The sequence below is a fragment of the Laedolimicola intestinihominis genome (genome assembly GCF_040096155.1).
In the GTDB taxonomy this organism is placed as follows: Bacteria; Bacillota; Clostridia; order Lachnospirales; family Lachnospiraceae; genus Laedolimicola; species Laedolimicola intestinihominis.
The window spans coordinates 1-57,084 of record NZ_JBBMFE010000016.1 but is presented as its reverse complement, the minus strand read 5'-3'; the positions used below and the strand labels follow the sequence as shown (position 1 = coordinate 57,084).

61 protein-coding genes, 1 pseudogene and 1 riboswitch (1 of these 63 only partly in view) are annotated in these 57,084 nt (G+C 47.8%); of the genes and pseudogenes, 16 read left to right on the top strand and 46 right to left on the bottom strand.

All coding sequences use genetic code 11. The features are described from left to right. From WMO29_RS14345 to WMO29_RS14335, 3 genes are all read right to left on the bottom strand, one after another. A protein-coding gene (locus WMO29_RS14345) for a putative manganese-dependent inorganic diphosphatase (RefSeq protein WP_349165251.1) crosses the window boundary here: on the bottom strand, positions 1–1,188 show its 5' portion. The gene continues 477 nt to the left of window position 1, outside the view; the window shows 1,188 of its 1,665 coding nt (coding positions 1–1,188); it begins with the start codon at positions 1,186–1,188; the stop codon falls past the left edge of the window. A gap of 544 nt (positions 1,189–1,732) precedes the next feature. Beyond that, positions 1,733–2,284, bottom strand: coding sequence for a signal peptidase I (gene lepB, locus WMO29_RS14340; RefSeq protein WP_349165250.1), 552 nt, complete (start codon positions 2,282–2,284; stop codon positions 1,733–1,735). A gap of 10 nt (positions 2,285–2,294) precedes the next feature. Next, on the bottom strand, positions 2,295–2,945 hold the full coding sequence (locus tag WMO29_RS14335; RefSeq protein WP_349165249.1) for a hypothetical protein: 651 nt from the start codon (positions 2,943–2,945) through the stop codon (positions 2,295–2,297). A 351-nt stretch (positions 2,946–3,296) separates the two neighbouring features. On the opposite strand from WMO29_RS14335, the gene WMO29_RS14330 reads away from it, so the two are divergent. Continuing rightward, positions 3,297–3,833, top strand: coding sequence for an ECF transporter S component (locus WMO29_RS14330; protein WP_349165248.1), 537 nt, complete (start codon positions 3,297–3,299; stop codon positions 3,831–3,833). Positions 3,834–3,853: 20 nt separating this feature from the next. Beyond that, positions 3,854–4,984: a pyridoxal-phosphate-dependent aminotransferase family protein gene (locus WMO29_RS14325; protein WP_349165247.1), complete on the top strand. Its 1,131-nt coding sequence runs from the start codon at positions 3,854–3,856 to the stop codon at positions 4,982–4,984. 152 nt (positions 4,985–5,136) lie between these two features. Here the strand turns inward: WMO29_RS14325 and WMO29_RS14320 are convergent, their stop codons facing one another. The 13 genes from WMO29_RS14320 to murA all read right to left on the bottom strand — a co-directional run bounded on the left by WMO29_RS14320 (position 5,137) and on the right by murA (position 18,558). After that, positions 5,137–6,951 carry a hypothetical protein gene (locus WMO29_RS14320; protein ID WP_349165246.1) on the bottom strand — a complete coding sequence of 605 codons (1,815 nt, stop codon included), beginning with the start codon at positions 6,949–6,951 and terminating at the stop codon, positions 5,137–5,139. 16 nt (positions 6,952–6,967) lie between these two features. Next, a complete protein-coding gene (locus WMO29_RS14315; protein ID WP_349165245.1) occupies positions 6,968–9,286 on the bottom strand; it encodes an ABC transporter permease in 2,319 nt (772 codons plus the stop codon). 10 nt (positions 9,287–9,296) lie between these two features. After that, positions 9,297–9,995 carry an ABC transporter ATP-binding protein gene (locus WMO29_RS14310; protein ID WP_349165244.1) on the bottom strand — a complete coding sequence of 233 codons (699 nt, stop codon included), beginning with the start codon at positions 9,993–9,995 and terminating at the stop codon, positions 9,297–9,299. A 173-nt stretch (positions 9,996–10,168) separates the two neighbouring features. Next, complete coding sequence (locus WMO29_RS14305; protein ID WP_178039439.1) at positions 10,169–10,354, bottom strand: DUF951 family protein; 186 nt, start codon at positions 10,352–10,354, stop codon at positions 10,169–10,171. After that, positions 10,344–11,066 carry an NAD-dependent protein deacylase gene (locus tag WMO29_RS14300; RefSeq protein WP_349165243.1) on the bottom strand — a complete coding sequence of 241 codons (723 nt, stop codon included), beginning with the start codon at positions 11,064–11,066 and terminating at the stop codon, positions 10,344–10,346. Before WMO29_RS14300 ends, WMO29_RS14305 begins: the two co-directional genes overlap by 11 nt. A gap of 34 nt (positions 11,067–11,100) precedes the next feature. Further along, on the bottom strand, positions 11,101–11,916 hold the full coding sequence (gene srtB, locus WMO29_RS14295) for a class B sortase (RefSeq protein ID WP_349165242.1): 816 nt from the start codon (positions 11,914–11,916) through the stop codon (positions 11,101–11,103). Positions 11,917–11,954: 38 nt separating this feature from the next. Beyond that, entirely contained in the window at positions 11,955–12,545 is a 591-nt protein-coding gene (locus tag WMO29_RS14290; RefSeq protein ID WP_178039436.1) for a 4'-phosphopantetheinyl transferase superfamily protein, read from the bottom strand. Positions 12,546–12,555: 10 nt separating this feature from the next. Then, entirely contained in the window at positions 12,556–12,969 is a 414-nt protein-coding gene (locus WMO29_RS14285; protein WP_178039435.1) for a C-GCAxxG-C-C family (seleno)protein, read from the bottom strand. Positions 12,970–12,986: 17 nt separating this feature from the next. Continuing rightward, the gene (locus WMO29_RS14280; protein ID WP_349165241.1) at positions 12,987–13,184 is read right to left on the bottom strand and encodes a hypothetical protein; all 198 of its coding nucleotides are present in this window, start codon (positions 13,182–13,184) and stop codon (positions 12,987–12,989) included. A 124-nt stretch (positions 13,185–13,308) separates the two neighbouring features. Continuing rightward, positions 13,309–15,033, bottom strand: a complete 1,725-nt coding sequence (locus WMO29_RS14275; RefSeq protein ID WP_349165240.1) for a carbon starvation CstA family protein — start codon at positions 15,031–15,033, stop codon at positions 13,309–13,311. A 2-nt stretch (positions 15,034–15,035) separates the two neighbouring features. Next, a complete protein-coding gene (locus WMO29_RS14270; protein ID WP_349165239.1) occupies positions 15,036–15,560 on the bottom strand; it encodes a DUF8052 family protein in 525 nt (174 codons plus the stop codon). A gap of 257 nt (positions 15,561–15,817) precedes the next feature. Further along, positions 15,818–17,005, bottom strand: coding sequence for a methionine adenosyltransferase (metK, locus tag WMO29_RS14265; RefSeq protein ID WP_178039431.1), 1,188 nt, complete (start codon positions 17,003–17,005; stop codon positions 15,818–15,820). 96 nt (positions 17,006–17,101) lie between these two features. After that, positions 17,102–17,203, bottom strand: a riboswitch (SAM riboswitch). Between the two features lie 62 nt (positions 17,204–17,265). Next, a complete protein-coding gene (murA, locus tag WMO29_RS14260) occupies positions 17,266–18,558 on the bottom strand; it encodes a UDP-N-acetylglucosamine 1-carboxyvinyltransferase (protein WP_349165238.1) in 1,293 nt (430 codons plus the stop codon). 258 nt (positions 18,559–18,816) lie between these two features. Between murA and WMO29_RS14255 the strand changes: the two genes are divergently transcribed. After that, positions 18,817–19,626 (top strand): HAD family hydrolase, encoded by an 810-nt coding sequence (locus tag WMO29_RS14255; protein ID WP_349165237.1) that lies wholly within the window; start codon positions 18,817–18,819, stop codon positions 19,624–19,626. Between the two features lie 69 nt (positions 19,627–19,695). On the opposite strand, the gene WMO29_RS14250 is transcribed toward WMO29_RS14255, so the two are convergent. The 5 genes from WMO29_RS14250 to WMO29_RS14230 all read right to left on the bottom strand — a co-directional run bounded on the left by WMO29_RS14250 (position 19,696) and on the right by WMO29_RS14230 (position 23,887). Then, positions 19,696–20,100 (bottom strand): hypothetical protein, encoded by a 405-nt coding sequence (locus tag WMO29_RS14250; protein WP_349165236.1) that lies wholly within the window; start codon positions 20,098–20,100, stop codon positions 19,696–19,698. A 54-nt stretch (positions 20,101–20,154) separates the two neighbouring features. Further along, the gene (locus tag WMO29_RS14245) at positions 20,155–20,859 is read right to left on the bottom strand and encodes an N-acetylmannosamine-6-phosphate 2-epimerase (protein WP_349165235.1); all 705 of its coding nucleotides are present in this window, start codon (positions 20,857–20,859) and stop codon (positions 20,155–20,157) included. Next, entirely contained in the window at positions 20,859–22,439 is a 1,581-nt protein-coding gene (locus tag WMO29_RS14240; RefSeq protein ID WP_349165234.1) for a PTS system mannose/fructose/sorbose family transporter subunit IID, read from the bottom strand. The genes WMO29_RS14245 and WMO29_RS14240 overlap by 1 nt, the downstream gene beginning before the upstream one ends. A 25-nt stretch (positions 22,440–22,464) precedes the next feature. Then, positions 22,465–22,929 (bottom strand): PTS sugar transporter subunit IIB, encoded by a 465-nt coding sequence (locus tag WMO29_RS14235; protein WP_349165233.1) that lies wholly within the window; start codon positions 22,927–22,929, stop codon positions 22,465–22,467. A 115-nt stretch (positions 22,930–23,044) separates the two neighbouring features. Then, positions 23,045–23,887 carry a MurR/RpiR family transcriptional regulator gene (locus WMO29_RS14230; RefSeq protein ID WP_349165232.1) on the bottom strand — a complete coding sequence of 281 codons (843 nt, stop codon included), beginning with the start codon at positions 23,885–23,887 and terminating at the stop codon, positions 23,045–23,047. Positions 23,888–24,033: 146 nt separating this feature from the next. On the opposite strand from WMO29_RS14230, the gene murQ reads away from it, so the two are divergent. Then, positions 24,034–24,927: an N-acetylmuramic acid 6-phosphate etherase gene (murQ, locus tag WMO29_RS14225; protein ID WP_349165231.1), complete on the top strand. Its 894-nt coding sequence runs from the start codon at positions 24,034–24,036 to the stop codon at positions 24,925–24,927. Between the two features lie 134 nt (positions 24,928–25,061). Here murQ and WMO29_RS14220 read toward each other — a convergent pair whose 3' ends face one another. The 12 genes from WMO29_RS14220 to WMO29_RS14165 all read right to left on the bottom strand — a co-directional run bounded on the left by WMO29_RS14220 (position 25,062) and on the right by WMO29_RS14165 (position 35,310). Then, on the bottom strand, positions 25,062–26,585 hold the full coding sequence (locus WMO29_RS14220; RefSeq protein ID WP_349165230.1) for an RNA/DNA-binding domain-containing protein: 1,524 nt from the start codon (positions 26,583–26,585) through the stop codon (positions 25,062–25,064). A 153-nt stretch (positions 26,586–26,738) separates the two neighbouring features. Next, positions 26,739–27,140, bottom strand: a complete 402-nt coding sequence (gene atpC, locus WMO29_RS14215) for an ATP synthase F1 subunit epsilon (RefSeq protein ID WP_349165229.1) — start codon at positions 27,138–27,140, stop codon at positions 26,739–26,741. A 12-nt stretch (positions 27,141–27,152) separates the two neighbouring features. Continuing rightward, positions 27,153–28,547 (bottom strand): F0F1 ATP synthase subunit beta, encoded by a 1,395-nt coding sequence (gene atpD / locus WMO29_RS14210; RefSeq protein WP_349165228.1) that lies wholly within the window; start codon positions 28,545–28,547, stop codon positions 27,153–27,155. 62 nt (positions 28,548–28,609) lie between these two features. Then, positions 28,610–29,467, bottom strand: a complete 858-nt coding sequence (gene atpG / locus WMO29_RS14205; protein ID WP_349165227.1) for an ATP synthase F1 subunit gamma — start codon at positions 29,465–29,467, stop codon at positions 28,610–28,612. Positions 29,468–29,486: 19 nt separating this feature from the next. Continuing rightward, positions 29,487–31,016, bottom strand: coding sequence for a F0F1 ATP synthase subunit alpha (gene atpA / locus WMO29_RS14200; RefSeq protein WP_178039420.1), 1,530 nt, complete (start codon positions 31,014–31,016; stop codon positions 29,487–29,489). A 36-nt stretch (positions 31,017–31,052) separates the two neighbouring features. Beyond that, positions 31,053–31,592, bottom strand: a complete 540-nt coding sequence (gene atpH / locus WMO29_RS14195; RefSeq protein ID WP_349165226.1) for an ATP synthase F1 subunit delta — start codon at positions 31,590–31,592, stop codon at positions 31,053–31,055. Beyond that, positions 31,589–32,092: a F0F1 ATP synthase subunit B gene (atpF, locus tag WMO29_RS14190; protein WP_178039418.1), complete on the bottom strand. Its 504-nt coding sequence runs from the start codon at positions 32,090–32,092 to the stop codon at positions 31,589–31,591. Before atpF ends, atpH begins: the two co-directional genes overlap by 4 nt. A gap of 45 nt (positions 32,093–32,137) precedes the next feature. Next, positions 32,138–32,416, bottom strand: coding sequence for an ATP synthase F0 subunit C (gene atpE, locus WMO29_RS14185; RefSeq protein WP_178039417.1), 279 nt, complete (start codon positions 32,414–32,416; stop codon positions 32,138–32,140). A 50-nt stretch (positions 32,417–32,466) separates the two neighbouring features. Continuing rightward, the gene (locus tag WMO29_RS14180) at positions 32,467–33,225 is read right to left on the bottom strand and encodes a F0F1 ATP synthase subunit A (RefSeq protein WP_178039416.1); all 759 of its coding nucleotides are present in this window, start codon (positions 33,223–33,225) and stop codon (positions 32,467–32,469) included. Positions 33,226–33,266: 41 nt separating this feature from the next. Then, on the bottom strand, positions 33,267–33,683 hold the full coding sequence (locus WMO29_RS14175; RefSeq protein WP_349165225.1) for a hypothetical protein: 417 nt from the start codon (positions 33,681–33,683) through the stop codon (positions 33,267–33,269). A 14-nt stretch (positions 33,684–33,697) separates the two neighbouring features. Beyond that, on the bottom strand, positions 33,698–33,970 hold the full coding sequence (locus tag WMO29_RS14170) for an AtpZ/AtpI family protein (RefSeq protein ID WP_349165224.1): 273 nt from the start codon (positions 33,968–33,970) through the stop codon (positions 33,698–33,700). A gap of 104 nt (positions 33,971–34,074) precedes the next feature. Continuing rightward, positions 34,075–35,310: an O-antigen ligase family protein gene (locus tag WMO29_RS14165; RefSeq protein ID WP_349165223.1), complete on the bottom strand. Its 1,236-nt coding sequence runs from the start codon at positions 35,308–35,310 to the stop codon at positions 34,075–34,077. A gap of 136 nt (positions 35,311–35,446) precedes the next feature. On the opposite strand from WMO29_RS14165, the gene WMO29_RS14160 reads away from it, so the two are divergent. Continuing rightward, the gene (locus tag WMO29_RS14160) at positions 35,447–36,901 is read left to right on the top strand and encodes a sugar transferase (RefSeq protein ID WP_349165221.1); all 1,455 of its coding nucleotides are present in this window, start codon (positions 35,447–35,449) and stop codon (positions 36,899–36,901) included. A 9-nt stretch (positions 36,902–36,910) separates the two neighbouring features. Here the strand turns inward: WMO29_RS14160 and WMO29_RS14155 are convergent, their stop codons facing one another. The 11 genes and pseudogenes from WMO29_RS14155 to WMO29_RS14105 form a co-directional block, all read right to left on the bottom strand. Next, positions 36,911–37,255 carry a helix-turn-helix domain-containing protein gene (locus tag WMO29_RS14155; protein ID WP_349165220.1) on the bottom strand — a complete coding sequence of 115 codons (345 nt, stop codon included), beginning with the start codon at positions 37,253–37,255 and terminating at the stop codon, positions 36,911–36,913. Positions 37,256–37,446: 191 nt separating this feature from the next. Then, positions 37,447–37,785 (bottom strand): helix-turn-helix domain-containing protein, encoded by a 339-nt coding sequence (locus WMO29_RS14150; RefSeq protein WP_349165219.1) that lies wholly within the window; start codon positions 37,783–37,785, stop codon positions 37,447–37,449. A gap of 140 nt (positions 37,786–37,925) precedes the next feature. Continuing rightward, positions 37,926–38,267 carry a hypothetical protein gene (locus tag WMO29_RS14145; protein ID WP_349165218.1) on the bottom strand — a complete coding sequence of 114 codons (342 nt, stop codon included), beginning with the start codon at positions 38,265–38,267 and terminating at the stop codon, positions 37,926–37,928. A 129-nt stretch (positions 38,268–38,396) separates the two neighbouring features. Next, positions 38,397–38,543 (bottom strand): annotated as a pseudogene (locus WMO29_RS14140) (glutaredoxin domain-containing protein); the annotation flags it as partial. 17 nt (positions 38,544–38,560) lie between these two features. Beyond that, on the bottom strand, positions 38,561–38,941 hold the full coding sequence (locus tag WMO29_RS14135; RefSeq protein WP_349165217.1) for a HEPN domain-containing protein: 381 nt from the start codon (positions 38,939–38,941) through the stop codon (positions 38,561–38,563). An 18-nt stretch (positions 38,942–38,959) separates the two neighbouring features. Beyond that, entirely contained in the window at positions 38,960–39,301 is a 342-nt protein-coding gene (locus tag WMO29_RS14130) for a nucleotidyltransferase domain-containing protein (RefSeq protein ID WP_349165216.1), read from the bottom strand. A gap of 169 nt (positions 39,302–39,470) precedes the next feature. Next, positions 39,471–39,914 (bottom strand): hypothetical protein, encoded by a 444-nt coding sequence (locus WMO29_RS14125; RefSeq protein WP_349165215.1) that lies wholly within the window; start codon positions 39,912–39,914, stop codon positions 39,471–39,473. Beyond that, entirely contained in the window at positions 39,911–40,372 is a 462-nt protein-coding gene (locus WMO29_RS14120) for a hypothetical protein (RefSeq protein WP_349165214.1), read from the bottom strand. Before WMO29_RS14120 ends, WMO29_RS14125 begins: the two co-directional genes overlap by 4 nt. Before the next feature lie 114 nt (positions 40,373–40,486). After that, positions 40,487–41,692 carry a hypothetical protein gene (locus WMO29_RS14115; protein ID WP_349165213.1) on the bottom strand — a complete coding sequence of 402 codons (1,206 nt, stop codon included), beginning with the start codon at positions 41,690–41,692 and terminating at the stop codon, positions 40,487–40,489. A gap of 103 nt (positions 41,693–41,795) precedes the next feature. Next, positions 41,796–42,740: a hypothetical protein gene (locus WMO29_RS14110; RefSeq protein ID WP_349165212.1), complete on the bottom strand. Its 945-nt coding sequence runs from the start codon at positions 42,738–42,740 to the stop codon at positions 41,796–41,798. 672 nt (positions 42,741–43,412) lie between these two features. Then, positions 43,413–44,936 (bottom strand): hypothetical protein, encoded by a 1,524-nt coding sequence (locus tag WMO29_RS14105; protein WP_349165211.1) that lies wholly within the window; start codon positions 44,934–44,936, stop codon positions 43,413–43,415. Between the two features lie 616 nt (positions 44,937–45,552). Between WMO29_RS14105 and WMO29_RS14100 the strand changes: the two genes are divergently transcribed. From WMO29_RS14100 to WMO29_RS14070, 7 genes are all read left to right on the top strand, one after another. Beyond that, positions 45,553–45,915, top strand: coding sequence for a hypothetical protein (locus WMO29_RS14100; RefSeq protein ID WP_005422970.1), 363 nt, complete (start codon positions 45,553–45,555; stop codon positions 45,913–45,915). A gap of 210 nt (positions 45,916–46,125) precedes the next feature. Beyond that, positions 46,126–47,091: a DUF6017 domain-containing protein gene (locus tag WMO29_RS14095; RefSeq protein ID WP_005928536.1), complete on the top strand. Its 966-nt coding sequence runs from the start codon at positions 46,126–46,128 to the stop codon at positions 47,089–47,091. A 23-nt stretch (positions 47,092–47,114) separates the two neighbouring features. After that, on the top strand, positions 47,115–47,333 hold the full coding sequence (locus tag WMO29_RS14090) for a DUF5348 domain-containing protein (protein ID WP_005422968.1): 219 nt from the start codon (positions 47,115–47,117) through the stop codon (positions 47,331–47,333). Positions 47,334–47,430: 97 nt separating this feature from the next. After that, entirely contained in the window at positions 47,431–47,907 is a 477-nt protein-coding gene (locus WMO29_RS14085; protein ID WP_349165210.1) for a PcfB family protein, read from the top strand. After that, positions 47,904–49,691 (top strand): VirD4-like conjugal transfer protein, CD1115 family, encoded by a 1,788-nt coding sequence (locus WMO29_RS14080; protein WP_005928544.1) that lies wholly within the window; start codon positions 47,904–47,906, stop codon positions 49,689–49,691. The genes WMO29_RS14085 and WMO29_RS14080 overlap by 4 nt, the downstream gene beginning before the upstream one ends. Next, on the top strand, positions 49,684–49,896 hold the full coding sequence (locus WMO29_RS14075; protein ID WP_005928546.1) for a hypothetical protein: 213 nt from the start codon (positions 49,684–49,686) through the stop codon (positions 49,894–49,896). Before WMO29_RS14080 ends, WMO29_RS14075 begins: the two co-directional genes overlap by 8 nt. Before the next feature lie 210 nt (positions 49,897–50,106). Further along, on the top strand, positions 50,107–50,247 hold the full coding sequence (locus WMO29_RS14070) for a Maff2 family mobile element protein (RefSeq protein ID WP_039909177.1): 141 nt from the start codon (positions 50,107–50,109) through the stop codon (positions 50,245–50,247). A gap of 142 nt (positions 50,248–50,389) precedes the next feature. On the opposite strand, the gene tet(40) is transcribed toward WMO29_RS14070, so the two are convergent. Next, positions 50,390–51,610, bottom strand: coding sequence for a tetracycline efflux MFS transporter Tet(40) (tet(40), locus tag WMO29_RS14065; protein WP_117896542.1), 1,221 nt, complete (start codon positions 51,608–51,610; stop codon positions 50,390–50,392). A gap of 286 nt (positions 51,611–51,896) precedes the next feature. Further along, positions 51,897–53,816 (bottom strand): tetracycline resistance ribosomal protection protein Tet(32), encoded by a 1,920-nt coding sequence (gene tet(32) / locus WMO29_RS14060; RefSeq protein WP_003505402.1) that lies wholly within the window; start codon positions 53,814–53,816, stop codon positions 51,897–51,899. Between the two features lie 508 nt (positions 53,817–54,324). Between tet(32) and WMO29_RS14055 the strand changes: the two genes are divergently transcribed. From WMO29_RS14055 to WMO29_RS14040, 4 genes are all read left to right on the top strand, one after another. Then, positions 54,325–54,780 (top strand): XRE family transcriptional regulator, encoded by a 456-nt coding sequence (locus WMO29_RS14055; protein WP_003505401.1) that lies wholly within the window; start codon positions 54,325–54,327, stop codon positions 54,778–54,780. 213 nt (positions 54,781–54,993) lie between these two features. Next, the gene (locus tag WMO29_RS14050) at positions 54,994–55,761 is read left to right on the top strand and encodes a class I SAM-dependent methyltransferase (protein ID WP_003505400.1); all 768 of its coding nucleotides are present in this window, start codon (positions 54,994–54,996) and stop codon (positions 55,759–55,761) included. A gap of 204 nt (positions 55,762–55,965) precedes the next feature. Further along, positions 55,966–56,412: an RNA polymerase sigma factor gene (locus WMO29_RS14045; protein ID WP_003505338.1), complete on the top strand. Its 447-nt coding sequence runs from the start codon at positions 55,966–55,968 to the stop codon at positions 56,410–56,412. Further along, entirely contained in the window at positions 56,402–56,605 is a 204-nt protein-coding gene (locus WMO29_RS14040; RefSeq protein WP_003505336.1) for a helix-turn-helix domain-containing protein, read from the top strand. The genes WMO29_RS14045 and WMO29_RS14040 overlap by 11 nt, the downstream gene beginning before the upstream one ends. Positions 56,606–57,084: the final 479 nt, after the last annotated feature.

The window sequence follows — 57,084 nt, the reverse complement described above, 5'->3', positions numbered from 1 at the left end:
GGTGGGAGAACGGAACATCAATGTATCGGAAATGATAGCTGAGCATAAGAGACCCGCGATCTTCTTCGGAATCTCCACGCCACGCTCCTGGTACATCTGATACATGATCGTCGCGGTGCAGCCCAGCGGCTGGTTCCGGAAAAATACCGGAGACATGGTCTCCAGCGTGCCCAGACGATGGTGGTCGATGATCTCCAAAATCTCTGCATGATCAATTCCGTCCACGGCCTGGGATTCCTCATTATGATCCACCATGATAACCTGCTTGCGCTTCAGATTCAACAGGTTCCGTCTGGAAATCATGCCGATATAATTATCGTCCTTGTCCACAATTGGGAAGTCGCGGTAGCGCTTCTGGCCCATGATTTCCTTGATGTCGTCGGTCTTCTCATTGACATTGAAAATGGTCAGGTTCTCGGATTTCATAAAATAACGGATGGGCATACTCTGGTTGATCAGACGCGCCGCCGTAAAGGTATCGTGAGGCGTACTGATCACTACGCAGTGGTGCTCCTGGGCCAGCTTCTTGATGGTCATGGAGACCTTTGCACCCTCGCAGACGATGATACAGCCCGCGCGCATTTCGATGGCGCACAGCTGGGACTCGTAGCGGTTACCTAGGATAACCAGGTCGCCCTCCTCTATGTAGTCCTCCATCAGATCTGGGTTCGCCGCCGCGATGAGTACCTTGCCCTTGTTGTAATAATCCTCGGCGGAGCCCACCAGAATGGTGCCCTCCAGGGTGTCGATGATATTGCTGTACTGGGTGTTGGCCTGAGCCAGGATCTTGCTGTCCAGCACATCCATGTAGGATGTGGCGATATCGCCGATGGTAATCAGACCTTCAATCTTCTGTTCCTTGGTAATCGGCAGCGTCACGGCTCCGATACGGCGCATCAGGTTCCATGCCTGCTTCAGGGACAGATTGCTCTGTACGCCTTCCGTCTTTCGGATCTCGATATCCTTTACCTGTGTCATCACGTCAGCCACATAGACCGGTGCTTCCGCCTGGAAGAAGTTCAGCACGTACTGCGTCTCCTGGTTCAGCTGTCCGGCACGCGCCGCAATGTATCCGCCGCCCTCCAGCGTATTCTTCAGATACGCATAAGCCAGCGCAGAACAGATAGAATCCGTATCCGGATTTTTGTGACCGATAATATACACCGGTCTCGTCATATCTTTTTCCATTTTAAACCCCTTTTATATACATACTTTCAGTTGCCCTTATTTTACCATTGCCACCACCCTGTATACAAGTGGTATTCCTGTATTTTTTACTGTGCACTCCGTCCACAGTAAAACGCTTCGCGATGCAGCGTTCTTCCCTCGTTTATCCGTCTCAGGCGGACACTGCTCCGCATTGTGCGGACTGCACGACTTCATATTTTTATTTCCTATCATTTCTCTACGTTTTGCTGAAACGTTTTTCCGATACCCTTTGGACTTTTTGTCTATTTTGTCCTGTTTTTTCTTTTCTTTTTTTAGTATTTTGTGCGTTTTCACATTAAGTTCACAATTCGTTCATAATTTATTCATAATCCATTGCTATACTATAACCAAGTTAAGAGAACAGCTTCTTAACGGATGAAAATGCTTTCACTACACATATAGATAAATTTTTTCATAATAGCCTCGGCGTACCTGGTACGTCGGGGCACTCCTCATTTTATAGGAAAATATCTAAGTCTTAAAAAGACCTGAAGCTGGCACTTCAGGTCTTTTACGTCTGCCTTTATCTCGTCATTCCCATATACACAAACACCCGTCCGGTGATGTCGTCCGCCGTCACGGATCCGAAGCTTCTGGAATCCTTGGAATTTTCCCGGTTGTCACCCAGCACGAAATAGCCGGCTGCGGGAACCGTATAGGGATAGGCAATGCTCTCCGACATGGCCTCGGTTTTGCCGACAGCCGTAACCGTCGTGTCCTTCTCTCCGTTGACGATAAGACTGCCCTCTTCCGAGAGTTCTACCACGTCACCGGGCTCCGCCACCACGCGCTTGATGTATTCCACACCGTCTGCCCGGTGAATAATCACCAGGTCGTTTCTCTGATAAGTCTCATCCAACCGATAGAAAAGTACCATTTCCCCGTCTGTCAGACCCGGCTCCATGGAACTGCCACTAACGACTGCCAGGCCAATTACATAATGAAACGCTGCGTAGACCAGCGCCGCCAGCAGGATACATTCTACAATAATGCGCCGGAACTCTTTCCGCCTGCATAACCTTTCTTTTCGTTCTTCCAGTACCTCGTCCACGGACTGAAGCTGTTCTTTTTTCATCTGTGTCAGTCTACTCCTGTTCCACCAGTTCTCCGATTCTCGTCTTCAGCAGAAGGAACCGCTCATTCAGGCGCTCCAGCTCCTCGCTGATCATGGTCAGCTCACGCTTCTGCTGATCGGCTTTTTCCTGCATCTGCGCCTGCATTTCCCGGCGGATCTCCACCCGGGCCGCGGCAATCTGCTCCTGCATCTTCTCGTAGGCTTCCTTCTGCTCCGCGTCGAATTTCTCTTTCAGGACCTGCTGCTCTTTTTCAGCCTGCTCTTTCAGCTCCGCACGCTCTTTTTCCATCTGTGCCTGCAGTTCGGCGCGTTCCGCCTCCTGCTTTTCCCGCTCCTCGGCCAGCTTCTGCTGCTCCTGGGCACGCTCTGCGGCCAGCCGTGCTTTCATGTCCTCAATCTCTTCCTGCTGCTGTCTGCGCATCTGCTTTAGCTGTCCCCGGTTCTGGTCCCGCATCTGCTGGGCCCGGCTCTGGTACATCTTATTTAACTGCTGCATTTTTTCATAGACATCTTCTTTTTGAAATCCAAATATTCCGCTCTTCAATTTCATATTCCTCACAAAATCTGTTATCTCCGGAAACTCTACCTCTACCGTATCCTGCACAATCTCAGGATACTCGAGAGGCTTGCCCTCTACGATTGCTTTGCTCTGTTCTTCCATACTGCCGCCCCCCCTTTGTAAGACATCTGAATCACGTTCATACGACCTCAGCAGCAAGCGCTTCAGCCTGTTATTTATCTTTTTTCATAATACCGTATAATCCGCGATTTTACAATACTTATTGTATTTTCCCACATTTTCTGTATGTTTTATCAAAAATTTATAACTGGACTGGTTGTTTTATCAAAAACTGGCTATTTTAAAACAGCCAGTCAGAGGTTATAGTAGCACCTAACAACAGCAGGAAAACAGAGTCGTGCACCTCTGTATGGATTCCACAGAAACTGCTGGGGAAATAAGAAGGAGGAAATTGGAACTGTCCGTTACAGAACAGTTGCAAGAAATTTATCTATGCAGATTACAGAAGCAGCCGCAGTAAAGAAGAGCGGCATTACCACAAAGGAACTTGTTATCGATGCAATGCTGATTGCGCTCACCTATATCTTTACCGCATTTGTAAACCTTCGCCTGCCCATCGCAGCCAACGGCGGCCTGATTCATCTGGGAAATGTACCTCTTTTCCTGGCCGCTATCATCTTCGGACGCCGTACCGGCACCCTGGCCGGAGCCTTCGGAATGGGTCTTTTTGACCTGCTGTCCGGCTGGTATCTCTGGGCTCCGTTCACCTTCGTGATTGTAGGCCTTATGGGCTTCACCGTAGGCGCTGTCACCGAGAAGCATCATGGCTACGGCTGGAACACGCTGGCTATCGCCGCTGCCTGCGTGATTAAAGTGGTTGGCTACTACATTGCCGAGGGCTTTATCTATGGCAACTGGGTCGCTCCGGTTACATCCATTCCGGGTAACCTGGTACAGATTGGCGTGGCCGCTATCATCGTGATTCCGATTGCGGAGCGTCTGAGAATTACCATTCAGAGAAGACTTTAATTTAAAAAGGAGAGTTTCCCATGTACGAAATTATGACACCCGGGCCTACACAGGTCCGGGAAAATGTGTTGGCAGCCAGAAGCCTGCCCTGTACCAATCCGGATCTGGATCCGGACTTTTATACGTTCTATAAGGAGACCTGCGAGCTCATCAGCTCCCTGCTTCGCACAAAGAACGAGGCGCTGATTCTGGGCGGTGAGGGCATCCTTGGCCTGGAAGCGGCCTGCGCCGGTCTCACCGAGCCGGGCGATCGGGTGCTGATCATCGACAATGGCGTCTTCGGCAAGGGCTTTGCCGACTTTGTAAAAATGTACGGCGGAAATCCGGTGCTGTATACGGTGGATTATCTGGAAGCGGTCGATGTGGATGCACTGGCAGATTTTCTGAAGAAGGATCATGCTTTTAAGTATGCTACAGTGGTTCACTGTGATACCCCCAGCGGCGTGCTCAATGATATTGCTCGGATTTGTCCGCTGCTGAAATCCTATGGCATTCTGACTGTCGTAGATTCTGTCTCCGCCATGTTTGGCGAAGAGGTTCGTGTAGATGATTTTCAGATTGATTTGCTCTGCGGCGGCTCTCAGAAGGTGGTTTCCGCCCCTCCGGGACTGACCTTTGTGACTGTCAGCCCTGCTGCATGGACAGCTATGAAGGAGCGGAAAACGCCGATAGCTTCCTTTTACGCGAATCTGATGACCTTTGACGGGTATTTTGAAAAGCAATGGTTTCCGTATACCATGCCCATCAGTGATATTCGGGGACTGCGGGCCGCTTTTGAGAATATTAAGGCAGACAGCACCATCCTGGAGCGGCATGCGAAGATTGCCCAAGCGGTGCGTACGGCGCTGACTGCTTGTGGATTGAAACTGCATACGCGCAATGGGTATTCGAATACGGTATCTGTGTTTGACGTGCCGAAGGAAACGACGGCGGCGGCGATTTTGACAGCGATTCGTGAGAAGTATAACATTATGCTGGCAGGATCCTTTGATGTGCTGGAAGGGCAGGTTATCCGGATTGGACATATGGGAGAAAATGCGCGGCCGGAGAAGCTGGAGGCTGTGATGAAGGCGCTGGATCAGGTACTGCCGGAGCTGGGAGTGCCGATGACTGGTTCTCTTACAGAAACTTATTTGAACGCTTTAAAATAGCGTTTGGTTAGGACGGACGCGGCTGCTGTTTTTGTATATAACTACTTTAGAACTTTTTATAATTAGCTTTCCTTAATTAAAAACATCCCTGTATTTAGTTTTTATGCATACAGGGGTGTTTTAGTTTACATAAGTAATTGTGTGGATTCTATTTACTTTTTGATTTCTTCGGTTTCTACGATGAAGCGGACACTTCCGGTCTTGCCCTCGGCAAGCCCGGCGAAGTTGTCGTAGCCATCGTCGGCCCCTTTCACTGCCCGCAGCCGGTTCATTACGTTACGGAAGTCAGAGCCGCCTAATTTGGTGAGTTCGGCGATGCCGTCGTCTTTGAAGTCGCGGACGCCGTCGCGCAGTTCTTTGACGCCGTCCAGGGCTTCCCCAAAGCCACGGTAGAGCTCGCCGCCTGCGGTGCAGAGGGTGGTGCTGCCTTCTACGACTTTGGTGGTGCCCTCGTAGAGGGCGCTGACGCCTGCAGTGTAGGCGGTCAGGCCGGTAGTCAGCTGCCTGCTGCCCTCGGCCAGGGCTGCTGCCGAGGCAGCAAGCTGGCTCCTGAGCTCTCCTGCGGAAGTTCCCGCTTCAGACAGTGTCTTCGCGTAGGCTGCCAGGTTCTGTGCGTCCTCTGCAGTCAGGCCTAAGGCCGCCAGGGCCTCTTGCTGCGCCTTGCCTTCTTCACTCTCAGGATCCGCTTCCGCTGCCGCTCCCAATGCCGATACCGTCTTCGCGAAGGCAGCCTGGCCTGCCGCCGCTGCTTCATTTCCAGCTGCTTCGCTTTCAGACGCACCGTTTTCGCCAGAATTGCCCGTCGTACCGCCTGCCGCGCCAAGCGCCGCGTTCAGCTGCTCCAGTCCGCTTTGCAATGCCGCCGCGCCGTCGTTCAGGGCTTTACTGTTCTCATTCAGCTTCCCGGCTCCGTCCTTCACCTGATTCATGGCGTCCCGCAGAGCCGTCACACCATCGGTAAATTCATCCAGATACTCGTTGAAATCTTTGAGGCCGTCATAGAGCTCCCCGACGCCCTCATCCATATCATCCACGCCGTCCTTCAGATCATCCATGCCGTCCGCAAAATCGTCGGCGTCCTTCAGGTCGTCCGTGTCCAAATCCTCCAGCAGTCCCGGTGTAATGACGGTAGCCGTAAACTCCAGCTCGAAATCTTTGGCGTCTGCGCTCACTTCCACATACTCTGGAATGTCGATGTCCTCGGTCACCTCATAGCCGGACAGCTGCAGACTGTCCGCCAGGCCCGGCATGGCGTAGCCGATGACCATGCTCTGGTCGTCCATGTTCATCAGTTTTCCATTGGTTACTTCGATGTTGGAGAAGGTATCGGAGGGCAGTACCAGAGCCGACATGACCAGGAACGGGGTCTGTACTTCATAGGCTTTTTTCTTTACGGTCACGGTCTCTGTAGCTGTATTTTCATAGTCGAAGCGAATTGTCACCCTGCCGCTTTTTCCGGCCAGCTTTTTCGGGCTTATCTGCTCGCCGTTCAGATAGTAGGTGACTTTTACCCTGACCGGAGGCTCTGCGTCGCTGGTTCCCTTATAGGAGATGTCCGCGCCGTGATTTTCCCAGATGAGGCTTCCGTCGGAGCCCTGCGTATATTCCTCGTCGCCCCTGGTGTTACGGATGTCCTTCAGGTTACTCTGATCCCGGATATCGGATCCATCGGACGGGTGCTTCAGGGTGGTTTCCACCGTGATTTCCTTGGTGTTTCCTTCCGCATCTGATTTTATGTAAACCGTTTCGGTTTTATCTTTTTCCAACGCGGATTCCTGATTTTCTGTCATTTCCCCGGAAGCTGTTCCGGAAGCACTGGACGCCGTCGTCCCCTTGGAAGCCGCATTTCCATCGTCCTTCGCGCTTTTATTTTTCATTCCGAAGCTGACTGCCGCTCCGGCTGCCACGACTACCAGCAGAAGCAGGAGCAGCATCAGCTTCTGCAGCAATAATTTCTTTCCGTTCATACTCTCACTCCTCCCGCTATTCTACATTCTTCAACGCCGCATCCATGGGCACATGCCGGATTTTCCGGTATTCCAGCAGGGCCACCATCAGATAGGTCGCAAAGCCCATTACAAACATTTTCACGTAAATCTCCGGTCCGATGTAGAAGGTAATCCAGCCGCTGATGCTCTGCAGCATCATCATGCGGAACAGCACCTCCATGATTTCGTATTCAATGGGCAGGCTGATAAGCAGAAACAGGATTACTACTATTGTGGTTGACATAATGTATAATCCACTGATTTCCCGATTGGAATAACCCAATATCTTCGCCATAGAGATGGACTGGGCATTCTTCTCAATGATGATTTTCGACAGCAGGTAGACCAGCACCATAAACATCAGAATCGCAAATCCATTGACCAGCCCCATCATGCTTCCCATGGACACGTTGAGCTGCCTGGAAATCTTCGTCAGCGCTTCCACATCGATCACCGAACCGATGTATTTCTCATCAATGTCTGTAATCTCCGTATCAGACAGATAACCGCTGAAATAATCATTTCCCAGGTCGAATAAGGTGTTCAGCTGCCTCTGGGACATGAAGATGGTCAGGCCGCCCTCGTAATGATAGACGCCGTCCACCCGGAAGGTATGGACGTCGGTGCCGTACTCCTCATACAGGGTAATCTCATCTCCGGGCTTCAGCAGATACTTCTCCGCATAAGCCGATGACACATACACGCCGCCATCCCGGAAATCAATGGGAATATACCGGCTGTCATCCTGCAGGCCGTAAAGCATCACACTCTCCTTCATGTAGGGCTCCTCCGGCGTATTTAAGGTGTAGGCGCTGAACTTCTCCGCGTCCTCATTTTCCGTCTCCACCTCATTCTGAAAGTACAGCATGGAAATCATACTCTCCAGCTTCTTATCTTCATTCATGGCGTCATAGGGCACCTGCAGGATATACTGGTAATTGCAGAGCAGGTTCTGCTCGATTTCCGCCTGGTAGTGGTCCAGCACCGCCGGAAGGGCCAGCCCGAACATCAGCAGCATATTGGCGAAAATGATTCCGATAAAGAGAATCAGGTAGTTCCCGGCATTCTGGAAAATGACCCGTAAGCGGAACCGGGTAAAAAACGGGATATGGGGGCTTAGCGGCATGGCGTGCTTCTGCTTCCGTCGGCTCAAATCACGCCGCAGGAATTTCAGCGGCGATAAACTCAGCTTTCGCCGAAGCACCAGATAGTTGACCACCATCATCAGAATCACCGGAACCACCGTGGTCTCCAGAAATGCCTCCGCATTCCAGACGGTTACGTAGGTGGGCAGGCTGTAGCTGCCGTAATACATTCCGGCGCAGACCTCTTTCAGGGAAGTATAGCCCAGAATATTACCGATCAGGGCGCTGGTCAGCGTCACGATGGTCGGCATGGTCATATAATGTCGAATCAGTTCGTTTTTCGTATAACCGGAGGCCCGCAGGGTACCGATGACATTGGCCTCCTTGGAAATGGTATTGCTGGTGGTGATTCCGAAAACGAAAGCCATTATCAATATGACGATATACAAAAGAATTACCATCATGGCCTTGTCTCCGCCCATATCGTCGCCGGTGAACTGAATCGCCTGGTTCTGATAGGTGGGAATGAAATTCTCCAGCTCGGCCTCATTTAAGATGCCCTGCATCAGATCCTCGGCGGCGTCCTGCTCAGGCTTGCCCTCCGCCGGCTTCACATCATACTTCCATGCATAATTCCAATACAGCTCATCTTTACTAAAATCCTCGAACATCTCCGGCGTCACGATGGCCACGCCGAATTTTACCGCGTCAAACATACTGTCGTTGTTATCCCGGAAGAGGCAGCTGTAATCGGGCAATGCCACCAGACCGGTGACGGTCCAGGAGCGGGCACCGCTTTCCAGGGTATCGCCGATGGTCAGGCTGTTGTTATCGGCGTACATGCGGTCGATGGCAATCTCGTCCGCCGATGTCGGCATTGCGCCCTGCATCAGGCAGACCAGATCCACCTGCTCCCGATTCGGATAGATACGCAGGGTACTGCCGTTGGTCAGGGCTTCCTCGGCGTAAAACAGGTCGTAGACCGTAACGCCCAGATCCCGGATGGACTTTAACTGGGCCTTGTTGACCTTCTCGCCCAGCCGGAAGTTACCATCCTCAATATTGTATCTTTCAAACCCCTCGTTATAGGCAATGAGCAAGCTGCCGTCCGCCACCAGAAAGCCCGATACCAGGCTGATGGTTCCGGCCAGCAGAAGGAAAATCACCAGATATTTTCCAAATTCACTTTTCAGCTCGCGCAGCAAGCGCTTCCGCAGCGGATTTTTCATACGTCTCCCCCTACCACTCCAGCTCCTCTGCCGGAATTCTGTGTTCGTTCCGGTAGTCCTTGCGGATCATGCCGTCGCGCAGCCGCACCACACGATCCGCCATATCCTTGATGGCGTCGTTGTGGGTGACCATGATGACGGTGTTGCCGTACTTCTGGTTGACGGTCTCGATGAGCTTCAGGATGTCCTTGGACGTCTGATAGTCCAGGGCTCCGGTGGGCTCGTCGCAGAGCAGGATGTCCGGGTTTTTCACAATGGCACGGCCAATGGCAGTACGCTGCTGCTGTCCGCCGGAAAGCTGGTTTGGCAGCTTCCCACGGTGATCGTAGAGGCCCAGGGTGTGGAGCAGCTCGTCCACGTCCAAGGGTTTGTCGCTTAAGTAAGCGCCCACCTCGATATTTTCCCGGACGGTCAGATTCGGGATCAGATTATACATCTGGAAAATGTAGCCCAAGTGCTTCCGGCGGTAAGCCGTCAACTTCTTCTCCTTCATGTCAGCCATCCGCTCACCCTCGATGCAGATGTCGCCCTCGTCAGCTGCGTCAATGCCGCCGATGATATTCAGGAGCGTAGATTTACCGGAACCGGATGGCCCCAGCAGCACACAGAATTCGCCCTGTTCCATGGACAGGTTGATCCCCTTTAAAACCTCAATGCGACTGTCGCCGGAGCCGAAGGATTTTTTTATATTGTTGATGGTAAGAAACATGACTCCCTCCCCCAATTGCTGTATTTTGCAAGTTAGTTAATGCAAACTAACTTTACAGGGAAATTATAGTATAATGAGAACGAGATTTCCATAGTTTTTTTACCCAATTTTTGTATTTTATCCGTAAAAATGCACCGGATCATGCTTTCTAACATAATCCGATGCATTCGTATCTACGCCTCCGGGCTCCGAAGCCCCCGTGTATTCTTCTCCACCAGCTTCCGCGCCACCATAATCTGATGTCCACAGCCCATGCATTTCAGGCGAAAATCCGCGCCGACCCTTAAGATCTCCCACTCAGAGCTTCCGCAGGGATGCGCCTTCTTTAATTTTACAATATCTCCTACTTTATATTCCACTTAAAACCTCTCCGATATTGCCCTGGATCAGCAAATCCGCGCCGGCATCCCGGGGCGTGGCGTCCCGATTGATGACAACCAGATGCTTTCCGGTAAAATAGTCAATGAGTCCTGCTGCCGGATACACCGCCAGGGACGTGCCGCCGATGATCAGCATATCCGCCTGGGAGATAGCCCGCACCGCGCCCCGAAGGGTCGCGTCGTCCAGCCCCTCCTCGTAAAGCACCACATCCGGCTTGATGATACCGCCGCACCCGCACCGGGGCACGCCCTCGGAATGCAGCATATACTCCATATCATAGAACTTCCCGCACTTCTGGCAGTAATTCCGATGCACCGAGCCGTGCAGCTCATAGACCCGCTTGCTTCCTGCCATCTGATGAAGCCCGTCGATGTTCTGAGTCACCACGGCGTTCAGCTTACCCGTAGCCTCCAACTCCGCCAGCTTCTTATGGGCCGCATTGGGCTTCGCATCCGGGCAGAGTAGCTTCTTCCGGTAAAACCGGTAGAATTCCTCCGGGTTCCGCACAAAAAAGCTGTGGCTGATGATGGTCTCCGGCGGATACTTCCACTCCTGATGATAGAGACCGTCCACGCTCCGGAAATCCGGAATGCCGCTCTCGGTGGACACGCCCGCGCCGCCGAAAAATACGATTGCGCTGCTTTCCTCCACATACTGTTTCAAAAGCTTTATCTTATCCTCTGTTCCCATAGCAATCCCTCCTGTTCGCTACGTTCACAACCTTTTAATATATCTTCTTCGCATGCACCAGGAACCGCTTCTCTCCGTGCTTCGTACAGGTGGACAGGGTAATGATGGAATCCTCCTTCGTCACCGTCACGCTGGTGTCATAGAGGGACCGTCCCTTGATGGTCTTCAGATACTCCTCGTAGGTCTCGTCCGGCGCGAAGCCGATGGTGTAGCTGTCGCTGTCCGCCTCTGCCTCGTATACGGAGAAAATCTGATAAGCATGGGTTCCGTCCGCCAGGTCGATGTAGACATTGGGATGGGTCACCAGATAGGATGCGGAGCTGTACTCCTTCAGTCCTGCGAACATGGAACCATTTTTCATATTATGCCCGTAAATAATCGTATGTAAATCGGAGAAATCCCCATTATTCAGCGTCTCTACAAAAATGCTGCCTGCACTGTTCAGCTTCTTGCTGAAGGTATGATTCAGATAATAGGAATCGTCGCCGGTATGCATCAGCGGATAGCTGATCTGGGTACCCGGAATCTGAATCCAGCCCACCGTATCGGAATTCTGCGCCTGCAGCTCGCTGATAGCTACACGCTGTACCTGCTCTTCGGTATCGCCCTCTGCCTCAGTTCCATCCTCATTTTCTCCATCCCCGGTATCCGCAGTTACCGGTTCTTCCACCGGTTCCTCCGACACATAGGTCTGCAGCTTATCGTACTCGTCTGTTCCCTTCTTATACTCAATGAAAATGCCGGACAACTGCCAAATGCTGACTCCCAATACCACCACGCAGATGACCAGCACAATCATCAGCGGGACAGACATTTTGTTCTTCTTCTTTTTTCTGTTCTCGACCGCCATAATAGCCTCCTCAATCACTGTTCCTGTTTTTCCTCATTTTACCAGACCCACATGGAAAGATCCAGTGGCAGCTTCTCTTCTCCGGCGCAGACCGCTATGCTGACCGGTTCCTTTTCCACCCGGTAATTTCTTATAAAATACGGTTCTTTTCGAAGCTCCTGCCGCACCCTTTCTTCCGTCGTGTCAAAGGCATAAAGCGGAATCCGCAGGCCTTCGCCAATGGCTTTCAGAAAACTTTCCTTCCGCACCCACAGATCACAGAAGGCTTCCACCGGTTCTTCCGCCTCCTCCGAAGCTGCCCCGCCACAGGCCCTGTCAAAGGCTTCCCGTTCCCGCAGATGCATTTTATCCACAATCCGCCGCCATTTCGGGTGTGCTTTCCACATTTCCGTATCGACACCCACCGGCTTATCCCCAAAGGCACAGGCTATGTAGGGGCCGCTGTGGGAAATGCTGATGTACAGATCCGAATAGCCTTCCAGATACGGCTTTCCCTTCTCATCCTTCTCTATCCGAACTTCAGCCGCCGGGATTCCATATTCATTTTCCAGGGCAGACACGAGTAATTCTCTGGCCGCTTCGGACGGATCCTGACCCTCTCCTGTCCGTGCCAGACGGATTTTTACCATTTACCAGCACCTATTTCTCTGCAAATAAAATCTGTTCCGCCAGTTCTGCCGCATCCGCAATACAGTCATTACAAGAGCGAAGCGGACAGCCTGTCTCCACACCTTTCAGCTCCTTACAGACCAGAGATCCATTCTTCTTCTGAAACGCCTCCACGAGCTGCTTCGAAATCTGATACGTTTTTCCCTTACTCACGGGCGCTTCCAGATCACCGCAGCTGTTCTTCAGTCCCGCCAGCATCACTGCGCCGGATACCGCGCCGCAGGTAGCCTGCATGCCGCCCATACCAAGCCCAAAGGCTTCCGTCGCCCGAAATACGCTCTGCTCATCCAGTCCCACCAGATCGCAGTAAGCGCAGGCCACAGATTGCGCGCAGTTATATCCTTTCCTATGGTTTTCCAGTGTCTTCTGTATTCTGCTTTCCATTTTACAAAATTTTCCTTTCACTTATTTTTCTGCTTATCCAGTAATTCCTGCAGCGCCTCATCGCTGTCAGAGATCCACGCGTCCTCTTCCTCGACGTTCAGTCCCAGATATTCCCTTAAGGTACAGGTCTCATCGCTGTTACCCCAGTCCTCAATGTATTTGTCGATGGCTTCAAAGGGAAGCTCCCCCGCCAGGTATTTTTCCTTGAACTTCATAAGTCCCTCCCGTTCGCATATTCTGTGCTTAGTATACTACACTTTTCTGCTTTCTACAAAGCCTTTTGCATACAAAAACGGAGCAACGTCAAAGCGCTGCTCCGTTTGGATACATTTTTAAAGCTTATGCTGCCTTCTTCGGATTTCTCAGAGTCTGAACACCTTCAATAACCAGGACGATAGCCAGGACAATCAGAAGGATACCAAAGATAGTCTGCGCCCAGGGACCCCAGTCTGCGCCGCCTGCCGCAATCATACCGATCTGGTTCTTTACCGTCAGACACAGAGAGCAGATGGTTACGACAATCATGAAGGCCATCGGAATCAGGAACATCTTATTGTTCTTGCCTACGTTGCCAAGCCAGGTAGCTACGGCCAGAAGACCGATGCCGGCCAGAAGCTGGTTAGCGGCTCCGAACAGACCCCAGATCTTTGCGTAGCCTGTCATACCGAGCAGGATACCCAGAACTACGGTCAGGATGGTGGCGAAGTAGGGATTTACCATAACCTTCTTCCAGCCTTCCTTTACATCCTTTGCGGTCTCGCCCGGCTCAAGCCAGAACTCCTGGAACATGAAACGTGCCAGACGGGTCGCTGTATCCAGAGAGGTCAGACAGAACGCGGAATAGGTCAGCACCAGAAGGGAATTCAGGATGCTGTAGCTTCCCGGGATGACGTCGTCGATCATGTGGGCAATACCACCGCCGAAGATCGCTGTAGCTCCGGTCAGAGCCGCGTCCGGATGAGCTGCGTTCCACTTATAAGCATAGCCGATGGCGCACAGAGTCAGGACTGCAAGTACGCACTCCAGAAGCATGCCGCCGTAAGCGATGGGCTTTGCGTCCTTTTCTCTGTCCAGCTGCTTGGATGTGGTTCCGGAGGATACCAGGGAATGGAAACCGGAAATCGCGCCGCAGGCAACCGTAGTAAACAGAACCGGGAACATATACTGCACACCATTTCCGTTGTCTACAGCGAAGCTGGTCACTGCCGGGAAGGTGCTGTCAAAGGTCGGGTGCGCCACAACGACACCGAAGAACGCCACTGCCAGCATCGCGTAAAGCAGGAAGGAGCTCAGGTAGTCACGGGGCTGCAGGAGAATCCATACCGGCGTTACAGAAGCGATGGCGATATAGATGCCTACAATCCACATCCATGTCTTGGTGGACAGGTAAACCGGATGGAAATTCATACCCACTGCCATGATCAGAACGATAGCCAGTACGCCGACTACGGAAGCGATGCCCATGGGCATATTCCGGCGGTATACACAGAAGCCAAATACAATCGCAATGACGATGAACAGCATGGAGATCATGGCTACGGTAGCCGGAGTCTCGGACGCCGCCAGATTCAGAGCGCCGCTCTCATCGTATACAGCGCCGAAGGTAGAAGCTACGATCGAAGCAAAAGCTGCCACCACCAGGATCAGGGTCAGGTAAGAGAAGATGATGAACAGCTGCTTTGCGCGCTTGCTCATGTTCGAGGAAATAATCTCACCGATGGACTGTCCTTTATTGCGGACAGAAGCAAACAGAGCGCCGAAATCATGGACACCGCCGAAGAAAATACCGCCAACCAGAACCCAGAGGGTTACGGGCAGCCATCCGAACATTGCCGCGCCGATGGGTCCGGTAATCGGGCCTGCGCCTGCGATGGAGGAAAAATGATGGCCCATCAGAACCGGAGCTTTTGCCGGAACGTAGTCTACGCCGTCCTCCATGGTATGAGCCGGTGTCTCAGTTTTGCTGTCACCTACGCCCCACTGCTTGCACAGCCATCCACCGTAGCAGATATAGCCTACAATCAGAATTGCAACGCAGATGAGAAGAAGTACCAGTGAATTCATTGTTACATACTCCCTTTCTTTTTCTTTGCATATAAAATTTTTTTCAAAATTTTCGCTGTATGACGGCCTCCCCCGTTGGCATCAATCTGTCCCGTGGAAACCTGGACTACCGCAGTGTGGTGGTCCATCCAGCCGTGCAGTGAAAAATGAAAACTTTTGTAAATGCGGCATTTCTTCAATGCCTTCCGCGCATCCTCATCACAGGTATCACAGATGAAAACCGGCGTAATATAGGAAGCCATATGGCCCGGTCCCGGCTTGACGCGCTGCATCCCGTCCTCCTGGATGTAATCTCTCCATTTCTCGTAGAGCTCCAGGGTCAGATGCGGGATATCCACGATATAGAGAAATTCCTCATTGTCCGCGGACCAGAGCTCGGCCTTTTTTGACAGCACATATTTCTCAGAATGTTCAAAGAAATCACAGCGGGCCGCAATCGGAGTCTCATCCTCCTGCATGTGGATATCGTAATAGGTTCTATAGCTTTTCAGCAGCCGTTCAATGGCCGCCCCTCTTGTATACTCCATGTATATAGCACTTTCTATATAAATCTAAAAAATTGATAAACTTTCTTAAAAACTTTTTATAGTATAATACTTCTTAGGTATTGTTGCAATACCTTGCGGATGAAAATCTACGATTTTTTACAAAAAGTTGTATGTTTCACCATATTTCGGCGCAAGCACGGACTTTATACTCGTCGCTCGTGCAAAAAAAGAAAGCCGCGGCAGATAACGCACTCTGCTACGGCTTTCTTAGTATTTAACTGTTACCTTGAAGGGCTTTACAGATACTTCTTCAGCTCTTCTGCCTTGTCTGTCTTCTCCCAGGGCAGATCAAGGTCTGTACGGCCAAAGTGACCATAAGCTGCTGTCTGCTTGTAAATCGGTCTGCGCAGATCCAGCATACGGATGATGCCTGCCGGACGCAGGTCGAAATTCTCACGGATAAGCTCTACCAGCTTGGTATCGGACAGCTTGCCGGTTCCAAAGGTATCCACGTTGATAGAAGTCGGTCTTGCCACACCGATAGCGTAGGACAGCTGAATCTCACACTTGTCAGCCAGGCCTGCAGCCACGATATTCTTTGCCACGTAACGTGCTGCGTACGCTGCGGAACGGTCTACCTTGGTGCAGTCCTTGCCGGAGAAGGCTCCACCGCCGTGACGCGCCATTCCGCCGTAGGTGTCCACGATAATCTTACGACCGGTCAGTCCGCTGTCGCCGTGGGGTCCGCCGATAACAAAACGTCCTGTCGGGTTAATATAAAACTTGGTATTCTCATCTACCATCTCTGCCGGAAGGATCGGATCCAGAACGTATTTCTTGACATCCTCGTGAATCTGCTCCTGTGTCACATCCTCGCTGTGCTGGGTGGAGATAACCACAGCGTCCAGACGTGCCGGCTTACCGTTCTCATCGTACTCTACAGTCACCTGGGACTTTCCGTCCGGACGAAGGTAGGTCAGGGTGCCGTCCTTACGAACCCTGGTGAGCTGCCTGGTCAGCTTATGCGCCAGGGAAATCGGATAGGGCATCAGCTCCGGAGTTTCGTTGACTGCGTAGCCGAACATCATACCCTGATCGCCGGCGCCGATGGCTTCGATCTCGTCCTCGCTCATCAGGTGCTCCTTTGCTTCCAGCGCCTTGTTTACGCCCATGGCGATGTCGGCGGACTGCTCGTCAATGGCTGTAATAACCGCGCAGTTGTCGGCGTCAAAGCCGTATTTTCCACGGTCATAGCCGATCTCGCGCACGGTATCGCGAACGATTTTCTGAATATCTACATAGCCCTTGGTGGTAATCTCGCCCATAACGAGTACCAGGCCGGTAGTGGTAGCGGTTTCGCAGGCTACGCGGCTCATGGGATCCTGCTCCAGCAGGGCGTCAAGAATGGCGTCGGAAATCTGGTCACAGATTTTGTCCGGATGGCCTTCGGTTACGGATTCTGAGGTAAATAATAATTTTTCCATGGTCTCTTCCTTTCTTCTTTTTGACTTGTGTATGGAAACAAAAGTTAAGGCCCGCTTCATATCAAGCGGACCTGTTTATATCACGATAACCAAATCCTCTTATTGTTCGATTCAACTCGCTCAGGTTGGCACCTTCCGCTGACGCGGGGTTGCCGTGACTTCACAGATCCTTTGTATCTCCATCACTCTGAATAAGAGAAAATTTACAATATTCAATTTGCTTATCACGTGCTATACATTACACTACTCCGGGTGTTTTGTCAACCCACTCTGAGGCGAAATTTCTGAAGCGCGCGCTCATCTTCCACTTTCTCAATCTCAGCGCCCAGAGAACGGAGCTTTTCATCAAATCTCTCATAGCCGCGCTCAATGAAATGGATGTCGTCTACGATGGTGATACCGTCCGCTGCCAGACCCGCGATAACCAATGCCGCTCCCGCACGGAGATCCGGACTGGATACCTGCGCACCGGTGTAGCGCTCCACGCCCTCGATAATGGCGGTGTTACTCTCCACCTTGATATTCGCGCCCATACGCGCCAGCTCATCCACATATTTGAAACGATTCTCGAAAATGCTCTCGGTCACAATACTGCTGCCCTTGGCCAGCGCCAGGGTTGCGGTAATCTGAGGCTGCATATCCGTCGGGAATCCCGGGTAAGGCAGTGTCTTGACATTGGTGCTGCGAAGTCCCTTGGAGCATACCACGCGGACTGCGTCGTCCAGCTCCTCAATCTCACAGCCAATTTCCAGAAGCTTGGAAGTGGTGGCCTCCAGATGCTTCGGGATCACATTCTTGACCGTCACATCACCTCGGGTCGCCGCCGCCGCAAACATGAAGGTTCCTGCTTCAATCTGATCCGGGATAATCGAATACTCCGTGCTGTGAAGCTTCTCAACACCCTTAATTCGAATCACATCCGTACCTGCGCCCTTGATGTTGGCACCCATGCTGTTCAGGAAGTTCGCCACGTCTACCACATGGGGCTCCTTAGCCGCATTTTCCAGAACGGTATTGCCCTCCGCCATAGATGCTGCCATCATGATATTGATAGTCGCTCCTACAGAAACCACATCCAGATAGATATGGCTGCCGTGCAGATGCTCTGCCTCGGCCATGATGGATCCGTACTCAATCTTCACGTCAGCGCCCATAGCCCGGAAGCCCTTCAGATGCTGATCGATAGGTCTGCTGCCGATATTGCAGCCGCCCGGAAGGGGAACCTCAGCCTTCTTATACTTACCAAGCAAAGCGCCCAGCAGATAATAAGAAGCCCGAATCTTTTTAATATATTCATAGTCAACACTGTAATCCCCGATGCGGGATCCGTTGATTTTTACCGTATGACGATCGAGGCGGTCTACCTGTGCGCCGATCTGCTGCATAGCTTTCAGGAGTACATTGATATCCCGTACATCCGGAAGATTCTCTATCAAAACTGTCTCATCTGTCATAATTGCTGCCGCAAGAATTGCAAGGGCCGCGTTCTTCGCGCCGCCGATCTCTACCTCGCCGACAAGGGGGTTGCCACCTTTAATCACATACTGATCCATAATAACTCCCGTTTCTCTGCTTTCTGTTCTCTGAATTTATTATCTATGTTTTATATCATTTCCAAAAATGTCTATTTTAGTCTTAGTTTAGTATACCACAAACTTTCTATTTGTAAATACCGTATATTTCACGAAAAATGCCCATTTTCAGGAGAAAACTCTGCATTACTTACACGATTTTGTTTTTCGCTTCTTCCCTTATTTTCGCAAATACGCTATAATATTCTTTGTATTGCTATGGATTTTGAGGAGATTACTATGAAGCCTGTATTTTTTATTGATTATGATAACACAATCTTCAGTCATCAGACCGCTTCCATTCCGGAAAGCGCTGTTGCCGCTCTGAAAATGCTTCAAGAAAAGGGCTGCCCTGTGGCAATTGCCAGTGGACGCTCCCTGCGGACTTCCCAGCTGCCGGAGGAGTTACGGGAACACTTTACACCAGACTGTTTTGTCAGCTCCAACGGTGCGATTGTGGAGATCGAAGGAAAGCTGGTCTGGGAAAAATATTTCGATCCGGAGCTTCAGAAACGGATTCTGGATTATGTGCTGGAAAAGCAGTACTGCCTGACCTGCGGCTACAACAATATCTGGTACACCTCCAATATCGACCGCTTTATGAAAAATATTTCTCCGGCACGGAAAGCCATGGCTCCCCGGCACGGGAAGGATTTTCTGGAGCTGTATGAGAAAAGGGTTCCTTCCTTCTTCCTTGCGGACTCCAGAGAAGCTATCGACGACCTGCAGGCGCATTTTCCGGAAGTAAAGCTACTCTACATGGGCGACAATCTGGGCGGAGCCGATATCATTCCCCGGGAAAACGGCAAAGTAATTGGTGCCAAACGGGTGCTTGACCATTATCACACGGATCTTTCAAATGCGGTGGCCATCGGCGACAGCATGAACGACATCGAGCTTATCCGGGCCGCCGGCTTCGGCATCGCTATGGGAAATGCCATGACAACGGTGCAGGCTATTGCAGATTATGTAACCGCCGATATTGATCAGGATGGACTGGCTCAGGCTATTAACCGGGCACTTACACATTTTGCTGACCAATTTGCCTGAACTGTCTTTTCAAAAAAAGAAAAGGATTCGTACTTTGCCTGAATAACACAAAGCACGAATCCTCTTTTTTTAATAAATTCCGCCGCACCGCCGATCCCGTCTGCGGCATCTCCGGCTGTACATCTCATTCAACAGCATCACCGTCACGAAATCCTCCAGCCAGTTCCGCCCGTTGACCTCCTGCATCATCAAATCATCCTGATACGCGCTCTTATCCAACCGCTCGTAAATGCTGCGGCTTACGCGCCGGATCATCAGCTGATCCGGATATTCGTCAAACATGAAGCTGCCCTCGTACTCCTGCATATCGCAGGCCTTCTCTACCAACGGCTGAATACGTCTTGCAAGCATTGGATACAGCTCCCGAAAGCGTCTCTGATCGCGCGTTTTTTCATCTTCCCACGGCAGAAAAGGGTAAAACGGATATGCCTGATACATTCCGAAACCGGATTGCAGTTCGTCGTCATATTTCATAGGGATATCCTTTTTGTAGTAGTATATGCGCGCGGCAGGGTTTCGACACCGGGCTCAGTCTTCCACCTCGCGGATAGCCTCCACATAGCGCTCCGTAATGATTTCCGGCCTGGTAATGGAGGTTCCCACCACGACTGCATGCGCTCCTGCTTTCAGGGCTTCCACCGCCTCCTGTTCACAGCGGATCTTACCCTCCGCAATAATGGGAATATCCGTAATTGCGTGAATCTGGCGAATCAGATCCAGATTCACGGCTTTCACCTCCTGGCTTTCCCGGGTATACCCCGACAGAGTGGTGGAAATCAGATCAAACCCCATGGGAATGATACGTTCTGCCTCTTCCAGTGTTGAAATTTCTCCCATAACCAACGCATCCGGATAATGCTCGCGAATCTGCCTCAGAATTTCTTCCGGTGTTTCGCCGCCCGGCCGTCTCCGGGGCGTAGCGTCCAGCGCGATAATTTCCGCTCCCGTTTCCAGAATATCCGCCGCGCTCTGATAAGTTGGCGTTATGTAAACTTCATATTCATCGCTGAACTGTTTGTTGATACCGATAATCGGCAAATGTACTTTTTCCCTGATACGGGTGATATTATCTACACCCGTGGCACGGATTCCTGCTGCTCCCCCCTGCTCGGCGGCCGCCGCGAAGGCGGCCATAATATCGGCGCCATACATGGGCCAGCCGACCCGTGCCTGACAGGATACAATCAGCTTTCCTTTGATTTTCTCTAAAACATCTTTTCCTCTTTGATTCATCAGAAGAGACCTACCGCCTTTCCGGCAATGCCAAGTACAAAGCTTGCGATAATACAGATATACATTCCCTTTTTATTCTTTACCATAATCCGATAATATCCAAGCACCAGCAGAAGCGGGAGCAGGCTCGGCATCAGGGAATTGATAATATCCTGAAGGATAATCTCTTTCTCACCGATATTCCATACGCAGGCAATATTCAGCTTTACAAAACCCACAATCATGGCTCCGACCACCATCATACCTACGATCGTCGCGCCCTCCACAAACTTGTCGATGATTTCGCTGCTCTTCATCTTTACCACAAGGTTGGTTCCCCATGCATAGCCGTATTTGATAAACAGCCATCTGGAGCATACGTTTAAGAGCACATTGGGCACGATAAAGATAACCGGCCCCATGGGATTGCCATCCAGAGCCAGCGCCGCGCCGATAGCCGCGAAGATGGTCATAAAGGTGGCCTTGAACACCGAATCTCCGATACTGGAAAGCGGTCCCATCAGGGCTGCCTTCGCGGAAGAAATCGCCTCTGCGGAAATGGGTCTTCCCGACGCGCGCTGTTCCTCCAGTGCCAGTGTCACGCCCAGAACCGCATTTCCGGTATAGGGATGGCAGTTGAAGAACTCATTATGTCTCTGCAGTGCCTCTTTAAAATCATCCTGATTCGGATAAAATACCTTCAATGCCGGAATCATGGCATAGCAAAAACCAAGAGAGCAGTAACGCTCATAGTTAATCGTAGTCATGGAGAAGAAGGAACGCCAGAATACTTTTTTCAGCACCTTTTTGTCCAACTGACCCTCTGTGGCTCCGGATTCTTCCTCATCCTCATCGTCAAAACCGTCATCCGCATCCTTTTTCCGCATGGCATTCATAGCGCAGACCATAGCCAGGGCAATGATGGAAATCGCCAGTACATTCAGTCCCAGATAAATAGAAAATACAAAGCCCAGCGCGAAGAACGACCAGTATTTTTTGAAATTCATCATCTTCAACAGCATTGCCATTCCCACTGCTGGAAGAATGCCGGAGGCAATCTTCAGTCCGTCAGTCAGAACCGGCGGCATGGCCGCTACCACATTATTGACAAAATCGCTTCCGAACTGAATCGCAAGGAATGTGGGAATAAAAAATACGAAGAAAAATACCACCAGACCGGAAAGCTGCATTTTTTCAACCTTCCTGTAATCTCCGGCCTGTACGTATTTATCCGCACCGTGAATCAGAATAATATTCAGGTTCCATGCCAGCATAATCAAAAGCTGGGCCAGCAGTCCAATCGGCAACGCCAGCGCAATTCCCACTTCCGCGTTTCCACCATTCAAAATAGCAAATACGGTGGAAAGAATACCCGCGATCTGCGCATTGGGCGGTACGCTTCCACCCACCGGAATTACACCCATATACATCAGCTCTACGCTTCCACCCACCAGAAGACCCGTCTGCACATCCCCCAGCAAAAGTCCGATGAGCGGTCCCGCAAAAATCGGACGGGAAATCATCCAGTAGCCATATCCATAATTCTCAAGTATCAGAAACGCAATAAATATACTTAAAATCAATACCTGTATCGTACTCATATCTACACCTTCTCCTTCCAGTCTCTCACATCAGCTTCATCAGGTCTTCTTCCGTATCCGTAGGGGTAGTACGATTTTCAAGCGCCACGCCATAGCTGTTCAGTTTTCTGAAAATCTCCTCCATCTCCGGATCCACATAGACAGTTTTTGACAACTGTCGTCTTCCCTCCTTAAAATACAGTCCTCCTACATTGATTTTTTCCAGCTTTACCCCCTTTTCATAAATATGAAGAAGCGTTCCCGGATGCTTTACAACCACAAAAATTTTCTTTTTCGCGTACTTATTCAGCATCTCCACCGCTTTATCCTCATCGCAGACAAAGCATTTTACCCCCGCCGGACATGCCATCTGCAAAAGGCTGATCTGAAATTTATCTTTCGAAATTTCATTATCAATTACCATGATTGCGTCGCTTTTATATACCACAGACCAGGCATAGCCCACCTGACCGTGTATCAGGCGTTCATCGATTCTTGCAATGGTAATCATTTTTTCTGCCCCCTTTCTGATTTCAACATAGCAAATCCGAAATTATGTGTCAACATTCTGTGTTTATGTTGAAACTTTATTTCAGTTTAAGAAAGAAATTTACGCTGTCATCGGTTTATTTGACCTGATCAATTCTTGTTTTCTGAATTTTTTGTATAATTTCGTCATAATCCAGAGAACAATAGATGGCATACAGCAAATCGATCACATAAAGCTGAGCCGTTCTGGAGGCCATGGCCCCGCTTCGAAATACTGTTTCCTTGGCCGTCACAAAGAGATTATGATCCGCAATCCGGTTCAGGGAATTCTCTCCGGAAGAGGTCACCGCCACCACCGGCGTCCCGTTTTTCTGCAAAATTCCCGCTATCTGAAGCATTTCCTTTGTTTCTCCCGAATAGGAAATGATGATTCCCAGATGGGAGGCGTCCGAATTAACCGCCTGCACATACTGCCGGTCATAATGCTGGTGTACGATGACATTTTTGCCGATTCTCATAAATTTGAACTGTCCGTCCACAGCTACCAGACTGGAAGCGCCAATCCCGTAGAAATCTATGATATTGGCGTCTTTCATAAGTCTGGCCACCCGAAGCAGCTCTTCTTCGTTGACCAGTACCCGCGTTTCTTCTATCGTTTTAATGGAGATGTTTGTGATTTTATCAATGATAGCCCCCGGGGAATCGTCCTTTTCAATGGTGGTCGTATCCAGCAGATTCAGCTTGATATTCTGGAAATATTTTGTTTCCTCGGCAAGCAGTACTTTCAACCTGGAAAAGCCTTTGATGTCCAGCTTTTTGCACAGACGCACTATCGTAGCCGGTGAAGTGAAGGATTCTCTGGCCAGATCATACACCGTATATTCCAACACCCGTTTCGGATACCGCAGGATATATTCCCGCACCTGATTTTCCGCCTCCGAAAGATTTCTCTGATCCCGCAATTTAATTAAAACACTCATAATTTTACTCCTTTCTCCTGCTTTTCTTTCCTGTAGTATGGCATATCCTTTTCAAAATGTGAAACAAAATTTTATTCTTTTTGAAAATAATTGTATTTTTGTTTCACATTTCCTATAATTTTCTTATCAGAAGGGAGGTACTTTCCATGAATTTAAAGAACCTGGAAACAGAACAGAGAAATCCAAGAACTATGCATATAGATTCCATGAGCACCCTGGATATGGTGCGTACCGTCAATCAGGAGGATGCCGCCGTAACTCAGGCCGTGGAAACGGCGCTGCCGGATATCGCGCGACTCATTGACGGAATCTGCGAGCGGCTCCAGAACGGCGGTTCCCTGTACTACATCGGCGCAGGCACCTCCGGCCGGCTGGGAGTACTGGACGCTTCGGAATGTCCGCCCACCTACGGAGTCTCGCCCCTGTTGGTTCAGGGCATTATCGCCGGCGGAGATTCCGCGCTCCGCGATTCCAGTGAAAGCGCCGAGGACAGTCCCAAAAACGGAAAGCAGGATCTACTTTCGCACGGCTTTACCTCCCGCGACGCACTGGTGGGACTGGCTGCCAGCGGACGCACGCCCTATGTCATCGGAGCGTTGGACTATGCCAGCTCCATCGGCGCACTGACAGGCTCCGTCGCCTGTGTTTCCCATGCCGCTATTTCCTCCCATGCGGAGATCCCCATAGAGGCGGTCACCGGCCCAGAAGTAATCACCGGATCCACACGGATGAAGGCCGGAACCGCCCAGAAGCTGATCCTCAATATGATCTCCACCTGCACCATGATCAAGCTGGGAAAGGTCTACCAGAATCTGATGGTTGATGTGCGTCCCAGTAATGAAAAGCTGGTGGAACGCTCCCTTGGCATTCTGCAGGAATGTACCGGCTGCGACCGCGAAAAAGCCGCAGAGCTTCTGCGCGCTTCGGATTATCACGTAAAAACAGCCATTCTCATGGCCCTCGCCGCTCTCAACGCGGAACAGGCACGAGAAAAGCTGACCCAGGCAGACGGGCGGCTGGCCACGGCCCTGAAAAGCTGAAGGATTTTACCTGCCTATCACCCTTTCCAATAAATTTAAGAAGACGGCACCTCTTAACTGCCGTCTTCTTAAATGTCAATTTTCTTAGAGACCCTTAGAGACCCTTAGAGACCCTTAGAGACCCTTAGAGACCCTTAGGATTTTATCCGATATCTGGTCATAGGTCCAGAACCAATTCGTTCGATTCTGTTCTTTTCCCGTAACTTCTCCATCAATTTCCTGGCTGCGGATTTTGTTTTATAACCACACAGCTCTGTGGCCTGTCCCATACTGATTTCACCATGCCGCTGAAGATAAGACAATATCTGTTCTTCTTTTGACATTGCATTATATTTTATCGCATCTTCTTTTATCCGCGAAGTCACTTCCGCGCTTTCCAGTTCATATCCTTTTCCCCGCAGATCTGCAGCTCCCGGTATGTACACCACTTGCCCGACTTCCAGCTTTACAATCACCCGATCCGGACTGTATTCTGTAATAAATTCCGGCTTCTTCCAGTTCTGTTCCCGCCAGGCTGTCATAATCTTATCGATACCACTTCCGGCCCGTTCGCCCACATTTACTCGACTGAACATCTTTAATACAAGCGGATTTCTCGGATCACTATTTCCTCCCGCAAAGAAGTCCTCCCGCGAAACGCGAAGCGTTCCCGGATTTGCGATTGTAATTTTCTTTCGATTTTTTACGATTACAATGCCTCTCCTGCCCTGATAATCCGCATGCGCCAGCGCATTGACCACAGCCTCTGCCAATGCTTCGTGTACATCTACTTCATCTACACGCGCCCCATTTCTCCGATTTACAAAAGGTACTGCCACATCATCATCAATCCGGTTAATTACTTTATAATAAAAATCATATAGATTACCGCTCCAGTCACCATCATCAGAAGTCGTTCGATACAGCCAGCGTACCTTCTCATTCTCTGTCTCTTCACGATAGTCAAGAAAATAATTTGAGAAAACATCCTGTATGTATTCCGCTTCTCCAAACATCAGCAGCCCCGCAACCGTCGGGGAAAGATTCCCTTCCTTATTTTTTCCCACAGCTTTCAGTTTCATCAGGAACTCATCTGTCTGCAGCTTATTCCAGGGATGATTTTCATGCAGACCTTTGAAACGAATCCGATACCCCTTTATCGTATCCACATTCAGGGCATCCAATGTCATTTTCTCCAAAATTTCTGAATCAACAGAAACTTCTCTCTGATCCGCAAACATGGCCCGGATTTCTTCCTCCGCGCACAGATAGTCACCCTCGTAATTTCTCCGATAGGTTCCCTTCATCGGATCCGGGCCGATATAAACCGGCTTATCATGCCGATCTGCTTCCGGTACTTCTATCTGTAAAAGTTTCTTGCCTTCGACCTCCACAACCGCCACATGATGATTCAGCAAAATATTTTTTGAAACCTTGTTTCTGTCATTTACTACACTCCAGAAATCCTTCTGGTACTTCACCAGTTGACGCTCCGTCAATCCATTTACCTCAAAGGAATCCCTGTGTTCCCGCACGCCAAGCAGAATAACACCGCCCTCTGTGTTGGCAAATGAAGAGTAGGTCTCCCAGATGCTGACTGGCAGCCCGTTCTCTGCCAACTTACATTCCCTCTTATAATTTTCTTCCAGATGAAGTGTCTCTAAAAAACGTTGTTTCATATTGTCCCCCGCATGCCATACTTCTTTTCTCCAGTATAGCCCACTTCTTATTTTCTCCGCAACTGCTTTTCCAACACAAAAACCGGATCCCCGTGTACCTGTTGCATACAGGCCACCGAAAATCCGGTTTTCTCTTTCGTAATCTATATTCGATTATCCTTTTACATCCAGACGGAGCAACGCACGCTTCAGACGCGCTTCTGCCATGCGATAGTCGCGCTCATCCATGTTCTTGTCCTCCAGCAGCTTCTCGGCGCGCGCTTTGGCTTTCGCCGCACGCTCCTCGTCGATATCCTCTTTCCACTCCCAGGTGGTGGCCATGACGCGGCAGGTGCCGTTCATCATGGACAGCATGCCGCCGATGCAGGCTGCTTCCCGGACCGTTCCGTCCGGCAGCGCCACATGGGCGTGTCCCATACCGAGGGCAGTGCAGAAATTACTGTGTCCAGCCAGGATCGCCAGGTCACCTGTGATGGTTCTGCATACGATCCGCCCTGCCTCTCCTTCGAACAGCAGTCCGTCCGGCGTTCCGATTCGTAACGGAAAAGTCTTCATAGACATCCCCCTTTACTGATTCTTCGCTCTCTCAAATACCTCGTCGATGGTTCCTGCCATCAGGAAGCAGCTCTCCGGTATCTGATCGCACTCGCCGTCCAGAATCATACGGAATCCGCGCAGAGTCTCCTTCAGCGGAACATAGCTTCCCGGCATACCGGTAAACTGCTCTGCCACAGAGAAGCTCTGGGACAGGAAACGCTGAACCTTACGGGCACGGTTCACTGTCTGCTTATCCTCCTCGGACAACTCGTCCATACCCATGATGGCGATGATATCCTGCAGCTCCTTATAACGCTGCAGCACCTGCTGTACCGCACGGGCTACCTCGTAGTGCTCGTGGCCTACGATCTCCGGAGAAAGGATCCGGCTGGTGGAATCCAGCGGGTCTACGGCCGGATAGATACCCTGGGCACTGATCTCACGGGAAAGTACCGTGGTAGCGTCCAGATGGGTAAAGGTAGTAGCCGGAGCCGGGTCAGTCAGGTCGTCCGCCGGCACGTATACAGCCTGTACGGAAGTGATGGATCCCTTTCTGGTGGATGTGATACGCTCCTGCAGAGCACCCATCTCGGTAGCCAGGGTAGGCTGATAACCTACTGCGGACGGCATACGTCCAAGCAGTGCGGATACCTCCGAACCTGCCTGTGTGAAACGGAAAATATTATCAATGAACAGAAGCACGTCCTGATTTTTCACATCGCGGAAGTACTCTGCCATGGTCAGTCCGGAAAGTCCGACACGCATACGGGCTCCGGGGGGCTCGTTCATCTGACCATAGACCAGGGCGGTCTTGTCAATAACGCCGCTTTCCTTCATTTCGTTATAAAGGTCGTTACCCTCACGGGTACGCTCCCCTACGCCGGTGAATACGGAAATACCGCCGTGTGCTGTCGCTACGTTGTGGATCAGCTCCATGATCAGGACGGTCTTACCTACTCCCGCACCGCCGAACAGACCGATTTTACCACCCTTTGCATAGGGGCAAATCAGGTCTACGACCTTGATACCGGTCTCCAGAATCTCGGTCGCCGGTACCTGCTCCTCGTAAGCCGGAGCCTGACGGTGGATGGACCAGTGCTCCTTCGCCTCCGGAGCCGGCTGATTGTCTACCGGGTCGCCCAGAAGGTTGAATACACGGCCGAGGCACTCCTCGCCTACCGGAACCTCGATGGGCTTTCCGGTATCCAGGGCCTTTGCTCCTCTGACGAGACCGTCAGTGGAGTTCATGGCGATACAGCGGACCGTATTGTCGCCGATCTGCTGTGCCACCTCAACGGTCAGCTTCGTACCGTTGTTATCGATTTCAATGGCGTTCAGCAGCGCAGGCAGCTCGTCGTGAGCAAACCGGATGTCCAGTACGGGGCCGGTGATCTGCACTACCTCACCAATGTGTTTTTCACTCATTCCTGAATCTCCTTATATATGATGATTCCTTGTCCGAGCTGCAGGCTTTCACCCGCATCTCATCAGATGCCTTCCGCACCTCCAACAATCTCTGTGATTTCCTGCGTTATGCTGGCCTGACGGGCTCTGTTATAAAACAGGTTCAGGTTCTCGATCATCTCTTCCGCGTTGCCGGTCGCCGCCTCCATGGCCATTCTCCGGGCCGCCAGCTCACTGGCCTGAGCCTCGCAGACGCCGCCGTAAATAAGGCCTGCCAGGTACTCCGGCACGATGGCGTCAAAGACCTCCTCCGCGCTGGGTTCATAGAGAATCAGGTTCCGTACCGGCTCCTTCTTCTCTTCCGTTCTGGCCAGCTCTGACAGCGGCAGCATGGAAATGACATCCGGCTGCTGTGACAGCATGGACACAAACCTCGTGTAACAGAGTTCAATATGACCGAATCCCCTCTCTTTGAATTCCTTGCAGAGCATATTGGCCATCTCGAAGCAGTTGGCTACTGAGACGTCCTCGATCTCCGCATACTTCTCAGTGATGCAGGGAATTCCCTTTCTCCGGAAATGCTCTACCGCCTTCTTGCCGATGGGCAGCACTACACAATCCCTGTCTTCCATGGCCGCTTCCACGGTCTTGAACATGTTGGAATTGTAGCCACCTGCCAGTCCGCGGTCACCCGCCATGACAACATAGCAGTATTTTTCAGAAGCTGCTTTCTTCACATACACGGATGTAAAATCCGTATTGCCATCTGCGATATCCTGCAGGGTCTCATGAAGCTCCCGGAAATAAGGACGGCAGATTTCTGCTCGTTCCTTTGCTTTACGCAGTTTGGAGGATGCTACAAGTTCCATCGCCTTGGTGATCTGCATGGTGCTCTGCACGCTTCGGATACGCAGCTTCACCGCTTTCATATTTGCAGCCATATGCTTCCTCCTCTATCACTTATTTTTCAGGCTTTGTATTCAGGAACTGCTCCGTGTAAGCATCCAGGGCTGCTTTCAGTTTTTCCTCGGTGTCAGCCTCCAGCTTGCCTGTGGAGCGGATTTCCTGCATAGCCACAGTGCCTATGGCGTCGGTATCGAGATAGGTGTAGAGACCTGCCTCATATGCCTTCACATCCTCTGTGGCAATCCGTGTCAGGATTCCTCTGGTAACCGCATAGAGAATCGCCACCTGCTTCTCAACTGCAACCGGCGCGTTCTGATTCTGCTTCAGAACCTCCACGATACGCGCTCCCTGCTCCAGACGTGCCTTGGTATCGGCGTCCAGATCGGAACCGAACTGAGCGAAGCTCTGCAACTCACGGTACTGGGAATACAGAAGCTTCAGGGTACCGGCTACCTTCTTCATCGCCTTGATCTGGGCGTTACCACCTACTCGGGATACAGAAATACCCGGGTTTACCGCCGGCATAACACCGGAGTGGAACAGCTCGGTCTCCAGGAAGATCTGTCCGTCTGTAATGGAGATCACGTTAGTCGGAATGTAGGCAGATACATCGCCTGCCTGGGTCTCAATGATAGGCAGAGCCGTCATGGAACCGCCGCCGTGCTCATCGTCCAGCTTCGCCGCACGCTCCAGAAGTCTGGAATGCAGATAGAATACATCACCCGGATAAGCCTCACGGCCGGGCGGACGACGGATCAGCAGGGAGAGTGCACGGTACGCAACCGCGTGCTTGGTCAGATCGTCATAGATGATCAGCACGTGCTTTCCCTGATTCATAAAGTACTCGCCCATGGCACAGCCGGAATAGGGCGCGATATACTGCAGCGGGCTTGCCTCGGATGCAGTAGCGGCTACAACCATGGTGTAATCCATGGCGCCGTTCTTTGTCAAAGTCTCTACCAGATTAGCTACGGTGGAACGCTTCTGACCGATGGCTACATAGATACAGATCACGTCCTGTCCCTTCTGGTTAATAATGGTATCTACCGCAATGGCAGTCTTACCGGTCTGACGGTCGCCGATGATCAGCTCACGCTGTCCGCGTCCAATCGGAACCATGGAATCGATGGCCTTGATACCGGTCTGAAGCGGCTCAGATACGCTCTTTCTCTCGCAGATACCGGGAGCCGGGCTCTCAATCGGGCGGAAGGTGTCCGTCACAATGGGGCCTGCACCGTCGATCGGCTGTCCCAGGGCGTTTACGACACGTCCAATCATCGCTTCTCCGACCGGAACGGATACGACCTTGCCGGTACGCTTTACAGTCTGTCCCTCGCTGATGTTCTCATCGGAACCAAACAATACGATGGACACGCTGTTCTCTTCCAGGTTCTGGGCCATACCAAAGCTGCCGTCCTCAAACTCCAGCAGCTCGCCTGCCATACAGTTAATCAGGCCGCTGGCTCTGGCAATACCGTCACCAACCATCAAAACCGTACCGGTTTCATTCTGCTGGATAGCATTGTCATAGTATTTGATCTGGCTGCGGATGACCTTGGAGATTTCTTCTGGTTTTAATTGCATGTTTCCATTCCCATCCTTTAAACAGTATTTTATAAGTTACACGATTACTTCGTTCAGTTTTCTGGAAATTCCTGACATTCTGGCCTGAACCGTTCCGTCAATCTGCTTTCCTTCCAGTTCCACACGCAGACCTGCTACCACAGAAGCATCCAGCTTCTGTACCAGCTCTACGGTTTTTCCGCTGATTTTTTCCAGCTTCGCCTTCAGGGCCGTAAGCTGCGCGTCGCTTAAAGCAACCGCGCTGGTCACCACTGCCTCGGCGATTCCATGATCCGCGTGATAGCGCCGTGTGAATTCTTCGCAGCAGCCTGCAAATTCTCCGAGGAGATTCCGCTCACACAGCAGCTTCATAAAATTCACCAAATAACGCTCTGCCTGTCCGCCAAAGGCTTCCTCGATGAGCTTTGTCCGTTCTGTCTTCGGGACGGAGGGCTCACAGAGCAGCTTTACATAGTCGGGATTCTCCCGGAACAGATTCCGAATTTCCTTCATCTGCTCTCCGATGGCGTCCGTGAGATTTTCTTCGGCAGCGAGGTCATAGAGACTGCCGCCATACAATCTGGCGTACTGTGTCATGATGCCTCACCTACATTCGCGATAAATTCGTCAATGAGTTTCGCGTGATCCTCTTCACTAATCTCCCGCTCGATTACCTTACCGGCAATCTCCACGGCCATGCCGCCAATTTCATCCTTGATTTCATTGACCGCTTTTCTCTTCTCCTGGGCGATGTCGCTCTCTGCCTTTGACTTCAGGGCAGCCGCCTGGGCTGTAGCCTCCTTCAGCATCTCTTCACTCTGAAGCGCCGCCGTCTTCTGGGCGGTGATAAGGATCTCATTTGCCTTCTCCTTCGCTTCCTTCATGTTCTGCTCATACTCGGTCTTGATGGCGTCCGCGTCCGCCTTAGCCTGCTCGGCCTCGCGAATCTGCGCGTCTGCCAGCGCTCTTCTCTTCTCGAGCATCTCACCTACCGGTTTGAACAGGAAACGCTTGATCAGATACATCTGAATAAACAGATTACAGATCTGCGCGACAAACGTCCATGGCACAAGACCAACTAATTCCTGTACATCCATGTCCTGACCTCCTGTTTTTCTTATACTCCGTGATTCTGTTACGGATTATGCCAGGAAGTTCATGAACATACCCGGCGCTACGAAGATCAGCAGCAGACCGGTTACAAAACCGTAGATACCGGTGGTCTCTGCGATAGCACAACCAAGAAGCATGGTAGAGGTAACATCGCCCTTGCACTCCGGCTGACGTCCGATAGCTTCGCAGGCCTTGGATACGGCATTACCTTCTCCGATACCAGGTCCGATACCGGCGATCAGCGCCAGTCCTGCTCCAATTGCACATCCTGCTAATGCGATACCTTTTGCAAGTAACTGAAATTCCATATTCATTTCCTCCTAAAATGGTTTTTTCATTTTTTAATAACCTTTTGAGCTTACTCCTCTGCCGCGTTGGCGATATACATCACCGTCAGCATACAGAATATAAATGCCTGCATCACGCCGGAGAACCAGTCGAAGTAGACCGACGTAATCGCCGGAAGACCTACCGACAGGATCGGGATCTGCGACAGCACACCTCCGAGCACGCCCGGAAGCAGTCCCAGCAGCTTGCTGCTGGCCAGAGCCAGGGCTCCGTAAATCAGTGCGTTGATAACCACGCCTGAAAGAATGTTACCGAAATGACGGCAGGCCAAACTGATGGGCGTAGCCAGCTCGGACAGCACGTTGAACGGCGTCATGACGGCAATCGGAGTGGTAAATCCCTTCAGATATCCGCCGATTCCGCTGGTCTTGATCTTCTGAGCTGTGATCATGATAAATACCACGATGGCCCAGGCAGCTTCCGTCGAAAGATCCGCCGTCGGACTCCGAAGACCGATTAAGCTGATAAGGTTGGAAACCACGCTTGTGGCAAACAGAGCCGCCACAAAGGGAATCAGCTTCCGGAACTTCTCGCCCGCATTGCCGATGACGAACTTGTTCGCCATCTCCACCAGCATCTCAGCCACGGCCTGACGCTTGGAGATCTTTTCCACCTTCAGGTCGTGAGTCAGCCAGATACAAAGCCCCGTAATCAGCGCCATGACAATCCAGCTCACCACCAGGGTTTCACTAATCTGAAGATCGCCCAGTATGGGAATATTCGTCGGTATCGTGAAAAAGACCCGAGCACCTGAAATATCCACTTCCATGCATCTTCACCTCCTATCTTCACAAATTCCAATAGTTCCAACTATTTCTTCAAAATCCCCATGATCTTGATTCCCGTTCCCGGGAACAGCAGCGGAAGAATCCCCGCCACATAGTGAAAACAGGGAGCGACAATCGCTATGATCACCCAGAGCATCTGAAACAGCATTCTCTGGGAATAGCTTCCCTTTACCAGAGTCTTCACCGCGTCCTGGTCGCCCGCCTTCGCGGCCGCCTTCTGCACCATGAGACCCATCCACAGAAAATTCAGAACAGCGACTGCCCCGCCGCCGAGCCCGCCGAGAATCACCGTATAGTTAAACGGCACCTTCTCCGGCATCGTAAAATGAAGTACCAGAAATAGCAGCCACATAAGTACCACGCCTGTGGCTGTATAAATCGCCACATGCTTCGTCTCCTCTTTGATCGCGGGCTGCATATTGTCCAAAAGCTTGCTCATAGATTCCACCTTTTCTACTCGTGCCGGTTAAAGGAAATGTGCTTTTTTGTCTCTTCCTTTTTCTGCTTCCCGGTCACGGATATATAAAGTTTCCAGGCTACCATTCCGGAGCCTCCCATACCAAAGAAAAATCCCGGAATATAGATCCAGCCGCCAAGTCCCACTTTCGCGCACAGCAGCCAGCAGATGCCCAGACACATCAGAAGCGGCGTCACCAGCGTGAAGCTGAACTGGGTCAGCATGGTCAGATTTTTTACGATATCCATCCACCATTTCATTTCCTTCATGTCCGTATACTCTCCCGCTTCGTTCCATTGTTTTCTTTGTATACACACCATTGATATTACTATTTCCGGGGACGCAAGTCAATTTATTTATGCTTTTTTTACATTTAGGAAATGGCTTTTTTCCTATTATAAATAGGCTTTCTGTACATGCTGATAAGCCACACGATCAGGAACAGCAGAGCCATCTCCGTGCTCATCAGAGCATAGTCCATGTCCAGCAAAACCAGCAACGCAATCCAGGTACCTGTCACCAGGAAGCTGCGGCCTTTCACCAGGGTATAGATGACGATACCCAGGAATAGCAGGGTGAAAATAGTGCCGACGGGGATGGAGAAGCGGAGCATCTGATTAAAAAAAACATTATGGGCGTTATTGACAAACCACCAGCCTTCTCCATTTACATCAATGGCGGATTCGCCAAAACGCATGCCCCAGCCTTCCGGATGTCTGAGAATCACACTCTCCCACACACCCTTCCAGATAGGAATTCTCCCTCCCAGATTCCAGATATTCCGTTCCGCCAGCACATCGCCGGCCACCTTCCAGCCCGCGTAACCGAACACAGCCAATACCGCCAGATACCATGCCTTAAAACGAAAATGCTTCCACTCAATCTGATCCGCCGCATAGCCAGCGAAAATCAGGAATACCCCTGCGATACCGGTCCAGGAATGGGTCAGATACAGGCAATATAACAGCACGGCCTCTCCTGCCACAAAGGTAAGCTGCGAGCGGAACTTCTTCCGATAAGCCACCAGCAGCGCGATAAAAGCCACCAGCATCACCGCGTACTCACTTTTATGGCTGTAGAGCCAGTAATGACGGGTCTCGTAAAAATTCTCCGGCAGTTCAAAAAGCACAAACTGATTATTGCAAATCAGCAGCTTGGTATAGCCCATCACGTAGTAGATAATGCTGCCTATATTGGAAAGTATGATACAATACATCAGGAAACGGATCGTTCCGTCCCGTTTCTCTTCTGAGCCTTCCCCCAGGCCCGCTATCACTGCCAGCAATAGAAATGCCACCGTATTATTAACCTGCTCCCAGTACCAGTGCAGATATTTATGATTAAAATACAGCGACAGCAGATTATAAATCAGCAGTCCCGCAAAATACACAATCGCCGCTATGGATATACGCGGAAGCCTGTCCCTGTTATTCCAGACCCGCACTGCCATATACAATACCACCAGAAAATAGGCCCAGGAGAACCCTGCGTAATACGCGCTCTGATACACATCTGTGTAGGGACTGTAAAAAGCCGGGAACAGCAGCATCAGTGCCACGGCGCCTCTCAGGAGCCAGGAATCTATCTCATGTTCTTTTATCCAGTTCATCGGTAGTCTCCTTCCTTTATTTTATCTATTATATCCCAGATACTTATTATTTGACAAGCACCGCAAAATCTTTTATGATACACATAGAAAAGCATCTGTTACAAAATTTGTTAATTTGAAGGGAATTTGTTGTACTATGTACAAAAAAGAATCGACCGGGTGGTTCAAGCATTACGATTTTATCCTTCTGGATATGATTTGCCTGCAGGCCGCCTTTCTTCTCGCATATATCATCCGCGGTTTCGAAGGAAATCCGTACTCCATCGTTCTTTATCGGAACATGGCTGTCTTTATCGCGTTTGCGGACATCGTTACCCTCTTCTTTTTCGAGACGCTGAAAAACGTCCTGAAAAGAGGACCCTATATTGAATTTATGGAAACCGTGAAGCACGTGGTCATCGTCAGTGCTCTCGGCGTATTTTATCTTTATCTTGTTCAGGACGCGCAGGACTATTCCCGCCTGATGCTGGGCATCATGTATGTGATCTATTTCTTTCTGACCTACACAGTACGGCAGATATGGAAAACCATCCTGAGACGCCGTATGGTGATAGGCGGCGACCGTTCCCTGCTGATCGTCACCCGGGCCGGCGAAGCCGCTGAAGCTGTCCGGAACCTGAAGAAAAATAACTATGAGATGTTCACACTCTCCGGTCTGGTCATCCTTGATCGCGATATGACCGGCCAGAAAATTGAGGGTATCCCGGTTGTCGCAGGCGCCGCAGACGCTCCCATGTATGTATGTCAGGAGTGGATTGACGAGGTTCTGATCATTCCTTCCGTCGAGGAGGATCCGCTTCTTCAGGATCTGGTCCATAAATTCGTGGAATCCGGCGTAGCGGTACACCTGAATCTGTCCCGGGAGGTCAATATCCCCGGCCAAAAGCAGATCATGGAAAAGGTCGGTAACTACACCGTGCTGACCACCAGCATGACCTTCGTTTCCGCCAAGCAGCTCTTTATTAAGCGCGCCATGGATATCGCAGGGGGCCTTGTGGGCTGCCTGCTGACCGGCATCGTATTTATTTTCGTGGCCCCGGCCATCTATATCAGCTCTCCGGGTCCGATTTTCTTCTCACAGGAGCGTGTGGGGAAAAATGGTAAGAAATTCAAAATGTACAAGTTCCGCAGCATGTATCTGGACGCCGAGGAACGCAAAGCCGCTCTGATGGCTCAGAATAAACTTGGCGACGCCAAAATGTTCAAGATGGATTTTGATCCCCGGGTCATCGGCAATAAAATCCTGCCGGATGGCACGAAAAAGACCGGCATCGGCAGCTTTATCCGCAGTACCAGCCTGGATGAATTTCCCCAGTTCTTCAATGTACTGAAGGGTGACATGAGTATTGTCGGCACACGCCCGCCCCTCATCGGCGAGGTCAGCGAGTACGAGCTCCACCACCGCGCCCGCTTGGCCATCAAACCCGGCATCACCGGCATGTGGCAGGTCAGCGGCCGCAGCGACATTACCGACTTCGAAGAAGTCGTGAAGCTCGATACACAGTATATCAGTAATTGGAGTGTGGGATTGGATATTAAGATTTTACTTAAGACAATATTAGTTGTATTTAAGAAGGAAGGGTCGGTGTAGTGCCGACCCTTATTTTTTATTATACCGGCTCCCTTCCTCTTCCCGCTCCAGAAATCCGGAATAGGCGATGACCTGCCGCTGATGCTTTTTATCCAGAGAATTAAAGGACGCCAGCAGCTTATGCTGATTTTTTGATAAATCCGGTGACGAACGATCAAAAAACTGTGAGATGGTAATATCAAAAGCTGCACAAATTTTCTCAATGGTCTCCACACGAGGATCCGTATTCTTTTCAAACATGGACGCAAGTGTAGACAGCGAAACACCGGAACGCTTGGATAACCGATATAACGTATCGTCATTCTTTTTCATCAGTTCTTTAATTCTTCGGATACAGAAATTTTCATTATACATAGGATTTGCTCCGTATAAACGTTGTATTGGATAACCCTATTGTATATGTTTGCGAGGCTTAATAAAAGTTTCAAAAGGCGATGTAATGGGGTCTGAAATACGTACCGCTTACAGCACCAGAAATCCACATAAAAATATAAGCCGGGCTTGCCATTTTGCCCGGCTTTTGTTCACGCACAATATACAAATATTCAGATTTGCCAGCGTCTCCGCTCCTCGTTCTCTAAAAAACTGGAATAAGAAATTACCATTCGCTGATGCTCCGGATTCAGAGAATTGAACGACGTAAAAAGTCTGCGCTGATTCGCTGTCAAATCCATAGAGGACTGATCAAAAAACTGTGAAACCGTAATGTCACAGGCTGCACAGATTTTTTCAATGGTCTCCACACGCGGATCCGTATTCTTTTCAAACATAGACGCAAGCGTAGACAACGAAACACCGGAACGCTTGGATAACCGATATAACGTATCGTCATTCTTTTTCATCAGTTCTTTAATTCTTCGGATACAGAAATTTTCATTATACATAGGATTTGCTCCGCATAAACGTTGTATTGGATAACCCTATTGTATATGTTTGTACAGTTTAATGGAAGATTTAAAAGCAGATGAAACACATCTAAAATACGTAGTATCAGCAATAAATTTAAGACAATGCAACCTGACACTCATTTTTTTGGCGGTATTGCCGTCACCTTCTCAAATGGGAAATACACAATTTTATTACCATCCCCATCTTCCCAATCCAGTTTCAATCCGTCTATATATCTCTCCATATTTCCTTCATAATATGGAACTGTAAATACCGCATGCTCCAGAGGTTCCGCCCTGATTTCCCCGTCCATTGTTTCAAATTCTATCCGTACCGACATTGTACAGGACATTTTCGGCACGATACAAATAGGGAGTCTTACTGTCTCTCCTGCCATCAATGCTCCGAAAAACGCCAATATCATTCCTGTATTAATACTTTTCCTGCGTTTTTCTTTCTTCTTTGTTGTTCTTTTCATCTTTTTAGGGACCCCTTTCCTCATATGTGTGACGAGCATTCAATTGCTCTCGTTCATATAACAATTATGTACCCTAAAAAGTTTCACTTTTAAAAAAAATTCCGTTATTTCAAATATTTAATTTTTTCGCCCACTCTTACCGTACCACACCTTCAATTCTTCATAAGACGGATTCTGCTCCACAATATGGCGTTCCGTGTATTCTATCTGGTGTTCATCCAGCCACTTTCGAGCTTTCTGACAGGTAGAACACTTGGGGTAGCGTATGAAAATCATTGGGCTATTTTCCTTTCCTATAACTGTTCCATGCAATACTTTTCTGCTAAATCTATAAATTCAGTTGCAACAGAAATTTGCTGTTCTGATTCCTCTTTACTGGCTATATAAAAATCATCATAATCACTGGCATGACGAATCTCTTCTGCCTGTCCTATTTTTCTTCCCATTTCTCTGGGAAATATGGATGTTTTTACATAATCCTTATTAAAGTTTGCTATAGCATCTTTATGTCTTTTATATGCTTTTCCAGTGACAGCGTGTATGGCATTAATTGCGTGAAAAATCGAGTAATATGCTCTATTATTAGCTCCTTTGAAATCTTCAATGGCAAATAACGCTCTTGCAGATTTCAAATCATTTTTGCTGTTTCCAGACGATATTGAACCAAATCTCACTTTGTACCAATTTCCTGATTAGGCTGCTCCATACAAAACTACTCCTTCTTTGTGAACATTGGAATAAAACGGATAATTCACTACCCACTTATTAAAATGCGCTTCACTTTTCGCAATAGGTTTGATATCCAAATCACGATCCAGGTTAAAATCATACGTCATATAAGAGAGTTGCTGTCCATATGCCTTTAATTCCAGTTCTGACATGTCCACCAAAATCATAATATCCACATCCGAATCAGACCGAAAATCTCCCCTTGCATATGATCCATAAAGAATGATCTGTCGTACATGCGAACCATAAATTTTTCTAACAGCTTCTACATACTGTGCAATCAGATCCTGCATACGCTTTGGCATATATCATCACCTCATCTGCAATTTGTTTTTCTCCGCTCAATATGTCCTTATTCAAACACATTGTCGCAATATTCTCTCCTGACTTATGCACAAACTTTTTCGTTTCCGTGCTTTTTAAAATAATAACTAAATTATCTACCAATTCCTTTATCATTTTGGATTTTCCCCTTTATTCCATTTTAAGCACCTGATGCATAAAATTATACAAGACATCCGGATAACAATACTTTTCTTCAAGATAGTTCTCAATCAAAAGCTTCAATTTCTCTAATGCTTCCTGTTCCTCTTCATTATTATAGGTTAAATCATCTAGCGGTAATACACTATTAATTTTCACCATTAACCCAATTGTATCCATAGCAGGTGATGTCACTTCTGGATCTCCATGGTAAATTTCAAAAAGAAATACAAAGCCATCTCCTGATTCTAAAAAATACGAGTTTGACTCCCTTATGGCATTTACACCGTAATCAAATGTCCCTCTTCCATTTTCTAGTTCCACAATAATATCTCTTTTCCCTTTGAACGCAGAAAACGGTTGCCAGTCTAATTTTTTTTCTTTTGTTTTTTCTATCAATCCTTCAATGAAAAATTCCACCTGTTCTGCCATCATAACTCATATTCTCCTTTTGAAAGTATATTTATTATCGTTGAGACAATAACATCAAATTCTTGCACCGTTTCATTTTTTCTTTTTTCTTGTAATAAAAATGATATTTGCCGTAACTTGTCCCATTGCTGCTTGATAATATCCATGTCCGCATTCGTTATAATAGAGTCATATCCCTTAATATCATTTATTATTGATAAAACATTATTACAGCTTTGATAAGACAATACCTGCGTCTCAGACACACTTTTTCTTTTTGCCTGAAGCGTTTTCAAATACTCAACTTTATCCTTTTGAAATCGATTTCGATCCAACGCTGTTATCTTTGCTTCCTTCATTTCTCTTTCAATTCTTGTTGCAGTTTTCATAGTTCTTATTGTCAATATAATACTTATTATACCAAGTAATATAGAACAAAATCCCATTATATTGCCTGTTACTGAAGACTCCAAAATTTTCATGCGTGATCATTCCTTATATTCTTCCTAATATAAACATTAAATTTATGTTTTCTACATAACTACTAAATATCCAGCTTTTGAAAGTAGCTACGCTTTTACAGATATATTTTACATCTATCTCTTCTGCATTTCTTTATTTAAACATTCCAGAAGTTCCTTATACTCTGAATTATACATATTTTCGTCAATACAATTTCCTTTTTCGCCAAACATCGTTTTCTTTAATGCGCCATAATATAAAATACTATCTTTCTCGATCTTTTTCCCTCGTTTTTCTTTGGATCTATAATAATAGTTATAATTATACGCTTTATCATATATATCATATACTTTTTTCACTTGTTCTGGCTCCAGGAATGCACATTGTGCCACTATAACCTGCCATTCACTAGAATACCTCAAATTCACAGCTCCGGTTTCCTCTTTCAAATAATCCTCTATACTTTTTAAATCATAATACAATTGTGATGCCGCAAGCATTTTATTCTTTTTATCAAGCTTTCTCTGCTGCTTTATACCAAAAAAATAAGCCAAACACGCACCTAATATAGTACTTAATAAAGGTATTATTTTATCAATTATATCCATTCCCGCTCTTTCCCCTTTTCCCTCTGTTTTAAATTCTATTGCCTTTTCTGAGGCATTCATAATTTTATCCGTTAAATCTTCAACTGTCACATTATTAGTCGTATTAATATTCAGTCCCAAATTATTTTCAGAAAGCATATGATATTCATCAAATTGCTGTTGTCCTATTTCATTATCAATTAAGTTTGTCTTTAATATCTCCGTTTCATAATATACCGTTTCTTTCTCATCTAATAAATTCATATACGAAATCTTTATATACGACTTGGGGATAATTGTTAAAGTCCCCATATTCAATCCCCTATTATATCTGCTAATATCATTTTCCAGATTAGCAAGCTTTACATAGTTAGATCCCGTCTCTCTTTTTTCTATAACTCCAACTTTGTTGCCACTTTTAACTCCTATAATATAATAATTTTCAACCGGAATATCCGCACTATAAAATTCTCCTTCTTCATCTATATATTGACATTGTAAAATTGTGATCGTTTCTGAATTATAGTTATTTAACCTTCCCTCTAAATTTGATATCTCAATTACTGTATCAATTGTCTTGTCTGCTATTTCATCATATTCTGCTTTTTCTTCCACCACAAAATTAGGCAGCGACTCATTTTTAGCTACTTTTGCTTGTAGCCTATTGGTTCCATAGGTTAATCCTGCTATAATTACTCCAGTAATACTGACAATAATTGTTATTATAACTTCCCACTTCTTATCCTTTTTCATATCATTTCAGGCAAAATATACTTGATTTGCCTCGTCAAATACTCCTCATTTTTTCCATTTCCACTATTCACGAAATAATTTCTTCTGTAACTTTTATATTATGTTATCCGATCGTAACTGTTTCTCCACCTGCACTGTTCATTTCTCTTCGAACCCGCAATTGCGGTATATCAGCCGTCTTCCTCTCAACCATAGCCTCTATTTCAGCCCTTGTTTCTATTGGCAACTGACCTGTTACAACTTTTCCTTTTTCCGGATTCGGCGATCTATCTGTCAGAAATTCGATAATCTCTTGCCCCTCTTTATCTATTGGCATATTATAGAGTTCCATATATTTATACAGCAACTCTCCTAATCCATTCATTACCAGTAGTGCCGGTGTAAAGCTCGCTGCGTCCAAAATTGCATCGCTCGAGATAATCAGGCTACTACGATATAGGTCATAGATCTCCGCGGCAATACTTGCACCATCATAATTCTCAAAACCTCTAAACGCAGTATTGCGCAATTTTATATCACAGTCGCCTCCCTGACTTTTACCGATAACAGACAAAATTACTAATTGCCTATATGAAACAGAGGACGCCAGTTTAATCAACTGATTTGCCATAGGCCGGGAAATAAATTCAACAAAACTTATATTGGCGTATAAATTAGCCAGATATGGTAACTTTTTCTCTTCATTTTCGCGTTGCGCTGCAAATAATGTGCCTTCCAGGATTTCTTCAGCTGAAGTTCGGTCTCCTTCTTCTGTATTGAAGAAATCATCCTGCCGCAGACATTCTCCTGCTGCCAGTTTTTCTGAAATTCTTTCTTTTGCCAACTGGCATACAGCATTCATTTTTTTGCTTTCCACTTTCGACAGACAGCGTGTTTTTATTTCTTCTCCTGCCCATTTAAATGTGTTTTCAATCACTGTGCTAAATAACGCGCCTACCACTACTCCTGTAGGGCCTGCAATGGCTGCGCTTATTCCCACGCCCGCCACTGCTCCCAGCGCACTTCCGCCGCATTCCGCCGCCCCATCAATAAACTTTTCCTTCTCCAATTTTTATCCCCTAATAGCAAAAATGCCCAATAAAACAGCTATTGTTCTATTGGGCAAATTATCAAAATGCAATTTAACTGATTATTATTAAGTTTACCACTATTTGGCAGAAAGAACAATCCCAATTACCTTTCTGGGACGCCTGAGATTCTCAATAAAACTTAGCTTTTCTTCATTGTATTGCCGCTCGTTTTATCTGACAATTTATTACCTTTTGTTCATATTGCGTTCATATGGTCTGACCCCACTGTTTTGGGGATTTCGGTGTTCCATACTTACCCTACTACCTCGCTGTCTACGCTTCACAGTTCCAGTTACCTGTAAATCATGCAAGACTCGCTAACGAATGAGTTGGTTATTCTCTTTTCGTGCAGAATTTCCGCCTGCTCGGTGAAATGCCCTCGACTGGGCGCACGGGTCTGACCCCAATGTTAGTAAGTACATAGTCTCTTCAACTAAGTATGGAAAGAACCGATTACCTACTTACGAAGAATGGCATGCGCTTTCGGTATGGAAGCCGTATAGAATATTTGTCATGCTTGAACCGATTCATGAATATTTTACAGAATTTATACTTTCTTTCGAGTGCCTGACCCCAATGTCGCATATGTACTGACTGCTTATTTTGCATACCCGTATCTATTTAAAAAAATTTTAGGGAATCTATATTTTTTAATTCTCTTTACTGAATGCCCATACGATCAAAAGTGGCGTTACTAAAAATGTGATAAAGAAAAATCTTGAATCCGGTCCCGTAAGCAGAAGCATCGTTCCAAAATCGTAAACAAAGATAGGTATTACCATAAATGCTTTTTTCCATGAGTTCCATGAATTAAATTTCAATTTGCTTAGAGCTGTTACCAAGATCACAAACAAACAGATGCCATATGTTCTAAAGTATCTAAAAACTGACGTGTTAATAAAAGCTGCATAGGACGAGACAAGCGCCTGACATTTTTCGCTTTGCGGGGGCGAATAAGTTATTCCGTATATATTCTCCGCTATTCCCGGACTCACATTCCCTTCCATTCCATTTTCAAATCCATAAACCATATCTGTTAATGCAATTACTGCATCAATTGACGCCTTAGGAGAAAGTCTGAAGCATTTCATCATGAGACGCAACATTCCCTCGACACCCTGTTCTTCTACCGCAGAAAGATTCGCTATCCACTTAATGTTATTAAAATTTCCACACTGATAGGATTCCTGCCATTGCTCTGGAGCAGCCAAAGAATAAACAAACTTTGAAAGTTCTTCATCCATCAATTCTGGCGTTTCTTTTGCGACATTTCCTATTACGGTAAGAGGCAGTCCTGTCTCTTCTACTATGCGCTTTTCGGCTTTTGAAACCTCAAAAAAATCATACACCGGGAACTTGATTATAATAAATGCAGCAATTGTAAAGATGAATATTTTTATCCATGTCTTTTTGTCCAGATTAAAGAAAAGCACTATTAGTAATGAACCTGTATATAAAATTGCATTATGTCTGAATATCGTTGCACTCGCTATCACAATCCCTAGCAGAATACATTTCCATAATTTTTCTTTCGCAGATTGTTTGAAAATCAATCGAACAGAAATAACAGTTACAAGCAGACTTGCCAATCCAAATCCTACATCTTTCCAGGGATATAACATAATATATCCCACATAAGGATTTAAGATTATATACGCAAACGAAATTACTGCTATTTTTACATTACTCAATTCACAAATCGTTAAAACTAAAAAGCCTAAAATCAATGCGAAGTATAGTATTTGCATCACAATTATCGATGCAGGTACTTTAAATACTTTTAGCGGGAATGTAAAGAATACCAATGTATGCCATGCCGGATGCCAATCATCATATTTTCCAGATATCGCCTGAGTATATTGGGCTATAGAATCTGGTGAAAAAGAACCAGGATAGTATCCCAATAACCATATTAACATTACTATGAAAGTTATCAATGCCACACTTATAAAAACAATTCCCTTTTGCTTTTTTGTCATCTGCCAGGTTACTATTTCAATTTTTTCTAAATTATTTATCATAAATTTAGACAAGAAGTAACCCTCAATTTCCACCACTATTATAAATAAAATGACAATTTTCTTTATAGGCGTAACATTCAGATAAATATATGTCCCCCACACAATACTACCATAAAATGCAACTAATAAAGCTGCCAAATCTAAGTATTTCAAATTTTTACTCTTCATTTTTTCTTATGAGATGCTGTTAGTCGCAAACACAGTATATCTCCCTTTCTTCCCTATATACGCCCCGAGCTATACTCTGGGACATTCTCTCAAAAGTTCCCGTAAAACGCCACTTGCAGATAATATGGTTGTATTTAGATACTCTTGATTATTTTTATATATTGCTACACCAATACATATTGCACATGCAATATCTTGTTGTATACTTGCTATAAAGAGCTATGGCTAACCGCAAACGCTTAATGTGAACATTTTGTATCTGAAGGAACTCCAAAATAATCCGCTCAACCAATGCATCGAATTATTTTGAAAGAAAATATCTAATGCTCCCTAGAGAACTGACCCCATGCGTTTACAACATGTGATAGGGAAGAGCGAAAACAACTTTTTGCATTTCCTGTTTTGCGTTATATCATCTTTTTTATTGATTTGATAGACGCAAAACCTTTTATAAGTCCTCACAAATGTTTATAAACCAATGTGAAAATGGCTTAAAATCAAGGTTTTCCGCATATCTTCATTTTTCTTGTCATATCTCCGCATAAGGTGTTTTTGTAAGACCGGGCACCATTTTAGCACCACAGAATATAAGGAGGACGACATGAAAAACGAACTTTTGACTAAGGGTATTATACTTCCGTCCGGCGAAATCGGCAAGGATAAGATAAACCTTGTCGCCGGGGCAATCACGCAGCCGTTCGCGGAAATGGTATGGGTAACGACAGGCGGCGACATGGAAACAATCAACCGCCTTACCAACGTACTTGTAACCATGAACAACCCCACCGACCGGGGCAAGCTGTTCAAAATCATCAAACTGCTTTATGGGCTAATGGGCTTGCCTTTTTCAGAGGAAGCCGAGCCTATGGACGCAGACCCCGACGTTTTGGAATACTTCATCTTTTCTTTCATGGCAGACTTTGGAGAAGTCATGCAAGAACTGATAGCAGAAGAAATGAAATAGCGACCCGCACAGCGGCGTTTCTCACTCTCTCACTGGGAGAACAGGAACGCCGCTATTTTTATGCCCTCATGTTACGCAGTAGGGGCAAAAAAAGCCTTGATTTATCGGGCTTACAGAACGCAAAACAGAGGAAGCAAGGAAAAGATACCTTACCCCTCAAAATCCGCGTTCTACTGCGCAACAAATCTAAAGCAAAGGAGTGATGAAGCTATGGCAGTTTTCCGTGTGGAACGCAACACAGGCTACACCGTAATGAGCAACCACCACTTACGCAACAAGGAGCTTTCCTTAAAGGCAAAGGGGCTGTTATCTCAAATGCTGTCCCTGCCGGAGGATTGGGACTATACCCTTGCAGGGCTGTCCTACATCAACCGGGAAAGTATCGACGCTATCCGTACCGCCGTTTGGGAGCTTGAAAAAGCCGGATATATCACAAGGCGGCAGGGACGCGACGAGAAAGGCAAAATGACCGCAATCGAGTACACCATTTACGAACAGCCGCAGCCGCCGGAATTGGATTGCCCGGTATTGGAAAATCCAACAGCGGATAACCCGACAACGGAAAATCCGACGTCGGAAAATCCAATGCAATTAAATAAAGATATATCAAGAACTAACTTACAAAAAAAAGAAAAATCAAATACGGATTTATCAAGTACCCATTCCATTCCTATCCATTCCCTAAATCCCTTGCCTTATGGCGAGGACGAAGCGGCACAGCCGCCGGAACGGAAAGGAACGGAAAGGAACGACGCTTACAGAGTGTATGAGGAAATCATCAAGGACAATATCGAGTATAACATTCTCTTGCAGGATATGAAGTTTGACCATGACCGTCTGAATGAGATTGTTGACATTATCCTTGAAACGGTCTGTACGTCAAGAAAGAAAATCCGTATTGCAGGGGACGATTACCCCGCCGAGCTTGTGAAGTCAAAGTTTATGAAGCTGGACAGCGAACATATCCGCTTTGTCCTTGACTGTATGCAGGAGAACACCACGAAAATCCGCAATATCAAGCAGTACCTAAAGGCGGTTCTTTTCAATGCCCCGTCTACCATTGACAGCTATTATACTTCCCTTGTCGCTCACGACATGGCAAGCGGCGCATTATCCGGCAAGCCTAAATACGGCGACCCGGACTACTACACCTACAACGAGGGCGAAAGCCTGTAAACGAAAAAAGGAGGATTTACCACATGGCACAGAAAACAGGAGCTTTAATTTTTGACGAAACCGCTGACCGCTACGATATTCGCTTTGATATTGCCGACTATTACGGCGGCTTGCATTGCGGCGAGTGCATGGACGTATTCACAGGCGGCAAATGGAAGCCGACCCGGATTGAGTACGGGGACAACTGGTATCTTGTAGGTATCCGCGCCGAGGACTTGAACGGGCTGCGGGTGCGGATTTAACGGGGCGGCGTGAAGAACGGACGCCCTTTTTTCACGCCCAAAAGCGGCGTACCACCTTAACACTATCACTACTACCGGGAAAGGAGGACGGTAAACATTGCAAGATGAAATCAACGAAAAAGTGGTTGCGCTCTCTGCCAAGGGAGCGAAGCTGACCGCTGAAACGCTGCAAAAGGCAATCAAAGCCATGCTTGCACAGGCAAAAAAGCAGCAGGAAAAACAGCCCCACGGGAAGCAGACCCTAAAGCAGCTTGCGAAGCAGAACGCGGGGCTATCCAACATTGAGATAACCGAGGGCAATATCAAAGCCTTTGAGCAGACGGCAAAAAAATACGGTATCGACTTTGCCCTAAAGAAAGACAGCACCGAAACGCCGCCCCGTTATCTCGTCTTTTTCAAGGGGCGGGACGCGGACGCTCTGACCGCAGCCTTTAAGGAGTTTTCCGCAAAGAAGCTGACACAGGAGCAAAAGCCCTCTATCCGAAAGGCACTTGCCACATTCCGGGAAGCAGCAAAGCAGCTTAACGCGAACCGTCAAAAGACAAAATACAAGGACAGGGAGGTATCGCTATGAAGCCGAATATCAAGAAGCTGCTTATCCTAAACGCCCCCTATCTGCTCTTTGTGTATCTCTTTGATAAAGTCGGACAGGCGGTGCGGCTCTCGCCGGGGGCTGACCTCTCCGGCAAGCTGGTTTCCATTGGCAGCGGCTTTTCCGCTGCCTTTTCAAATGCCCTGCCGAGTTTTAACCCTATGGATTTGCTTATCGGCATTGTCGGGGCTGTCGTTATCCGGCTTGCGGTCTATGTGAAAGGCAAGAACGCAAAGAAATACCGTAAGGGCATGGAGTACGGCTCTGCACGTTGGGGCAATGCCGAGGATATAAAGCCATATATCGACCCCATGTTTGAAAATAACGTGCTGCTGACGCAGACCGAAAGGCTGATGATGAGCAGCCGCCCGAAGCACCCGAAGTATGCAAGAAACAAAAACGTGCTTGTCATCGGCGGCTCCGGCAGCGGCAAAACAAGGTTTTTTGTAAAGCCCAACTTAATGCAAATGCACAGCAGCTATGTTGTCACAGACCCGAAAGGAACGGTTTTAATCGAGTGTGGAAAGCTCTTGCAGCGGGGCGGGTACAAAATCAAGGTGCTAAACACCATCAATTTCAAGAAATCCATGCGGTACAATCCCTTCGCCTATCTGCGCAGCGAAAAGGATATTTTGAAACTGGTAAATACCATTATCGCCAACACCAAAGGCGACGGGGAAAAATCCGGCGAGGATTTTTGGGTGAAATCGGAACGGCTTTTTTACTGCGCCCTTATCGGCTACATCTGGTACGAAGCCCCGGAGAATGAGAAAAACTTTACGACGCTGCTTGAAATGATAAATGCGTCGGAAGCCCGCGAGGACGACCCGGAATTTCAATCCCCCGTTGACCTCATGTTTGAACGCTTGGAGGAAAAAGACCCGGAACATTTTGCGGTGCGCCAGTACAAGAAGTTTTTGCTGTCTGCCGGAAAAACAAGAAGCTCTATCCTCATTTCCTGCGGTGCGCGTCTTGCCCCCTTTGACATTCGGGAACTGCGCGAGCTGATGGAAACCGACGAAATGGAGCTTGACACCTTAGGCGACCGAAAGACCGCGCTTTTTGTTATTATCTCCGACACCGACGACACCTTTAACTTTGTTGTATCAATCCTTTACACACAGCTTTTCAATCTGCTTTGTGACAAGGCAGATGATGTGTACGGCGGGCGGCTACCTGTTCATGTGCGCTGTCTGCTTGACGAGTTTGCAAATATCGGGCAGATACCGAAGTTTGAAAAACTCATTGCCACGATAAGGAGCCGCGAAATCTCCGCGTCCATCATCTTGCAGAGCCAGTCGCAGCTAAAGGCTATCTACAAGGACAACGCCGATACCATTGTCGGCAACTGCGATACGACCCTGTTCTTGGGCGGCAAGGAGAAAACGACCCTTAAAGAAATGTCGGAAATCTTGGGGAAAGAAACCATTGACAGCTTCAACACTTCCGAAACAAGAGGACGGGAGCTTTCCCACGGGCTGAACTATCAGAAGTTAGGCAAGCAGCTTATGAGCGAAGATGAAATTGCGGTCATGGACGGCGGGAAATGTATCTTGCAACTACGCGGGGTGCGTCCGTTCTTCTCCGAAAAATACGATATTACCAAACACCCGAAGTACAAGTACCTTTCCGACTTTGACAAGAAAAATGCCTTTGACATGGAAAAGCACTTGCGCCGCCGTCCTGCAATCGTAAAGCCGGACGAGGTATTTGACTATTACGAAGTTGACGAAGCAGATTTGCAGGAGGACACAGAAAATGAATAAGCGTATCAGAAAGAAAAAGGCAAAACAGCAGCTAATCCGGGCTATCAGCGGGCTTGTGGAAGCTGCCGAGGAAATGCAGCGGGAACAGGAACGCAGGACAAGACAGGCAGGTATTTCCTATATCAAGTATATCGAAGCTGTCCGGGAACGGCAGTACGGCATTATGCCTGTCTACACACCACTTTTTGAAAAGGAGGGAGCTTAAAGTAAAAATAATAAACACGGGCTACATGGTACGCGCCCCTACTCCTTGCGCGTATCGCGGCAGGAAGCCGCACCCTTACAACTGAATACCGCCGCGCCGCAGCAACAAACGCAGCGCGGGGACTTATGACCGCGGCAGTTATCGAAAACTGACCGCCGTTTTTTATGCCCTTTTTCGGGCAGCCGCACAGCGGCAGAAAGGAGTTATATTATGGCATTTTTCAACAGCGCAGTAGGCGTTTTACAGACACTCGTTATCGCTCTCGGAGCAGGTCTTGGCATTTGGGGCGTTATCAACCTCTTGGAGGGCTACGGAAATGACAACCCAGGTGCAAATGCTCATGTACGGTAAAGTATCACAAGAAAATTATGTCGAATTGACAGCCGCCTCCGCTATACCGAATAAGGAAATAAAGAGTCCTCAAATTTTGCGCTACTAAATGAAGACGAGCGGAAGTAATCTCCCGCTCGTCAGTAAACTTAACTATGCCATATCAATCCCGCTTCTTTCCCGCCACCGGCACTAAGAACAGCGCGGGCAACAGCAGGAAAGCGGTACAGACCAGCCCCCAGGGTATGGACACCTGCTGGGCTACCAGCCCCACAATAGGCCCGCCGATGATCTGCCCTAAAGAGTCCAGCTGTCCGCTGGTGGAAAAGACTGTGGCGCGCATTTTCTCATCCACATGGTCGTTCATCCAGGCGGCCAGCACAGGCTCCTTGATGGTGCGCATAAGCCCCGCCAGCAGGAACACCAACAACATGAACCAAAAGCTCCGCCCCACCGCGAAGAGAACCAGGCACAGGATATACCCGGCGCTGGTGGACATGACCACACTGGTTCGGCTGACAGTCCCTTTTTTCTCCATGCGGGCGATGAGCAACTGAGAAGCCAGAATACCTAAGCCGCTGCCGATAAGACTGATAACACCGAACCAAGTGACGCTGTTCAGCGGCCCGATAACGGGTATTACCGTGTCATCCAGAAAATGAGCGGTGGAGAGCCGGTCAAAGCCTTCACTGGCAAGTCCCCCGCATAGTGTGATTGCTAAGAGCGTCAGCAACACAGGTGCGCCTTTCACAAAGCCCAGGTTGAGCTTGAACAGGCAGACAAAGTCTTTAAGCAAGCCCTGCCGTTCCTCAATAGCAGGGGAGAAGTTGGTTTCTGGCATGATGCGACCCAACACCAGCCCCAACAACAAGCACAAACTGCCCCCCAAGATGACAGGCATTTGCAGGTTTATGTTTCCCAGCAGTGTGCCCAGCACCACGCCCAGAACGCCGCCGATTTGCCCCATTTGACTGCCCCGCAGGAACACCTTGTCTATGGGTTTGTCCTCTTCCTCCGAGGCAATCCACGCCTCCAGAGCGCCGGTGATGAAGGTATCACCGCAACCCCAGACAACCTGGGCCAGCAGAACCGTCGCGAACCACGGTAGCGCACCCTCCATCAGAAAGCCCAGGCCGTAGAGGAACATTCCAATCAGCACCGAGCGCCGACGGCTATACAAATCCGCCACCACACCGGTGGGCATCTCGAACAGAAAGCAGGAGGTCTCCTGAACCGTCCCTACCAGGACAAGCTGGAAAGCATCCAGCTGCACCACCTCCAGGTGGTACACGATGGAAAGCACTGTGGACATAGAAACCGCCAGGGAACAGACAAATCGGAACAGCAGGTAGACAGAATATGCCTTTGAATTTTTAGCAAACATGAAGTTACATTCTCCTAGTATAATAATGGTGTAGTCAAGAACGACTACTGGTTAATAGTTACAAAGTCCAATCTAATAAATCTATATAGATATAACGGAAGGAGGAGTTCCCCCTCCATCAGAAGTTATAGGACATATTTACCGTGTCTGAGGTTTCCTTAATGCACCAGACAAAATATAGAGGTATAATCACTGAAGGCAGGATCATTGACGTTTCCTCCTTGGGAGCCGGCCTTCTGGGATATTTCGCAATAGCCAGCAATGAACGCTTGCATTGCGCAAGACGTTACATTATCTTCTGAAACATATGCCGGATCTTGTCTAAACGGCTGTTCGGGCGGCGTGGCTGAAATACAGGCTCGCCGGAAGTTTCCTGATACCCTTTTAATTCTGTAATGCAGACACTTCTTCCATTTGTATAAAAATTCAGATCATTCCTATATTCACCGATACAACGGGCAGGGATTTCACCCTTAAAAATAACTTCATCTTTTTCAAGTCTGGTTGATTCAATGATTGCGCAATACTTTGGTGCATCATTATAAGCCCGTGAAAGATATTCCTGCGGTGCAAAAAGGGTAAAGGAAAGGTATGGTTCCAACAGTTGTGTCCCTGCTTTTTTCAATGCCTGCTCCAACACGACAGGCGCAAGAAAACGAAAATCAGCGGGGGTGCTGACCGGGCTGTAATAAACTCCATAATCAAAACAAATTTGGCAGTCTGTCACTCCCCAGCCATATAAGCCCTGCTCCATTCCATAACGCACACCCTCCATGACGGCATTTTGAAAACTTTGGTTTAAATAGCCGAGAGATACCTCGCTTTTATATTGTGTTCCGCTTCCAACAGGAAGCGGTGTTACAGTCAAACCAATAGATGCCCAAAACGGATTCGGCGGCACTTCAATATGAATCGTGCAGCTCGCTTTTTTTTGCGGTCTTTCCAGATAAATAACCGAAGGCTCTTTCATAGCCACGCCCACATGATATTTTTCTTCTAATAGCGAACAAATAACTTCTAACTGTACTTTTCCCAAAAAAGATAACATAATCTCATGGGTAACAGTATCAATGTCAAAATGCAAAAGAGGGTCTGTATCAGCAATCTCTGCGAGGGCATTTAACAGGGCTTCCCTTTGCTCCGGCTTTTGCGGCTCTACCGTTGTCCGAAGTAATGGCATGGGATTATCAATCCGTGTTTTGTGAGGCAGGAGTTTTTCATTTCCCAGGATATCGTTCAGTTTCAAAGTATCATCAGCTAAAATAACAATTTCTCCCGGACAGGCATGGTCAGCCGGGACGATTTCACCATTTGACGGAATACACATTTCTGTAATCTTTATTTTTTCCTTTTTTGACAGCAGCAGGGTATCCCGTAAATGGAGCGTCCCATGATACAGGCGTAAATAAGAAAGCCGTTTTTTCCGCTCTGTATACTCAACCTTAAAAACATATCCACATAATTCAGACTGAATATCGTCCGTTTCTGTAATGAAAGTTTCTATAATCGCTTCAATCAGTTTTTCTGTTCCTAAATTGTCTTTTGCACTCCCATGATAAACAGGAAACAAAGAGCAGCATCTGGTTCTTTTGCACTTTTCATATTGTAATTCCTGTATATCCAAAGAATCCTCTGCAACATATCGTTCTAATAGTTCATCGCTTCCGGAAATAATCATATCCCATTTGTCTAAATCAGAAATATCGGTCATGGTTATCTTTGGCGACAGGGAAACCTCCTGCATGACAATCATATCACTGGTAAGTTTATCTTTAATGCTTTGGTAAACACACTGCAGGTCGATCCCATTTTGGTCTATCTTATTTATAAAGATAATTGTCGGAATGTCCATTTTCTGAAGCGCATGGAATAATATACGGGTTTGTGCCTGTACGCCGTCTTTTGCTGAAATGACTAAAACAGCTCCGTCAAGGACAGATAAAGAGCGGTATGCTTCGGTTAAAAAATCCATATGACCGGGAGTGTCCACGATATTGATTTTATAATCATTCCAATAAAAAGAAGTAACCGCTGTCTGAATGGTAATTCCCCGTTGCCGTTCCAAAATCATAGTGTCTGTTCTTGTGGTCCCTTTATCCACGTTTCCCTGTTCCGCAATCGCTCCACTGGTGTATAGCAGACTTTCTGTCAATGTAGTTTTTCCTGCGTCTACATGGGCCAGAATGCCGATATTGATTATTTTCATGTGATTGTCCTCCCTTTACAGCCCCAAAGGGCATAAAAATCCCCAGCAGTAAAATACTTTTACCACTGGGGATTCTAATTTGCGGACATACACATATACAGCATACACCTATTTGTGATTGCTGTTTTTTGAATATGTCAAAATTGATAAGGCAAAAGTATTCTTAAATTGGGTACAAAAAACCAAGCCCCCACAAAAGGAGCTATCATAATTCTTTGTTCCCACTATTTGATTATAGTTTTATTTAAGAATACCTTGCCGCATATTTTTTACTCCTTTTCTGGAATGAAGCTATTATATCACATCAGTTTTAGGAAAGCAAGTACTTAAAAGAAATTTTTCTTCCCCTTATATGTAACAATCATACCGGCTTCCTGGTGTTCAGAATGGTTTCTGCTGTCTGCTGTGGTGTTTGATTGGAATTGTCCAGCCAAAAGCCGATCCGTGGTGTTGTCTGCATAAATGTATCGTATATTGATAAAATCAGCATCAGAGAGGAGGAACCATTTTGAACCAGAAACAGACGGATATTACAACAGGAAAGCAAATACGTCATCTGCGAACACAATCGGGAATGACACAGGAAGAACTGGCTGGGGAATTGAATGTTACCCGGCAGGCGCTATCGAATTGGGAGAGAGATGTTAATGAACCCGATTTAAATACGTTGAAAAAAATTTGTTTTCTTTTTGGAGTCCACATGGACGATTTTGCGAAGGAAGTAATAACAAAAATGGAAACATGTGAAAAAAAAGAGAAACGACAATTTAATAAGTATGATATGGCAATTGGACTTTTTTATGGTGTCGGGATATTTCTTGGCATTGGTATTTTCTTTGTTGGCGGTTTTATGACAATGTCGGGTGCAGGGTGGGGAGCATCACTATTTGGCGGTGGCTGTTTTTCTCTTGTATTTGGCTTGATATGCCATGCAGTTATTACATTGAGAAGAAATGACAAATGATGACATATCCTGCTTTCTAGACTTTTCGGTCATATCGCGTAAAAAAGCCGCTGCTTTTGGCTTTCCAATAGCGGCGGCAAAGGGAAATATCCTTTGAATACCTTACAGAAGAAAAGTTTTGCAGCATTATAAAAATAAAAGCCTATACCATTTTGGAAAGAAAAGATACATAATAGTCAAGACGGCAACAATCAGAAGTTATGGAGGGTAACAATGGAATATAGTAAGGAAGATTTAATGGAAGCAAAAAGGCAAATTTTGGGAGTGGGAGAGAACATGGGAACAGAGGAAAGTAAAAAAATCTGGGAGAAAAACGCACAATTTTGGGATAATGCAATGGGTGACAAATCTAATGAATTTCACAGAGAGGTAGTGCGTCCCAAAGTAACGGAACTTCTATCTCCTAATCCTGCGGATTACATTTTGGATATTGCGTGTGGCAATGGAAATTATTCTTCGTATCTTGCACAAAGAGGCGCTTCGATTGTCGCTTTTGATTACAGCAAAAAAATGATAGAATTGGCTAAAAGACGGCAATCACAATATGCAAAACAAATTGAATTTTGTGTAGCGGATGCGACCAATAGAGAAAGTATATTAGAATTAAAAAGAAATCGAGCCTTTACGAAAGCAGTTTCTAATATGGCAATTATGGATATTACGGATATTGAACCACTTCTTATGGCTGTTTATGAACTGTTGGAGGAAAGCGGAATTTTTGTCTTTGCAACGCAACACCCTTGTTTTATCACGTTGACTGAAAAATATATGACACCGCACAGTTACTATGGTATAGCGATTGAAGGGCAACCGGAGGAGCAGATTTATTATCATCGTTCCATACAAGATATTTTTAACCTTTGTTTTAGAGCTGGATTTGTCATTGATGGATTTTATGAAGAATGTTTCAAAAACAACAAAGAAATTCCTATGGTAATGATAGTAAGGCTTAAAAAGGTAAAACGTGATAGCTTAAAATAAATTCAAGTTTGCCGGATAAATAGCAAACCTGGCCGAGCCAGTCAACGGTCAAGATGAACGGGCTTCGCCCGCCGTTGACAGCCCCGCCCGGTTTTGCAGTTAGGCAGTCAAGGAGCGACAGCCTAAAGTGCTGCCGCCCCTTACTATCATAAAAAGCAACTACTAACCAGCCACAGCCCTTTTGGGAGGAAAGGGGGATTTTCCATGACCTGTACAGAAGAATATCGGGAACATATCGAGTACACTTTCCATGCCTTTTGCAAAGTCGTTATCCGAAATGCAACGATCAACGCAGCGAGGACACGGAGCAGGAAGCACAAAAGAGAAATATCCCTTGAATACCTCACAGACGAAAAGCACTACCCTTTAGGCACGACAGATGAATATTTCCAAGCCCCGGAGCCGGACGAGGAATACATACTTACCCTTTGCGGCGATACGGTCATTTTCAGCAGCGGCTTACTTGCGGAAGCCCTGTCACGGCTGGACGAACGGGAGCGGGAAATGATTTACCTGTCCTTTTTCAAGCGTATTCCACAGCACGAAATTGGCAGACAGTACGGGCGCAGCCGCAGCACAGCGGGCTACCATATCCGAAAAGTCCTACGGCAGCTCCAAGCGGAAATGGAGGGAATGGCATATGAGAAATAATAGGCTTCTCCCCTATGAAACAATCGTCCAAGCCACCAGCGGGGAGCCGGAAGCGGTGGGAACTGTATTGCAGTATTACCGCCGCCGCATACAATGTGCCGCCCGTGTGAATGGACGGGTAGACCAAGATACAGAGGACTACATCACCCAGACGCTTCTCACAGCTATTTTCAAGTTCCGCTTTGGGAGATAGCCCTACCGCCTACAACTGAATAACCGCCGCTTCGCCGGCAACCAGAAAGCAGTAAATCTATTCAACAGATTTGCTGCTTTTTTTCGTTCCTGTTTGGCATTTTTGAAAATCCCCAGTATGAAAAAACAAAAGGGAAAATTGCCGCCGCAGTTGGCAAAATCCCTTACTTATCCGTGGAGGGTATCAAAGAAAAAAATACTGCCATTGTCCGCCTTTTTCGGCTTGCGTGGTGTTGTAGGGAATAAGGGGAAATTCTAAAAATCTCCGTCCATTTTGCTTTGCGTGGTGTTGTAGGTAGTGAAAGGAAAATTTTCAAGATATGCCGGAATAGCGGGTAGCAAAGCCCTTTTGAAACGTCTTGTTAGCGGAAAGTACGGAAGCCGGGGAACGCCGGAGTTTTTCAGAGCAAGATTCTACCGCAGTACCAAAATTCGCTTATCGCTCATTTTGCCCCTGCGGGAATCTTGTTGGGGAGTGCC

Bases quoted from the DNA above. Each gene is read 5' to 3' on its own strand.
- WMO29_RS14315 (WP_349165245.1), bottom strand. From the start codon at position 9,286: ATGAAAAATCCGCTGCGGAAGCGCTTGCTGCGCGAGCTGAAAAGTGAA.
- WMO29_RS14290 (WP_178039436.1), bottom strand. From the start codon at position 12,545: ATGGTAAAAATCCGTCTGGCACGGACAGGAGAGGGTCAGGATCCGTCC.
- WMO29_RS14155 (WP_349165220.1), bottom strand. From the start codon at position 37,255: ATGTATAATGAAAATTTCTGTATCCGAAGAATTAAAGAACTGATGAAA.
- WMO29_RS14100 (WP_005422970.1), top strand. From the start codon at position 45,553: ATGAAAAACGAACTTTTGACTAAGGGTATTATACTTCCGTCCGGCGAA.
- WMO29_RS14240 (WP_349165234.1), bottom strand. From the start codon at position 22,439: ATGAGTACGATACAGGTATTGATTTTAAGTATATTTATTGCGTTTCTG.
- WMO29_RS14175 (WP_349165225.1), bottom strand. From the start codon at position 33,683: ATGAGCAAGCTTTTGGACAATATGCAGCCCGCGATCAAAGAGGAGACG.
- WMO29_RS14075 (WP_005928546.1), top strand. From the start codon at position 49,684: ATGAATAAGCGTATCAGAAAGAAAAAGGCAAAACAGCAGCTAATCCGG.
- WMO29_RS14125 (WP_349165215.1), bottom strand. From the start codon at position 39,914: ATGATGGCAGAACAGGTGGAATTTTTCATTGAAGGATTGATAGAAAAA.
- WMO29_RS14160 (WP_349165221.1), top strand. From the start codon at position 35,447: ATGTACAAAAAAGAATCGACCGGGTGGTTCAAGCATTACGATTTTATC.
- WMO29_RS14130 (WP_349165216.1), bottom strand. From the start codon at position 39,301: ATGCCAAAGCGTATGCAGGATCTGATTGCACAGTATGTAGAAGCTGTT.
- WMO29_RS14095 (WP_005928536.1), top strand. From the start codon at position 46,126: ATGGCAGTTTTCCGTGTGGAACGCAACACAGGCTACACCGTAATGAGC.
- WMO29_RS14070 (WP_039909177.1), top strand. From the start codon at position 50,107: ATGGCATTTTTCAACAGCGCAGTAGGCGTTTTACAGACACTCGTTATC.
- WMO29_RS14220 (WP_349165230.1), bottom strand. From the start codon at position 26,585: ATGAAACAACGTTTTTTAGAGACACTTCATCTGGAAGAAAATTATAAG.
- WMO29_RS14145 (WP_349165218.1), bottom strand. From the start codon at position 38,267: ATGAAAAGAACAACAAAGAAGAAAGAAAAACGCAGGAAAAGTATTAAT.
- WMO29_RS14270 (WP_349165239.1), bottom strand. From the start codon at position 15,560: ATGGAGTATACAAGAGGGGCGGCCATTGAACGGCTGCTGAAAAGCTAT.
- srtB (WP_349165242.1), bottom strand. From the start codon at position 11,916: ATGGCGGTCGAGAACAGAAAAAAGAAGAAGAACAAAATGTCTGTCCCG.
- WMO29_RS14230 (WP_349165232.1), bottom strand. From the start codon at position 23,887: ATGAGTGTTTTAATTAAATTGCGGGATCAGAGAAATCTTTCGGAGGCG.
- WMO29_RS14115 (WP_349165213.1), bottom strand. From the start codon at position 41,692: ATGAAAAAGGATAAGAAGTGGGAAGTTATAATAACAATTATTGTCAGT.
- WMO29_RS14080 (WP_005928544.1), top strand. From the start codon at position 47,904: ATGAAGCCGAATATCAAGAAGCTGCTTATCCTAAACGCCCCCTATCTG.
- murA (WP_349165238.1), bottom strand. From the start codon at position 18,558: ATGGATCAGTATGTGATTAAAGGTGGCAACCCCCTTGTCGGCGAGGTA.
- atpH (WP_349165226.1), bottom strand. From the start codon at position 31,592: ATGACACAGTACGCCAGATTGTATGGCGGCAGTCTCTATGACCTCGCT.
- WMO29_RS14245 (WP_349165235.1), bottom strand. From the start codon at position 20,859: ATGAATCAAAGAGGAAAAGATGTTTTAGAGAAAATCAAAGGAAAGCTG.
- metK (WP_178039431.1), bottom strand. From the start codon at position 17,005: ATGGAAAAATTATTATTTACCTCAGAATCCGTAACCGAAGGCCATCCG.
- WMO29_RS14255 (WP_349165237.1), top strand. From the start codon at position 18,817: ATGAAGCCTGTATTTTTTATTGATTATGATAACACAATCTTCAGTCAT.
- WMO29_RS14120 (WP_349165214.1), bottom strand. From the start codon at position 40,372: ATGAAAATTTTGGAGTCTTCAGTAACAGGCAATATAATGGGATTTTGT.
- WMO29_RS14275 (WP_349165240.1), bottom strand. From the start codon at position 15,033: ATGAATTCACTGGTACTTCTTCTCATCTGCGTTGCAATTCTGATTGTA.
- WMO29_RS14325 (WP_349165247.1), top strand. From the start codon at position 3,854: ATGTACGAAATTATGACACCCGGGCCTACACAGGTCCGGGAAAATGTG.
- WMO29_RS14170 (WP_349165224.1), bottom strand. From the start codon at position 33,970: ATGAAGGAAATGAAATGGTGGATGGATATCGTAAAAAATCTGACCATG.
- WMO29_RS14050 (WP_003505400.1), top strand. From the start codon at position 54,994: ATGGAATATAGTAAGGAAGATTTAATGGAAGCAAAAAGGCAAATTTTG.
- atpG (WP_349165227.1), bottom strand. From the start codon at position 29,467: ATGGCTGCAAATATGAAAGCGGTGAAGCTGCGTATCCGAAGCGTGCAG.
- WMO29_RS14040 (WP_003505336.1), top strand. From the start codon at position 56,402: ATGAGAAATAATAGGCTTCTCCCCTATGAAACAATCGTCCAAGCCACC.
- atpE (WP_178039417.1), bottom strand. From the start codon at position 32,416: ATGGAATTTCAGTTACTTGCAAAAGGTATCGCATTAGCAGGATGTGCA.
- WMO29_RS14090 (WP_005422968.1), top strand. From the start codon at position 47,115: ATGGCACAGAAAACAGGAGCTTTAATTTTTGACGAAACCGCTGACCGC.
- WMO29_RS14310 (WP_349165244.1), bottom strand. From the start codon at position 9,995: ATGTTTCTTACCATCAACAATATAAAAAAATCCTTCGGCTCCGGCGAC.
- WMO29_RS14150 (WP_349165219.1), bottom strand. From the start codon at position 37,785: ATGTATAATGAAAATTTCTGTATCCGAAGAATTAAAGAACTGATGAAA.
- WMO29_RS14335 (WP_349165249.1), bottom strand. From the start codon at position 2,945: ATGGAAGAACAGAGCAAAGCAATCGTAGAGGGCAAGCCTCTCGAGTAT.
- WMO29_RS14235 (WP_349165233.1), bottom strand. From the start codon at position 22,929: ATGATTACCATTGCAAGAATCGATGAACGCCTGATACACGGTCAGGTG.
- atpF (WP_178039418.1), bottom strand. From the start codon at position 32,092: ATGGATGTACAGGAATTAGTTGGTCTTGTGCCATGGACGTTTGTCGCG.
- WMO29_RS14280 (WP_349165241.1), bottom strand. From the start codon at position 13,184: ATGAAGTTCAAGGAAAAATACCTGGCGGGGGAGCTTCCCTTTGAAGCC.
- WMO29_RS14180 (WP_178039416.1), bottom strand. From the start codon at position 33,225: ATGGAAGTGGATATTTCAGGTGCTCGGGTCTTTTTCACGATACCGACG.
- WMO29_RS14285 (WP_178039435.1), bottom strand. From the start codon at position 12,969: ATGGAAAGCAGAATACAGAAGACACTGGAAAACCATAGGAAAGGATAT.
- WMO29_RS14330 (WP_349165248.1), top strand. From the start codon at position 3,297: ATGCAGATTACAGAAGCAGCCGCAGTAAAGAAGAGCGGCATTACCACA.
- WMO29_RS14045 (WP_003505338.1), top strand. From the start codon at position 55,966: ATGACCTGTACAGAAGAATATCGGGAACATATCGAGTACACTTTCCAT.
- atpC (WP_349165229.1), bottom strand. From the start codon at position 27,140: ATGAAGACTTTTCCGTTACGAATCGGAACGCCGGACGGACTGCTGTTC.
- atpD (WP_349165228.1), bottom strand. From the start codon at position 28,547: ATGAGTGAAAAACACATTGGTGAGGTAGTGCAGATCACCGGCCCCGTA.
- atpA (WP_178039420.1), bottom strand. From the start codon at position 31,016: ATGCAATTAAAACCAGAAGAAATCTCCAAGGTCATCCGCAGCCAGATC.
- lepB (WP_349165250.1), bottom strand. From the start codon at position 2,284: ATGAAAAAAGAACAGCTTCAGTCCGTGGACGAGGTACTGGAAGAACGA.
- WMO29_RS14250 (WP_349165236.1), bottom strand. From the start codon at position 20,100: ATGAAATATGACGACGAACTGCAATCCGGTTTCGGAATGTATCAGGCA.
- WMO29_RS14300 (WP_349165243.1), bottom strand. From the start codon at position 11,066: ATGGGAACAGAGGATAAGATAAAGCTTTTGAAACAGTATGTGGAGGAA.
- WMO29_RS14165 (WP_349165223.1), bottom strand. From the start codon at position 35,310: ATGAACTGGATAAAAGAACATGAGATAGATTCCTGGCTCCTGAGAGGC.
- WMO29_RS14320 (WP_349165246.1), bottom strand. From the start codon at position 6,951: ATGAACGGAAAGAAATTATTGCTGCAGAAGCTGATGCTGCTCCTGCTT.
- murQ (WP_349165231.1), top strand. From the start codon at position 24,034: ATGAATTTAAAGAACCTGGAAACAGAACAGAGAAATCCAAGAACTATG.